At 73.4% G+C, this 47,664-nt stretch carries 40 protein-coding genes, 1 tRNA gene and 1 pseudogene; 17 read left to right on the forward strand and 25 right to left on the reverse strand.

Translation table 11 applies throughout. From position 1 onward, the window contains the following. Positions 1–221: 221 nt before the first annotated feature. Complete coding sequence (rpsA, locus tag ACPFP2_RS19250) at positions 222–1,715, reverse strand: 30S ribosomal protein S1 (RefSeq protein WP_043967455.1); 1,494 nt, start codon at positions 1,713–1,715, stop codon at positions 222–224. Between the two features lie 374 nt (positions 1,716–2,089). Here rpsA and ACPFP2_RS19255 point away from each other — a divergent pair, with 374 nt between their 5' ends. The 8 genes and pseudogenes from ACPFP2_RS19255 (at position 2,090) to ACPFP2_RS19290 (ending at position 5,647) form a co-directional block, all read left to right on the forward strand. Then, the gene (locus ACPFP2_RS19255; protein WP_424090554.1) at positions 2,090–2,893 is read left to right on the forward strand and encodes a class I SAM-dependent methyltransferase; all 804 of its coding nucleotides are present in this window, start codon (positions 2,090–2,092) and stop codon (positions 2,891–2,893) included. A 56-nt stretch (positions 2,894–2,949) separates the two neighbouring features. After that, positions 2,950–3,552 carry a Uma2 family endonuclease gene (locus ACPFP2_RS19260; protein ID WP_424090555.1) on the forward strand — a complete coding sequence of 201 codons (603 nt, stop codon included), beginning with the start codon at positions 2,950–2,952 and terminating at the stop codon, positions 3,550–3,552. 46 nt (positions 3,553–3,598) lie between these two features. Continuing rightward, complete coding sequence (locus ACPFP2_RS19265) at positions 3,599–3,817, forward strand: DUF2945 domain-containing protein (protein ID WP_091291087.1); 219 nt, start codon at positions 3,599–3,601, stop codon at positions 3,815–3,817. After that, positions 3,804–4,151, forward strand: coding sequence for a DUF3140 domain-containing protein (locus ACPFP2_RS19270; RefSeq protein ID WP_424090556.1), 348 nt, complete (start codon positions 3,804–3,806; stop codon positions 4,149–4,151). The genes ACPFP2_RS19265 and ACPFP2_RS19270 overlap by 14 nt, the downstream gene beginning before the upstream one ends. A gap of 97 nt (positions 4,152–4,248) precedes the next feature. Beyond that, entirely contained in the window at positions 4,249–5,058 is an 810-nt protein-coding gene (locus tag ACPFP2_RS19275) for a lysostaphin resistance A-like protein (protein WP_424090557.1), read from the forward strand. 58 nt (positions 5,059–5,116) lie between these two features. Continuing rightward, positions 5,117–5,245, forward strand: coding sequence for a hypothetical protein (locus tag ACPFP2_RS19280; protein WP_424090558.1), 129 nt, complete (start codon positions 5,117–5,119; stop codon positions 5,243–5,245). Continuing rightward, positions 5,242–5,433 (forward strand): annotated as a pseudogene (locus tag ACPFP2_RS19285) (SDR family NAD(P)-dependent oxidoreductase); the annotation flags it as partial. The gene ACPFP2_RS19280 and the pseudogene ACPFP2_RS19285, both read left to right, overlap by 4 nt. A gap of 82 nt (positions 5,434–5,515) precedes the next feature. Next, entirely contained in the window at positions 5,516–5,647 is a 132-nt protein-coding gene (locus tag ACPFP2_RS19290) for an SDR family oxidoreductase (protein WP_424090559.1), read from the forward strand. Between the two features lie 272 nt (positions 5,648–5,919). On the opposite strand, the gene polA is transcribed toward ACPFP2_RS19290, so the two are convergent. The 8 genes from polA to ACPFP2_RS19330 form a co-directional block, all read right to left on the reverse strand. Further along, a complete protein-coding gene (gene polA / locus ACPFP2_RS19295) occupies positions 5,920–8,619 on the reverse strand; it encodes a DNA polymerase I (protein ID WP_424090560.1) in 2,700 nt (899 codons plus the stop codon). A gap of 149 nt (positions 8,620–8,768) precedes the next feature. Continuing rightward, a complete protein-coding gene (locus ACPFP2_RS19300) occupies positions 8,769–9,482 on the reverse strand; it encodes an ABC transporter ATP-binding protein (protein WP_424090561.1) in 714 nt (237 codons plus the stop codon). After that, complete coding sequence (locus tag ACPFP2_RS19305) at positions 9,469–10,410, reverse strand: ABC transporter ATP-binding protein (protein WP_424090562.1); 942 nt, start codon at positions 10,408–10,410, stop codon at positions 9,469–9,471. The genes ACPFP2_RS19300 and ACPFP2_RS19305 overlap by 14 nt, the downstream gene beginning before the upstream one ends. After that, the gene (locus ACPFP2_RS19310) at positions 10,403–11,560 is read right to left on the reverse strand and encodes a branched-chain amino acid ABC transporter permease (RefSeq protein WP_424090563.1); all 1,158 of its coding nucleotides are present in this window, start codon (positions 11,558–11,560) and stop codon (positions 10,403–10,405) included. The genes ACPFP2_RS19305 and ACPFP2_RS19310 overlap by 8 nt, the downstream gene beginning before the upstream one ends. Then, positions 11,557–12,540 (reverse strand): branched-chain amino acid ABC transporter permease, encoded by a 984-nt coding sequence (locus ACPFP2_RS19315; protein WP_424090564.1) that lies wholly within the window; start codon positions 12,538–12,540, stop codon positions 11,557–11,559. Before ACPFP2_RS19315 ends, ACPFP2_RS19310 begins: the two co-directional genes overlap by 4 nt. A gap of 63 nt (positions 12,541–12,603) precedes the next feature. After that, positions 12,604–13,752, reverse strand: a complete 1,149-nt coding sequence (locus ACPFP2_RS19320) for a branched-chain amino acid ABC transporter substrate-binding protein (protein ID WP_424090565.1) — start codon at positions 13,750–13,752, stop codon at positions 12,604–12,606. Between the two features lie 250 nt (positions 13,753–14,002). Then, on the reverse strand, positions 14,003–15,202 hold the full coding sequence (locus ACPFP2_RS19325) for a hypothetical protein (protein WP_424090566.1): 1,200 nt from the start codon (positions 15,200–15,202) through the stop codon (positions 14,003–14,005). A 136-nt stretch (positions 15,203–15,338) separates the two neighbouring features. Next, positions 15,339–15,959: an ANTAR domain-containing response regulator gene (locus ACPFP2_RS19330; protein ID WP_088975174.1), complete on the reverse strand. Its 621-nt coding sequence runs from the start codon at positions 15,957–15,959 to the stop codon at positions 15,339–15,341. A 105-nt stretch (positions 15,960–16,064) separates the two neighbouring features. On the opposite strand from ACPFP2_RS19330, the gene ACPFP2_RS19335 reads away from it, so the two are divergent. Further along, positions 16,065–16,138: transfer RNA gene (locus ACPFP2_RS19335), tRNA-Leu, on the forward strand. 413 nt (positions 16,139–16,551) lie between these two features. Beyond that, the gene (locus tag ACPFP2_RS19340; protein WP_424090567.1) at positions 16,552–16,923 is read left to right on the forward strand and encodes a hypothetical protein; all 372 of its coding nucleotides are present in this window, start codon (positions 16,552–16,554) and stop codon (positions 16,921–16,923) included. A 27-nt stretch (positions 16,924–16,950) separates the two neighbouring features. Here ACPFP2_RS19340 and ACPFP2_RS19345 read toward each other — a convergent pair whose 3' ends face one another. Continuing rightward, on the reverse strand, positions 16,951–18,126 hold the full coding sequence (locus tag ACPFP2_RS19345) for a trans-sulfuration enzyme family protein (RefSeq protein WP_424090568.1): 1,176 nt from the start codon (positions 18,124–18,126) through the stop codon (positions 16,951–16,953). Between the two features lie 83 nt (positions 18,127–18,209). Between ACPFP2_RS19345 and ACPFP2_RS19350 the strand changes: the two genes are divergently transcribed. Then, entirely contained in the window at positions 18,210–18,689 is a 480-nt protein-coding gene (locus tag ACPFP2_RS19350; RefSeq protein WP_088975177.1) for an Lrp/AsnC family transcriptional regulator, read from the forward strand. Positions 18,690–18,750: 61 nt separating this feature from the next. Further along, a complete protein-coding gene (locus tag ACPFP2_RS19355) occupies positions 18,751–19,746 on the forward strand; it encodes an LLM class flavin-dependent oxidoreductase (RefSeq protein WP_424090597.1) in 996 nt (331 codons plus the stop codon). Between the two features lie 246 nt (positions 19,747–19,992). Here the strand turns inward: ACPFP2_RS19355 and ACPFP2_RS19360 are convergent, their stop codons facing one another. Continuing rightward, positions 19,993–22,269, reverse strand: a complete 2,277-nt coding sequence (locus tag ACPFP2_RS19360; protein WP_424090569.1) for a cellulose binding domain-containing protein — start codon at positions 22,267–22,269, stop codon at positions 19,993–19,995. A gap of 201 nt (positions 22,270–22,470) precedes the next feature. Here ACPFP2_RS19360 and ACPFP2_RS19365 point away from each other — a divergent pair, with 201 nt between their 5' ends. Next, positions 22,471–23,904 (forward strand): pyridoxal-dependent decarboxylase, encoded by a 1,434-nt coding sequence (locus ACPFP2_RS19365; protein WP_424090570.1) that lies wholly within the window; start codon positions 22,471–22,473, stop codon positions 23,902–23,904. Positions 23,905–24,084: 180 nt separating this feature from the next. Here the strand turns inward: ACPFP2_RS19365 and ACPFP2_RS19370 are convergent, their stop codons facing one another. From ACPFP2_RS19370 to ACPFP2_RS19395, 6 genes are all read right to left on the reverse strand, one after another. Next, entirely contained in the window at positions 24,085–25,146 is a 1,062-nt protein-coding gene (locus ACPFP2_RS19370; protein ID WP_424090571.1) for a sulfite exporter TauE/SafE family protein, read from the reverse strand. A gap of 113 nt (positions 25,147–25,259) precedes the next feature. After that, entirely contained in the window at positions 25,260–25,730 is a 471-nt protein-coding gene (locus ACPFP2_RS19375; RefSeq protein WP_424090572.1) for an RrF2 family transcriptional regulator, read from the reverse strand. A gap of 57 nt (positions 25,731–25,787) precedes the next feature. Continuing rightward, on the reverse strand, positions 25,788–26,672 hold the full coding sequence (locus ACPFP2_RS19380; protein ID WP_424090573.1) for an acyl-CoA thioesterase: 885 nt from the start codon (positions 26,670–26,672) through the stop codon (positions 25,788–25,790). Next, positions 26,669–28,117: a pyruvate kinase gene (gene pyk, locus ACPFP2_RS19385; RefSeq protein WP_424090574.1), complete on the reverse strand. Its 1,449-nt coding sequence runs from the start codon at positions 28,115–28,117 to the stop codon at positions 26,669–26,671. Before pyk ends, ACPFP2_RS19380 begins: the two co-directional genes overlap by 4 nt. Before the next feature lie 228 nt (positions 28,118–28,345). Continuing rightward, on the reverse strand, positions 28,346–29,728 hold the full coding sequence (locus ACPFP2_RS19390) for an FAD-binding oxidoreductase (protein WP_424090575.1): 1,383 nt from the start codon (positions 29,726–29,728) through the stop codon (positions 28,346–28,348). A gap of 109 nt (positions 29,729–29,837) precedes the next feature. Next, positions 29,838–30,203 (reverse strand): YciI family protein, encoded by a 366-nt coding sequence (locus ACPFP2_RS19395; RefSeq protein WP_424090576.1) that lies wholly within the window; start codon positions 30,201–30,203, stop codon positions 29,838–29,840. Positions 30,204–30,455: 252 nt separating this feature from the next. Between ACPFP2_RS19395 and ACPFP2_RS19400 the strand changes: the two genes are divergently transcribed. Together ACPFP2_RS19400 and ACPFP2_RS19405 are read left to right on the forward strand one after the other, a co-directional pair. Next, on the forward strand, positions 30,456–36,677 hold the full coding sequence (locus tag ACPFP2_RS19400; RefSeq protein WP_424090577.1) for a PAS domain S-box protein: 6,222 nt from the start codon (positions 30,456–30,458) through the stop codon (positions 36,675–36,677). A gap of 172 nt (positions 36,678–36,849) precedes the next feature. Further along, complete coding sequence (locus ACPFP2_RS19405) at positions 36,850–37,722, forward strand: aldo/keto reductase (RefSeq protein ID WP_424090578.1); 873 nt, start codon at positions 36,850–36,852, stop codon at positions 37,720–37,722. Between the two features lie 128 nt (positions 37,723–37,850). On the opposite strand, the gene ACPFP2_RS19410 is transcribed toward ACPFP2_RS19405, so the two are convergent. After that, positions 37,851–38,696: a lipase family alpha/beta hydrolase gene (locus ACPFP2_RS19410; RefSeq protein WP_424090579.1), complete on the reverse strand. Its 846-nt coding sequence runs from the start codon at positions 38,694–38,696 to the stop codon at positions 37,851–37,853. Between the two features lie 305 nt (positions 38,697–39,001). Here ACPFP2_RS19410 and ACPFP2_RS19415 point away from each other — a divergent pair, with 305 nt between their 5' ends. Further along, entirely contained in the window at positions 39,002–39,349 is a 348-nt protein-coding gene (locus ACPFP2_RS19415; protein ID WP_424090580.1) for a hypothetical protein, read from the forward strand. Positions 39,350–39,418: 69 nt separating this feature from the next. Here the strand turns inward: ACPFP2_RS19415 and ACPFP2_RS19420 are convergent, their stop codons facing one another. From ACPFP2_RS19420 to ACPFP2_RS19430, 3 genes are read right to left on the reverse strand one after another with little or no spacing between them, the layout of a single operon-like run. Continuing rightward, positions 39,419–39,643 (reverse strand): hypothetical protein, encoded by a 225-nt coding sequence (locus tag ACPFP2_RS19420; protein WP_424090581.1) that lies wholly within the window; start codon positions 39,641–39,643, stop codon positions 39,419–39,421. 24 nt (positions 39,644–39,667) lie between these two features. Further along, positions 39,668–39,862, reverse strand: coding sequence for a DUF397 domain-containing protein (locus ACPFP2_RS19425; protein WP_424090582.1), 195 nt, complete (start codon positions 39,860–39,862; stop codon positions 39,668–39,670). After that, positions 39,853–40,620: a helix-turn-helix domain-containing protein gene (locus ACPFP2_RS19430; protein ID WP_424090583.1), complete on the reverse strand. Its 768-nt coding sequence runs from the start codon at positions 40,618–40,620 to the stop codon at positions 39,853–39,855. The genes ACPFP2_RS19425 and ACPFP2_RS19430 overlap by 10 nt, the downstream gene beginning before the upstream one ends. A gap of 202 nt (positions 40,621–40,822) precedes the next feature. Here ACPFP2_RS19430 and ACPFP2_RS19435 point away from each other — a divergent pair, with 202 nt between their 5' ends. Further along, complete coding sequence (locus ACPFP2_RS19435) at positions 40,823–41,068, forward strand: flavin reductase (protein ID WP_424090584.1); 246 nt, start codon at positions 40,823–40,825, stop codon at positions 41,066–41,068. A 167-nt stretch (positions 41,069–41,235) separates the two neighbouring features. Here ACPFP2_RS19435 and ACPFP2_RS19440 read toward each other — a convergent pair whose 3' ends face one another. From ACPFP2_RS19440 to ACPFP2_RS19455, 4 genes are all read right to left on the reverse strand, one after another. Further along, positions 41,236–41,499: a DUF6244 family protein gene (locus ACPFP2_RS19440; protein ID WP_424090585.1), complete on the reverse strand. Its 264-nt coding sequence runs from the start codon at positions 41,497–41,499 to the stop codon at positions 41,236–41,238. A 122-nt stretch (positions 41,500–41,621) separates the two neighbouring features. Further along, positions 41,622–42,308: a hypothetical protein gene (locus ACPFP2_RS19445; protein ID WP_424090586.1), complete on the reverse strand. Its 687-nt coding sequence runs from the start codon at positions 42,306–42,308 to the stop codon at positions 41,622–41,624. Next, positions 42,309–44,846, reverse strand: a complete 2,538-nt coding sequence (locus tag ACPFP2_RS19450) for an FtsK/SpoIIIE domain-containing protein (protein WP_424090587.1) — start codon at positions 44,844–44,846, stop codon at positions 42,309–42,311. 76 nt (positions 44,847–44,922) lie between these two features. Then, on the reverse strand, positions 44,923–47,598 hold the full coding sequence (locus ACPFP2_RS19455; RefSeq protein ID WP_424090588.1) for a hypothetical protein: 2,676 nt from the start codon (positions 47,596–47,598) through the stop codon (positions 44,923–44,925). Positions 47,599–47,664 lie beyond the last annotated feature (66 nt).

The raw sequence follows: 47,664 nt of genomic DNA on the forward strand, positions 1-47,664 counted from the left end.
TTCCCCCCCTCTTGTTTTTGTTGTTTGTTTGGTGTTTTGGGTGGGGGAAACCCCACACCACGCCGCACGTGGAGTGGATCAGGCGGCGGTCCGGGACAGGACGAGGGCCCCGTCCCCGGCGGTCCGGTGGAACCGGATCGCGGGGACGGGGCCCGTCGTCGTCAGTGACCGCTCCCGGCGCGGCGCGGCGTCAGCCGCACCGAACCGGAGTTGTCACCGGCTCACTTGCCGCCGGCGAGCTTCTCCCGCAGGGCGGCGAGCGCCTCGTCGGTGGCCAGGGTGCCGGCCGGCTCCTCGGCCTGCCGGCTCGGGGCCGTGCTGGTCGAGGTGGTGGTGCCGCCGGTGGACACGGCCGGAGCCGGGTTCGCAGCGGCCTCGGCGTCGGCGGCCCGGGAGGTCTGCACCTGCTTGGTGTGGGCCTCCCAGCGCTGACGGGCCTCGGCGTACTGGTTCTCCCAGGTCTCGCGCTGCTTGTCGTACCCCTCGAGCCACTCGCCCGTCTCCGGGTCGAAGCCCTCCGGGTAGATGTAGTTGCCCTCGGCGTCGTACGTCGCGGCCATGCCGTAGAGGGTCGGGTCGAAGTGCTCCTCGCCCTCGACGAAGCCCTCGTTGGCCTGCTTGAGCGACAGCGAGATGCGGCGGCGCTCCAGGTCGATGTCGATGACCTTGACCATGACCTCGGAGCCGACCTGCACGACCTGCTCCGGGATCTCCACGTGGCGCTCGGCCAGCTCGGAGATGTGGACCAGGCCCTCGATGCCGTCGTCCACCCGGACGAAGGCGCCGAACGGCACCAGCTTGGTGACCTTACCCGGCACGATCTGCTGGATCGCGTGGGTGCGGGCGAACTGACGCCACGGGTCCTCCTGGGTCGCCTTCAGCGACAGCGAGACCCGCTCGCGGTCCAGGTCGACGTCCAGGACCTCGACCTCGACCTCCTGGCCGACCTCGACGACCTCGGACGGGTGGTCGATGTGCTTCCAGGACAGCTCGGAGACGTGCACGAGGCCGTCCACGCCACCCAGGTCGACGAACGCGCCGAAGTTGACGATCGAGGAGACGACGCCCTTGCGGACCTGCCCCTTCTGCAGCTTGTTGAGGAACTCGGTGCGCACCTCGGACTGCGTCTGCTCCAGCCAGGCCCGGCGGGACAGGACCACGTTGTTGCGGTTCTTGTCCAGCTCGATGATCTTGGCCTCGAGCTCGCGGCCGACGTACGGCTGCAGGTCGCGCACCCGCCGCATCTCGACCAGGGAGGCGGGCAGGAAGCCGCGCAGCCCGATGTCGAGGATGAGGCCACCCTTGACCACCTCGATGACCGAACCGCGGACGACGCCGTCCTCGTCCTTGATCTTCTCGATCGTGCCCCAGGCCCGCTCGTACTGCGCCCGCTTCTTGGAGAGGATCAGACGACCCTCCTTGTCCTCCTTCTGGAGGACCAGGGCCTCGATGTGGTCACCGACCGAGACGACCTCGGCAGGGTCCACGTCGTGCTTGATCGACAACTCCCGAGAGGGGATGACACCCTCGGTCTTGTAGCCGATGTCGAGCAGGACCTCGTCCCGATCGACCTTGACGACGGTGCCTTCGACAATGTCGCCGTCGTTGAAGTACTTGATGGTCTCGTCGATCGCGGCGAGGAAAGCTTCCTCGGAGCCGAGATCGTCGTGGGTGACCCGGGTGGCGCTCGAGGGGGCCTCGATGCTGCTCGTCATGTGGGCGGTTGCTCCGGTCGGATGGGTTGTCACAGCAGGCGTGGTGTCGCAGTGACCATTTCGCGCCAACGGATCCGCCGCCGGGCACACCGAACGATCGCCAAGTGAAGATCATTAGTGGCTCCGGTGACCGCGCACCTGCTCCCTGCCGAGGCACACGATCCGCGAGCGCATCGTCTAGCCTACCCGCTGCATTACCACAGCGTGCAAGGCCTCCCGTGTCCTCGCGACCTCGTCAGCTGCGAAAGCGGAGATATCGGCGGTAAAGCGCCTCGACTGTCTCGTGCGTCACATCCGCCCCGGGAGGGACAAGGTAGCGCACCGCCGGCGCGGCCGCCGTCCGAGGTGTCCGGGGCAGGGCCTAGCGTGGACGGGTGGATGACGACCGGGTGACCCGACGGCGGGTCGGCGACGCGGAGGCCCGCCGCGCCAACCGCGGCTGGTGGGACACCGACGCCGACGACTACCAGGCCGAGCACGGCGCGTTCCTCGGCGACGTGGACTTCGTCTGGTGCCCGGAGGGGCTGCGCGAGGCCGACGCCCGGCTGCTGGGCGACGTCGCCGGGCGCCGGGTGCTGGAGGTCGGCTGCGGCGCCGCCGCCTGCGCCCGCTGGCTGGCCTCCCAGGCGGCCCGGCCGGTCGCCTTCGACCTCTCCGCGGGGATGTTGCGGCACGCCGCGCACGCCGCCGCGACCACCGGGGTACGCGTGCCGCTGGTGCAGGCCGACGCGCTGGCGCTGCCCTTCGCCGACGCCGCCTTCGACATCGCCTGCACCGCGTTCGGCGCGATCCCCTTCGTCGACGACTCCGCCGCCCTGATGGCCGAGGTGCACCGGGTGCTGCGCCCCGGCGGGCGCTGGGTCTTCTCGGTGACCCACCCGATGCGCTGGATCTTCCTCGACGACCCGGGTGAGGGCGGGCTCGTCGCCACCCACTCGTACTTCGACCGCTCCCCGTACGTGGAGCAGGACTCCCACGGCGTGGCCACGTACGTCGAGCAGCACCGCACCCTCGGCGACCGGATCCGCGAGCTGGTCGGGGCGGGCTTCCACCTGCTCGACCTGGTGGAGCCGGAGTGGCCGGCGGGGCACGGGGGGATCTGGGGGCAGTGGAGCCCGCTGCGCGGGCGGCTCTTCCCCGGCACCGCCATCTTCGTCACCGAGAAACCGACGCAATGACGCGGGCGGACAAACAGTGCGACCCGTCCGAGCCGGGGCGGAGTTCCGCCGGGTCGGTGAGCGCCGAGCCGATCGCGACACCATCTGGCCCCTGGTGTCCGGACCCGATCCGGCAGCAGCGTGCCGACTACACGCTGGAGGACCTGCTCCACCTGCCGGACGACGCCCCCCGCGTCGAGCTCGTCGACGGGATCATCCAGGTGACACCCTCCCCCACCCTGGGCCACCAGGACATCTCCAGCCTGCTCTGGATGTGGCTGCGGGCCCACGCGCCGACGCACCTCCGCGCCGCCCAGGCGGTCGGCGTGGCTCTCAACACCAACACCAGCCGTCAGCCCGACGTCCTGCTCCGTCGGGCGGACGTGGCTCCCGACCGATCCCTCCTCGTGCCCGCTGACGTCGTCCTCGCCGCGGAGGTCGTCAGTCCCGGCACCCGACGGACGGACCGGTTCGCCAAACCCGGCGAGTACGCCGCGGCCGGCATCCCCTACTACTGGCGCGTGGAGCAGGATCCCGTCCACGTCTACGCCTACCGTCGGGGCGACCGGATCGGGCCGGGCGGCGAGCGGCAGTACGAACTGGTCGCCGACAGCGCCGACCTGATCGAGCTGAGCGAGCCGTTCGAGATCAAGCTCCCGGTCGCCGAGATCACCCCGTAGCGCCGCACGGTCGTTTCGGCCCACCGGCGCCGGGTACGCGACGGTCATGGCCGAGAAGGAGTTCCACACGGGCGACCACGTCTCCTGGGCCAGTCACAGCGGCCGGGCGTACGGCGTGGTCAAGGAGAAGATCACCGAGCGGACGCACGTGCGCGGGCACACCGTGAACGCGTCACCGGACGACCCGCAGTACCGCATCCGCAACGACGACTCGGGCCGGGACGTCGCCCACCGACCGGAGGCGCTGCGTCATGAGCAGAAGTGACGATCCCGAGCAGACCTACCGGGAGTTCACCGACGCGGTGAACATGAAGCCCGGCGAGCTGCGGACGTGGCTGGAGACCGACGAGTCGAAGCACGTCGGCTGGCGGAAGAAGGGCACCAAGGGCGGCGAGTCGGTCGGCCACGAATCCGGCCGCAGGATCATCGACCTGTTGCGCCGCAAGCGCGCGGAGCTGACCGCCGCCGACTACAAGCACATGCGCAAGGTCATCGGGTACGTGCACCGGCACATGGCGCAGCGCCCCTCCGGCGACGTCCGGAACACCAAGTGGCGCTGGTCCCTGATGAACTGGGGCCACGACCCGCTCAAGGACTGAGCCCGCTCGGCGTTCGCCGCGTGTTGTTATCGTGCCGGCGGTGACGACAGACGCCTCGGCACCGAACCGTCACCCCCGCGCCGGACGGGTCGTCCTCGTGACGGGCCTGGGGGTCGTCCTCGCCGCCGCCCTCTGGTTGGCCGCCACCGGGAACAGCGGCATCCGGTACAGCGCCGACCACGGGGACACCGTGCCGATGTGGACCAGGTGGATCCCGGCCCTGGTCGGGATCGCGCTGATCCGGTTGGTCCCGCCGCGTACCGACCCACGATGGCCGGACCCGGTCGCGCCGTACCGCGAGGCGGTGCCGCTGCTGCTGGCCGGGATCACGTTCGCCGCCGTCCTGCCGCTGCTCGGCGGCGAGCCGGCGTACACCGTGGGCAAGCTCGCCCTGCTGCTCGGCGTACCGGCCGTGGTGTTCCTGGTCGCCCGCCGGCGACCGCCGCGCTGGCACCCCGGGCAGGCGGCGACCGGCGCCGCGCACCGGTGGGGTCCGGCGCTGCCGGTGGCCGGGTGGCTGGTGCTCAGCTACGCGACCCCGCTGGCGGTGCCGGCCAGTGACTGGGGGCGGACCGTCACGCCAGCGGAGCTGATCGCCACGATCCTGGTGGCGTTCGCCGTGAACGCCCTGCTGGAGGAGGTCTTCTACCGGCGGTGGCTGCAGACCCGGTGGGAGTCCCTGCTGGGTCGGTGGCCGGCCGTCGTGCTGGCGTCCCTGGTCTGGGCGGTCTGGCACGTGACCATCCAGGGCACCGGCCGGCTCGGCACCGACCTCGCCGCCGTGGTGGTCAACCAGGGCGTGCTCGGCCTCTTCCTCGGCTACCTGTGGTCCCGGTACCGCAGGATGTGGCCGCTGCTGGTCGTGCACGGGGCAGTCAACGCGCTGCCGATCCTGCTCGGCCTGTAGAAGCACCGACGTTCCCGCTTGACCCTGCCGCTGACGGCAGGGTCAGACGATCGACGGCATGGAGATCGCAGAGCAGAGGGTCGTGGTCGTCACCGGCGCGGGCACCGGCATCGGACGCGCCACCGCCCGCGCCCTCAGCCCGCCGACGCGTCCGTCATCGCCGTCGGCCGCCGGGCCGCGCCGCTGACGGAGACGGCCGCCGGTCGTCCTCGGATCACTCCGCTGGTCGCGGACGTCACGGCCGCCGACACACCGGATCGGGTGGTGGATGCCGCACTCGGGCGGCACGGCCGTCTGGCCGTCCTGGTGAACAACGCCGGCATCGCCGGCGCCGGCCCGCTGGCGGAGGTGGACCCGGACGTGGTCGCGCGGCAGCTCGCGACGAACCTGGTCGCACCGATCCGCCTGGCCGGCTCCGCGCTGTCCGCGCTGACCGCCACCCGGGGGCATCGTCAACGTGAGCACGGCCGTCGGCCAGCGTGCCTGGCCGGAGGACGTAGCGTGGGCCATCCTGGCGCTCTGCGATCCCCGGGCGGCCTTCGTCACCGGCGTGTTGCTGCCGGTGGACGGTGGAGCGGTGGTCGGCTGAGCGGCGGCACGACGGACGGCCAGGCGAGGCGGCAGGATGCGACGGATGCGGATCGGTGAACTGGCCCGGGTCACGGGCAGCACCCTCGGGCGCTGCGCCCCGCCGGCGCGGGTGGGTCGTCCACCGGGCCGGCACCCACCGGCCCCGCCCACGCCCGGTCGGCCCGCCACCTTGCCACCGTCGGGGCCGAGCCAACCGAAGGCGGGCCGGCACGGGACGGTGACCTGACGTGGCAGGGGCGGGACGGGCGCGGCCGGCCGCCGTCGCCATTGTCAGTGGTCGGCGCTGTTCCAGTCCCGGCCCTCGCCGACCGACACCTCCAGCGGCACCGACAGCGGGTACGCCCCACCCATCTCGCGCCGCACCAGCGCCTCCAGCGTCTCCCGCTCCCCGGGTGCGACCTCGAAGACCAGCTCGTCGTGCACCTGCAACAGCATCCGCGAGCGCAGCCCGGCGTCGCGCAACGCGGTGTCGACGTGCAGCATGGCGACCTTGATGATGTCGGCCGCCGACCCCTGGATCGGGGCGTTGAGCGCCATCCGCTCGGCCATCTCCCGGCGCTGGCGGTTGTCGCTGACCAGGTCCGGCAGGTACCGGCGGCGGCCGAGGATGGTCGAGGTGTAGCCGTCCTGGCGGGCCCGGGCCACCACCTCGTGCAGGTAGTCGCGCACCCCGCCGAAGCCGGCGAAGTAGTTCTCCATCAGCCCGCGCGCCTCCTCGGCGCTGATGCCGAGCTGCTGGGAGAGGCCGAACGCGCTCAGGCCGTACGCCAGGCCGTAGTTCATCGCCTTGATCTTGCGCCGCTGGTCGGCGGTGACCTCGCCGACCGGCACCCCGAAGACCGACGAGGCGGTCGCGGCGTGGAAGTCCGCGCCGGAGTTGAACGCCTCGATCAGCGCGTCGTCCGACGACAGGTGCGCCATGATCCGCATCTCGATCTGGCTGTAGTCGGCGGTGAGCAGGCACTCGTAGCCCTCTCCCACCACGAAGGCGCGACGGATGCGCCGCCCCTCCTCGGTGCGGATGGGGATGTTCTGCAGGTTCGGCTCGGTCGAGGAGAGCCGGCCGGTGGCCGCCACCGTTTGGTTGAAGGTGGTGTGGATGCGGGCGTCGTCCGAGATGGACTTCAGCAGCCCGTCCACCGTCGACTTCAGCTTGGCCACGTCCCGGTGGCGCAGCAGGTGCTCCAGCACGGGGTGCGGGTTCTGCGCGTACAGCCACTGCAGGGCGTCGGCGTCGGTGGTGTAACCCGTCTTGATCTTCTTGGTCTTGGGCAGGCCCAGGTCGCCGAAGAGGATCTCCTGGAGCTGCTTGGGCGAACCGAGGTTGAACTCCCGCCCGACCGCCGAGTACGCGCCCTGCGCCGCGGCCTTGACCTCTGCGGCGAAGTGCGCCTCCAACTCCGACAGGTACTGCGTGTCGGCGGCGATGCCGATGCGCTCCATGTCGGCGAGCACCCGCATCAGCGGCAGCTCCACCCCCGCCATCAGCCGGGCGGACTGCTCGCCGTCGCGGGACAGCTCGGCGTCGATCGCGTCGGCCAGGTCGAGGGTGGCCCGGGCCTGGAGCATGAGGTTCTGCTCGACCACGCCCTCGTCGCCCAGCCCGTCCAGGGTGAGCTGCCCGGTCTCCGGCGCGTCGACCCGCAGCTCCCGGTGCAGGTAGCGCAGCGCCAGGTCGGTCAGGTCGTACGAGCGCTGGTCGGGGCGGGCCAGGTAGGCGGCGATCTGGGTGTCCCGGGCGATGCCGTCGAGCGTCCAGCCGTGCGCGGCGAAGGCGAGCACGGCCGGCTTGCTGTCGTGCAGCACCTTGGGCCGCGCCGGGTCGGCCAGCCAGGCCCCGAGGGCCGACTCGTCGGCCGGCTCCAGCCGGGCCGGGTCGAACCAGGCCGCCGCCCCGCCGGAGGTGGCCAGCGCCAGGCCGGTCACCGAGGCGGTGTGCCGGCGGTTGGGGCCGGTGTCGAGCTTGACCGCCACCCCGACCGGGGTGCCGGTGGGGGCGTGCGCCTGAAGCCAGCCGGCCAGCGCGCCGGGCTCGGTGAGCACCTCGCCGGCCAGGTCGAAGCCGGCCTCGGCCTCCGGCTCGACCGCCTCCAGGTACTGGTAGAGCCGGTCCCGCAGGATCCGGAACTGGAGGGTGTCGAAGACCTGGTGCACGGCCTCCCGGTCCCAGCCCTGCCAGCGGGCGTCCTCGGGGCGCACGGGCAGGTCCAGGTCGGAGACCAGGCAGTTGATCTCGTAGTTGCGGATCACGTCGGCCAGCCGCTCCCGCAGGCTGTCGCCGGCCTTGCCCTTGATCTCGTCGGCCCGGGCGATCACGCCGTCTACCCCGCCGTACGTGTTGATCCACTTGGCGGCGGTCTTCGGACCGACGCCGGGGATGCCGGGCAGGTTGTCGCTGGTCTCCCCGACCAGGGCGGCCAGGTCGCGGTAGCGCTGCGGGCCGACGCCGTACTTCGCCTCGACGGCGGCCGGGTCCATCCGGGCCAGGTCGGAGACGCCCTTGCGCGGGTAGAGCACGGTGACGTCGTCGCCGACGAGCTGGAACGCGTCCCGGTCGCCGGTGGTGATCAGCACCTTCATGCCCTGGTCGCGGGCCTGGCAGGCGAGGGTGGCGATGACGTCGTCGGCCTCGTAGCCCTCCTTCTCCACCACCGGGATCCGCAGCGCGGCCAGCACCTCCTTGACGAGGCTGACCTGGCCCTTGAAGTCGGTCGGGGTCTCGCTGCGGCCGGCCTTGTACTCCGCGTACCTCTCCGTCCGGAAGGAGCGGCGGGAGACGTCGAAGGCGACGACGATGTGGGTCGGCTGCTCGTCGCGCAGCACGTTGATCAGCATCGAGGTGAAGCCGTAGACCGCGTTGGTCGGCTGACCCGTCGTGGTGGAGAAGTTCTCCACCGGCAGGGCGAAGAAGGCCCGGTATGCCAGGGAGTGTCCGTCGACGAGAAGCAGGCGCGGCGTCGTAGCTGTCACGGCAGCGACTCTAGTCCGTACCGCCGACAACCCTGAGCCGGCGGCACCGCGCGCCACCGCCGAAACCGGCGGCGGACGCGCGCGGCGCGAAACGCCGCGCGGCCGCCCACCCCCACCAGGGGGCGGACGGCCGCGACGGTACGACGACCTCAGGCCACGCCGAGGTACGCCTCCTTGACCGCCGGGTCGTGCAGCAGGTCCTGCCCGGACCCCTCCTTGACGATCCGGCCGGTCTCCAGCACGTAGCCCCGGTGGGCGCGGGAGAGCGCCTGCTGGGCGTTCTGCTCCACCAGCAGGATCGTGGTGCCCTGCTGGTTGATCTCCGTGATGATGTCGAAGATCTGCCGGATCACCATCGGTGCCAGGCCCATCGACGGCTCGTCCAGCAGCAGCAGCTTCGGCCGGCTCATCAGCGCCCGGCCGACGGCCAGCATCTGCTGCTCACCGCCGGAGAGCGTGCCGCCGGGCTGCTTGCGCCGCTCGCGCAGCCGGGGGAAGAGCTCCAGCACCTTCTCCAGGTCGGCGGCGATGCCGGCGGAGTCCCGCCGGGTGTACGCCCCCATGTCGAGGTTCTCCAGCACCGTCATGCCGGGGAAGATCTGCCGGCCCTCGGGCGACTGGCACAGGCCCCGGACCACCCGCAGGTCGGCCCGGAGTTTGCTGATGTCCTCGCCGTTGAAGGTGATCCGGCCACCGGCGAGCGACCGGATCCCGGAGATCGCCCGCATGGTGGTGGTCTTGCCGGCGCCGTTCGCGCCGATCAGGGCCACCACCTCGCCCTCGTCGACGGTCAGGCTGATGCCGTGCAGGGCCTCGATGCGGCCGTACGACACCGTGACGTTGTCCAACTCAAGCAGCGTCATCAGCGGACTCCCCCAGGTACGCGGCGATCACCTTCGGGTCCCGGCTGACGTCGGCCGGGGCCCCCTCGGCGATCTTCCGCCCGAACTCCAGCACCACGATCCGGTCGGTGACGCCCATGACCAGGCGCATGTCGTGCTCGATGAGCAGCACGGTCAGCCCCATGTCGCGGATCCTGCGGATCAGGCCGAGCAGCTCCTCCTTCTCCGCCGGGTTGAAGCCGGCGGCCGGCTCGTCCAGGCAGATCAGCTTCGGCTCGGTCGCCAGCGCCCGGGCGATCTCGAGGCGGCGCTGGTAGCCGTACGGCAGGTTGCGCGCCGCGTCGTTCGCCCGGTCGGCGATGCCGACGAAGCGCAGCAGCTCCATCGCCTTCGCCTCGGCCGCCCGCTCCTCCAGGATGTGCCGGGACAGGCCGAACGTCTTGGCGAACGTCCGCCGGATCTCCTGCCACGTCCGGACGGGGCCGGACGGGGCGGTGACCTGGGGCAGCTCGTGCGGCTTCGGCTTGCGCCGGGGCACCCGGAACAGCGCCCCCGGCACGCTGGTCTTGTGCCGGGAGTCGGTGCCGACGATGACGTTCTCCAGCGCCGTCATCTCCGGGAACAGGCGGATGTTCTGGAAGGTGCGGGAGATGCCCAGCTTGCTGATCTGGTGCGGCTTACGGCCGGTGACCCGCTCGCCGCGGAACCGGACCGCCCCGGAGGTCGGTTTGTACACCCCGGTCATCACGTTGAAGCTGGTGGTCTTGCCCGCGCCGTTCGGCCCGATCAAGCCCAGGATCTCACCCTCGTAGATCTGGAAATTGATCTTGTCGAGGGCGACCACACCGCCGAAGCGGAGAGTCACGTCGTCGACCTCGAGCAGCACGGGGCGGGGCCCCGGCTGGGTCGGGATCTTCGGCGCCACGGTGCCGGTGGTCTGGTCAGACATGAGCGGGCGCCTCCTCTGCCTCCGCCGCGCGGTCCTTCAACTCGCGGGTCCGTCGCCGGCTGGGGATCAGGCCCTGCGGACGCAGGATCATCACCAGCACCATGGCCAGGCCGAAGGCCAGCCACCGGTAGTCGGCGATCTCCCGGAACCGCTCGGGCAGGTAGGCCAGCAGCACCGCGCCGAGCGAGACGCCGACCATGTTCCCCGAGCCGCCGACCACGACCATCGCCACGAAGAGGATGGACAGGTTGACGTTGAACTGGGTCGGGTCGATGAACGCGTTGCGGCTGGCGAACAGGAACCCGGACAGGCCGCCCAGGGCCGCGCCGATGGCGAACGCCCAGAGCTTGAACTTGAACGGGTAGACCCCCATCACCGCGGCGGCGTCCTCGTCCTCGCGGACCGCCAGCCAGGCCCGGCCGACCCGGCTGTGCTCCAGCCGGCGCACCGCGAAGACCATCAGCAGCACCGCGGAGATGGCCAGCCAGTACCACGGCTTCGCGTCGATCAGGCCGAAGACCTGGTTCTCCGCCGACGGCGGACCCTCCGGACCGGGGATCGCCGAGATGCCCTGCGGCCCGTTCGTCACACCGTTGGCGTTGCGGGCCACGATGCGGATGATCTCGCCGAAGCCGAGGGTCACGATGGCCAGGTAGTCACCGCGCAGCCGCAGCGTCGGCCAGCCCAGCAACACCCCGGAGATCAGCGTCAGCACGATCGCGATGAACAGGCAGATCGCCCAGGTCACCGCCCAGGTCTCCGGCAGGTCGAACTCCCGCTGGATCCACTTCACCACCGGTGAGTTGACCGAGCCGAAGAGCGCGACACTGTACGCCCCGATGGCGAAGAAGCCGATGTAGCCGAGGTCGAGCAGGCCGGCCAGGCCGACCACCACGTTCAGGCCGATCGCGACCAGCACGTAGATGGCGCAGACGAAGAGCACGCCCGCCCAGTTGTTGCCTCCGGCGATCGAGTCGGTACGCAGCCAGGTGAGGCCCGGGATGCCGAGCAGCGGCAGGTAGTAGAGGAACGCCACGAACGCGAGGAACGCGGCGATCCGCTGCCACTTCGGCAACGCGCGGAAGCGGTCGCCGACCGAGTTCAGCAGGCCGACCCGGCGCTGGTCTGCGGTGCGGATCTTGTCGATCATGCGCGGGCCCTCCCGAGCGACTCACCCAACAGGCCGGTGGGACGGAACATCAGCACGACGATCAGCACCACGAAGGCGATGACGTCCTCCCAGTTGGACGCGAAGAGCGTGGCCCCGTAGACCTCGACGATGCCGAGGAACAGGCCACCCACCAACGCGCCGCGCAGGTTGCCGATACCGCCGAGCACGGCCGCCGTGAACGCCTTGAGGCCCAGCACGAAGCCGATGCTGTTCTGGGTGAAGCCGAACCGCATGCTCCACAGCAGCGCGGCCGCGCCGGCCATGATGCCGCCGAGCACGAAGATCAGCATGATCACGCGCTCCTGGTTGACACCCATCAGGGCGGCCGTCTCCGGGTTCTGGGCCACCGCGCGCACGCCCCGGCCGTACCGGGTGCGGTTGATGAACCAGTCCAGCAGCGCCATCATGATCACGGCGGAGACGAAGACGATCACCTGGATGTTGGTGATCTGCGTGCCGCCGATCTCGAACAGGGTCTCCTGCTTGATGATCGTCGGCATGCCGACGATCTGCCGGGCCCGGCCGAACATCGAGGGCAGCGCGCCACCGGCCACGTCGGGCAGGAGCAGACCGAAGACCTCGACCAGCACCAGGGAGAGGCCGATCGCGGTGATCAGGAAGATCAGCGGCGGGGCGTTCTTGCGCCGCAGCGGGCGGTAGGCGATCCGCTCGATCGCCAGGGCCGTGCCGCCCGAGGCGAGCGCCGCGACGACCAGACCGATGACCAGGAAGAGGATGGCCTGGCCGATCGGCGGGTTATTTTCCACCCCGAGCGCGGTCCACACGCCCAGCACCGCGAAGGTGCCGACCATGAAGACCTCGGAGTGGGCGAAGTTGATCAGACGCAGGACGCCGTAGACGAGGGTGTAGCCCAGGGCGATCAGGGCGTAGATCGCCCCCTTGGACAGCCCGTCGACGGTGTGCTGGCCGAGATGGCCGAAGAGTTCGTCGAAATTCACCGGGTCTCCTTGCATCGAGTGCGGCCGGGGACGACACCCCGGCCGCACTCCAGTGCCGTGTCGTCAGCTGAGCTTGAGCTCCTGCAGGGCAGTGATCTCCGTGCCCTTGATCTGGTAGGCCCAGATGACGACCTTCGACGGGTCGACGTCACCCTTGTCGTCGAACTTGATGTACTTCGAGACGCCCTGCTTGTCGTAGGACTTCACGTAGGCCAGGATGTCGGCCCGGGTCTTCTTGCCGTCCTTGAACGCGTCCAGGTAGATCTGGGCGCCGTCGAAGCCCTCCGCGCCGTAGGAGCCCGGCGCCTGGCCGTACTCCTTCTGGTAGTCGGCGGAGAAGGTGCCGCCGGCCTTGTCGGCCGGGAGGCACGGGCAGGTGATGATGGCGCCCTCGGCGCCGCCCGAGGCGCCCTGCGGGAACGCCGGGTCGTACAGACCGTCCGGGCCGACGAACTTCGCCTGGACGCCCGCGGCACGCATCTGCTTCACCAGCGGCGCCGCCTCACGGGTGTAACCGCCGTAGAAGACGAAGTCCGCCTGCGCCGCCTTGATCTTGGAGATGGTCGCGTCGAACTGCGACTGCTTCTCCTGGATCTTGTCGGTGCCGGCCAGCGTCGCGCCGAGGTTCTTGCCCAGCTCGGCGGTGATGCCCGCGCCGTAGGCGCTGCCGTCGTCGATGAGGAAGACCTTCGCGGCGTTCTGCGCCTTGAGGTAGGTCGCCACGGCGCCCGCCTGGGTGCCGTCGTTGCCGACCACCCGGAAGAAGGAGGTGTTGCCCTTCTGGGTCAGGTCGGTCCGGGTCGCCGACGGGCTGACCATCGCCAGGCCGGCGGCCTGGTAGATCGGCATCGTCGCGTCGGACTCACCGGAGAAGTGACCGCCGATGACACCGAGGAACGAGTTGTCCCCCGCGATCTGGTTCGCGAACGGAGTCGCCACCGCGGGGTCACCCTGGGTGTCGAACTCCTGCAGGGTGACCTTGCAGTCCGGGTTCTTCTCGTTGAACTGCTTCACGGCGAGCTTCGCGCCGTTCAGCGACGGCAGGACCAGACCGGCGTTGTCACCGGTGAACGCGCCGAAGATAGCGATCTTGCCACCGCAGTCGCCGGACGCGGTGCTGTCGCCACCGCCCGAGTCCTGGCAACCCGCGGCACCGACCATCGCCGCGGCGATCGCGGCGGCCCCCAGCACCCGTACATAGCTACGCCTCACGGCTTCCTGACCTCCTCCAGAGGCAGAAGGCGACTGCGCCGAGGGAGCGTCGGCAGCACAGCCCGCACCACCACCCACCCGGCAGGGACGCCCCTGCGTTACGGCTCGTGATGGCGGAGCGTACCGACACTCATACGGCCGGGGAAGGGCTTGGCGCGGGGTCTGCGAAACCGTTACGAAGACGTACGGGATCGATACGGACCCCGTAACAGGCCGATCCCTGACCGGTCCTTAAACCCCCGATACACCCTCACCGCGGCACGCCGGACACCGATCCGGACCACGCCGCCGACCGCTCGCCGTCGTCGGCGAAGAGCCAGACCCGCTCCCCCACCGCCACCACCGCCACGTCCCGCTGCGCCCCCGCGGCCACCGGCAGCGGCAACGCCACCGGTTGCCAGGAGTCACCCCGGTCGCTCGACGTCCACACCGAGCGGACCGCACCGTCCGACACCGCGACCACCAGGCGCCGCCCCGCCGCGACCAGCCCGTCCACCGACGGCACCCCCGCGGCCCGGGAGCCGGACCCGACAGCCGCCGCGCCACCGGCGAAACCGCCCGCCGCGACCCAGTCGCCGCCCGCGCGCCGCCACGCCCCGAACCCGTCGCCGCGCAGGCCGACGGCCACCGGCACGCCGTCGACCAGCGCCACCCGCTGCAACTCCTCGTAGCGCTCCGAGCCGGGCAGCACGCTGCGCCGCCAGGAGCGCCCGTCCACCGACGACCACACCGCCGGGTCCCGGTCGATCCGGCCCGCCGGCAGCACCCCGCCCACCGCCAGCCACCCCTCGGGTACGCCCACCGCGTCGAACGCCCAGGTCGCCCCGCGCCCGTCGCCGGCCAACTCCGGCACGCCCTCCACCAGCGCGAAGTCCGCCGCGTCCGGCGACACCCAGGCCGCCGCGCCGCTGGACCGGTTGCCGACGATCAGCCAGCCCGCCGGACCCCCCGCCAGGCGGGACACGTTCACCGCCTTCGGCCCGCCGTACGTCTCGAAGGACGCCGACACCTCGACCAGCCCACCGTCGGCGCGCTGCCGCCAGGTGCTCACCCGCGGATAGCCGTGCGCGCCACCGACCTTCGCGCCGATCGCGGCCAGCACGCCGTCCCGGCAGCCCGCCGAGTAGAGCACGTTCTGCCGGCCGTAGAAGGAATCCGCGGCGATCGGCAGCGCCGTCCAGGTCGTACCGTCCACACTGGACCAGGCGGCCGGACGGGTGCCGCCGGCGGCGTCGGCGAGCCCGCCCACCGCGTACCACCGGCCCGCGCAGGCCGTCGCGTCGCGCAGCAGCGCGCGGCCGGGCGGACCCGGCGGCGCGGGCAGGGTGAGCGCCTGCCACCCCGGATCCAGCGGCGCCTCGTCGGCCTCCCGCCGGGGCGCCGGGTCACAGCCGGCGGCCACCAGCACGGCGAGGAGGCCGAGCAGCGCGAGGACCCGTCGGGTGGACACGCGTCGATGCTAGCCACGGACGGGGGGTCGCGGGAGCCCGCCGGGATCTGCACGGCGTGCAGCGGGTACGCGACGTGGGGCCGACGCCGAAGACTCGACGCGAGTCGACGGCTGGCTGCCGAGCCTGTCCCGAGGGTCAGGCGGTCGGCTGGGTGACCTCGCCGCCGGCGGTCTCGGCGAGGATCCGCTCGGCGACCTCCTTCATGGTCATCCGGTGGTCCATCGCGGTGCGCTGGATCCACTTGAACGCCTGCGGCTCGGTCATGCCGTACGTGGTCATCAGCGCGCCCTTGGCCCGCTCGACGGTCTTGCGGATCTCCAGCCGGTCGGTGAGGCCGGCGACCTCCGCCTCCAGCGCGGCGATCTCCGAGTACCGGGAGAGGGCGATCTCCACCGCCGGCACCAGGTCGCTCTTCTGGAACGGCTTGACCAGGTACGCCATCGCGCCGGCCGCCCGGGCCCGCTCGACGAGGTCACGCTGGCTGAACGCGGTCAGGATGATCACCGGGGCGATCCGGGCGCCGGCGATCCGCTCGGCGGCGGCCAGCCCGTCCATGATCGGCATCTTGATGTCGAGGATGACCAGATCGGGCTTGAGCTCCTCGGCCAGCCGGACGGCGGTCTCGCCGTCACCGGCCTCGCCGACGACCTCGTACCCCTCCTCGACCAGCATCTCGGCCAGGTCCAGTCGGATGAGCGCCTCGTCCTCGGCGATCAGTACGCGCCTGCGCTCGGCATCCGTCTGCGTCTCGGCCACGAGCCACTCCCACCAGTCTGTGCCCCGACACCCGCCGTGCCGGGTGTCGCCGCCCCTAGCGTAGTGGGTAACCTATGGCTGGACGCGACAGCGTCGGGTCGCCCTGTCCCCGTATTCCAACCGGTAGAGAAACGGAGCTCAAACCTCCGACAGTGTGGGTTCGAATCCCACCGGGGACACCGAAATTGTCGTACGGGCGTTCGAAGATGCCCCTGTGCACCCACCTGAGACACGCGCCCGAGCACGGCAGATCTACCTGGCCGGCGCCACCATCGCGGATGCCGCCCGCAGTGTCGGCCTCAGCTACCGCACCGTCTGGCACTGGTGCAGGGACAGGCCGAGCCCGGTCATGCAAGGAACGGCTCTGCGCTGCTTCCGGTGCCGCGACAATGTCGACCGTCCGTCGGATCCCGCAGCCTACGCGTACCTGCTCGGTCTGTACCTGGGAGACGGGCATCTGGTGACCACCGCCCGCGTGCCGGTGCTGCGGATCTCCTGCACGACCAGCTGGCCAGGTTTGATCGAGGCGTGCGATGACGCGATGCGAGCGGTTCTGGCCGAGAAGGTGCAGCGCGTCCCGCATGGAGGCTGCATGAACGTGCAGAGCTACGGCAAGCACTGGCCGTGCCTACTTCCGCAGCACGGCCCCGGCAAGAAGCACGAGCGCCCCATCGTCCTCACGGACTGGCAACGCGAGATCGTCGAGCGGCACCCCGGCGACTTCCTGCGCGGCCTCTTCCACTCCGACGGCTGCCGCTTCGCCAACCGGGTCACCGTCCGCGGCAGGCAGTACGTCTACCCGCGCTACATGTTCACCAACGAGTCGGCCGACATCATGGGCCTCTGCCAGTGGACGCTCGACCTGCTGGGCATCGCCTGGCGGATGAACCGCCGCAACTCGCTCTCGGTCGCCCGCCGTGACGCGGTCGCCGCGCTGGACCGCCACGTCGGCCCGAAGTCCTGACCCCGTCGGCGGCCGGAGGGCGAGTGGTCAGATCACCGACAGCGCCCGCTCCAGGTCCGCCCGCAGGTCCTCCGGATCCTCCAGCCCGACGGAGATGCGCAGCAGCCCGCCGCACGGCTTGGCGTCCCCCTCGACCGGCCGGTGGGTGAGCGAGGCCGGGTGCTGGATCAGCGTGTCCACGCCGCCGAGCGACACCGCGTGGGTGATCAGCTCGCAGGCTCCGGCGACGGTTGCCGCCGCGGTGGACCCGCCGCGTACCTCGAAGGCGAGCAGGCTGCCGGGGCCGGACATCTGCCGGCCGACCAGCCCGGCCGGGTCGTGCACCGACGGGTGGTGCACCCGGACGACGGCCGGGTGGCCGGCGAGCCAGGCGGCGAGCTTCTCGGCGCCGGCCTGCTGGGCGCGGACCCGCAGCGGCAGCGTCTGCAGGCCCCGGTGCAACAGGTACGCGCCGAGCGGGTGCAGCACCGCCCCGGTGACGGCGCGGACCTGACGCAGCCGGGCGGCCCAGCCGGTGTCGCAGGCGACGACGCCGGCGAGCACGTCGCCGTGGCCGCCGATGCTCTTGGTGGCGCTGTGCAGGACGAGCGCGGCACCGTGCCGGGCGGGCTGCTGGAGCACCGGGGTGGCGACGGTGTTGTCGACGAGCAGCGGGACGTCGCCGGCGGCGCGGGCGAGGGCGGCGATGTCGACCAGGTCGAGGGTGGGGTTGGCCGGGGTCTCGACGATCACCAGGGCGGTGTCGGGGCGGACGACGGCGGCGACCTCGTCCGGTCGTGCCCAGGTGACCTCGGTGCCGAGCAGGCCGGTGGCGAGCACGTGGTCGGTGCCACCGTAGAGGGGGCGGACGGCCACGACGTGCCGCTTGCCGTCGCGGGTGGCGGCGAGCAGGGCGGCGGTGAGGGCGGCCATGCCACTGGCGAAGGCGACGGCTTCGGCGGTGCCCTCCAGTTCGGCCAGCGCGGTCTCGAAGCGGGCCACGGTGGGGTTCCAGAGCCGCTGGTAGACGGCGCTGGCGCCGGGCGGGAGGGTGCCGCCGGTGGCGAGCAGTTCGTACGCGTCGCCGCCGCCGTCGACCGAGGGCAGCGGGTTCGTGGTGGAGAGGTCGATCGGCGGCACGTGGACGCCGAGAGCTGCGAGATCGTCGCGGCCGGCGTGCACGGCCCGGGTGTCCACCGTCGTCATGGCGGAAGCGTCGAACATCCGCACGCCGCAGGGCAATAGATTCGAAGATGATTCTGTGGGTTGCGCTAGGAATGCTGCTCGATTCGGGGAAGGATGTTCACATGCCTGCTGCGCCGAATGATGTGCGGCGGTTTGCCGCGCTGGACGAGGTCGACCGCGCCATCCTGACCGAGCTGGCCGCCGACGGCCGGTTGCCGAACAACGCGCTCGCCGAGCGGGTGGGGGTGGCGCCCTCGACCTGCCTGACCCGTACCCGCGCGCTGCGGGAGTCCGGTGCGATCCGCGGCTTCCACGCCGAGGTCGATCCGGCGGCGGTGGGACTGCCGTTGCAGGCGCTGGTCTCGGTACGGCTCACCGCGCACGAGCGGGCCGCGGTGGACGCGTTCCGGGCCCGGTCGGTGCGGCTGCCCGGGGTGGTGTCGGTGTTCCACGTGGCCGGCGCGGAGGACTACGTGCTGCACGTGCGGGCCGCGTCCGGGGACGCGCTGCGCGACTTCGTGCTCGACCATCTCGCGGTGGACCCGGTGGTGCAGCACACCCAGACCAGCCTGATCTTCGAGCAGGCCCGGGGTATGGGATAGGGCACGATCCGGAACACCGGGGGCGCAGGTTCGGTTGCTCCCCGGCGTGATCGACGTACCGATGTCTGTTCTTGATCTTGCTCCGGTGGCCCGTGGGGCGACCGCCGGGGAGGCCCTGCGGCACACCACCGAGCTGGCCCGGCGCACCGAGGAGCTGGGCTACCGCCGGTTCTGGGTGGCCGAGCACCACAACATGCCGGCGATCGCCAGCTCCGCCCCGGCGGTGCTGCTGGCGCACCTGGCGGCCCACACCTCGACGATCCGCGTCGGCTCCGGCGGGGTGATGCTGCCCAACCACGCGCCGCTGGTGGTGGCCGAGCAGTTCGGCACCCTGGAGGCGCTGCACCCGGGCCGGATCGACCTGGGCATCGGCCGGGCGCCCGGCACCGACCAGGTGACCGCGCTGGCGTTGCGCCGCACGATGGAGGGCCTGTCGGCGGAGGGCTTCCCGCGCGAGCTGGCCGACCTGATGAACTACTTCAGCGGGGACGAGCCGGGCCCGATCACCGCCACCCCGGGGCTCGGCCAGTCCCCGGCGGTCTGGCTGCTCGGCTCCAGCGGGTTCAGCGCCCAGCTCGCCGGCCTGCTCGGGCTGCCCTTCTCGTTCGCGCACCACTTCAGCGCGCAGAACACGCTGCCGGCGTTGCAGCTCTACCGGCAGCACTTCCGGCCGTCGCGCCGGCTGGAGCGGCCGTACGCGATGGTGGCGGTCAACGTGGTCTGCGCCGACACCGACGAGCGGGCGCAGTGGCTGGCCGGGCCGAGTTCGCTGTCGTTCCTCAAGCTGCGCACCGGGCGGCCGGAGCCGCTGGCCACGCCCGAGGAGGCGGCGGCGTACCCGTACGACGAGGCCGAGCGCGAGTTCGTCCGGCAGCGCCGGGAGGGTCAGGCGATGGGTTCGCCGGAGACGGTCGGCCGGCAGCTCGGCGACCTGCTGGCGCGCACCGGCGCGGACGAGTTGATGCTCACCACGATGGTGTACGACGTGGCCGACCGGGTGCGCTCCTTCGAGCTGGTCGCCGAGAGGGTCGCCGGCGGGCTCACGCGGAATGCCTGAAACACGCTCTTCATACCCACGTCACCCCCGCGTCTCGCAGGTCGCCTAACTTGGTGACCGGTGGTGGTACGGCACTCCCGGTCGGGACGGGTCGGGGGTGCTGCGGTGTGGTGCACCGGGTCGCCGGCTGTGCGGATTCCGCGGCCGGCGACCCGGTGCCTGCTTTCCGATCCGGTCCGGGTCAGCGTCGCCCCGGGCCGGGGAGAGCGCCGTCACGACGGACGACGCCTCCCCGGCGCGCTCGGTTCAGCGCAGGTAGATGTTGGGCGTCGGCGGCGTGCTCATCTGGTCGCCGATGAAGAAGCCGGGGTGCGGCGGCTGGTTGTAGGCGGTGTTCTGCCAGGCGATCGCGACCCGGTACTGCGCGTCGTGCATCAGGGTGGGGATGCGCACGTTGGTCGGCGTGGGGGTGCTGTAGATCCGCAATGCGCGACTGTCGGTGGTGCGCCAGACGACCTCCTCGCGCCAGTCGCCGAGGATGTCGCCGGACAGGTTCGGCGTCGACTTGGTGCTGTTGTTCGAGGAGACGCCGCTCGCGGTGAGCAGTCGACTCTCGCCGCCGGTGCCGTACTTGTCGATCCGGGTGCCGTCGAGCAGCTCACGGACCGGGTCACCGTCCCACCAGGCGAGGAAGTTCATCGAGGACGGCTTGCGGCCGACGTTCTGGCCCCTGGTGTTGGCCAGCCCGTCCACTCTGGCGGACCAGGACTCCGCGCCGGGGCTGCCGGCCCAGATGTCGGCGGAGACGCCCCGGCCGTTGTCGCCGGACGCGGCCGTGGACCACAGGACCTGGCCGGTACGGGCGTCGGCGAACCACGAGCTGGGCTTGCTGGCGTCCTCGCTGACCTTGAAGTACTCCAGGCCGGGGCGGGACGGGTCGAGGTCGCCGGCGTGCCCGGCGTCGCCGTGGCCGTGGCCGGTGGACCAGAGCAGCCGGCCGTTGTCGTCGATGGTGGCGGCGCCGTAGAGGATCTCCTGCCGGCCGTCGGCGTCGACGTCGGCGACGGAGAGGCTGTGGTTGCCCTGCCCGGCGGCGGCGGAATTGCCGGAGGCGGTGGAGTCGAACGTCCACCGCCTGGTCAGGGTGCCGTTGCGGAAGTCCCAGGCGGCGATGACCGCGCGGGTGTAGTAGCCCCGCGCCATGATCAGCGACGGGCGCTGGCCGTCGAGGTACGCGGTGCCGGCGAGGAACCGGTCGACCCGGTTGCCGTACGAGTCGCCCCAGGAGGAGACGGTGCCGCGCGGCGGGTCGTAGTTGACGGTGGACAGGGCGGCGCCGGTGCGGCCGTCGAACATGGTCAGGAACTCCGGGCCGGCGAGCACGTAGCCGCTGGAGTTGCGGTGGTCGGCCGACGAGGAGCCGATCACCTGACCGGTGCCCGAGCGGGTGCCGTCGGCGGTCTTCATCGCCACCTCGGCGTCGCCGTCGCCGTCGTAGTCGTACACCTGGAACTGGGTGTAGTGCGCGCCGGCGCGGATGTTGCGGCCCAGGTCGATGCGCCACAGCCGGGTCCCGGTGAGGGTGTACGCGTCGACGTAGACGTTGCCGGTGTACCCGGACTGCGAGTTGTCCTTGCTGTTGGACGGGTCCCACTTGAGCACGAACTCGTAGTCGCCGTCACCGTCGAGGTCACCGACGCCGGCGTCGTTCGCCGAGTAGGTGTACGCCTCGCCGCTCGGCGTGGTGCCGCCCGGCGGCACCTGCAACGGCACGTCGAGGTAGCCGCTGCCGAACTGCAGCGCCGGCGCGGACGCGGCCTGCTCGCCGCCGTTCACCACCGCCCGCACGGTGTACGACGACCCGGCCGCCGCGCCGGCGTCGAGGTAGTTGGTGGCGCCGGTGATCGGGCTGGAGTTGACCTTCGTGGAGCCCCGGTAGAGGTTGAACGCCACCCCGGAGGTCTCCGTGCCGAGCAACCGCCAGGACACCAGGTTGCCGCTGCCCGAGCGGACGCTGACCAGGCCCCGGTCCAGGTCCTCCATCTGCTTCGCCCCGGCCGGCGGTGTCGTGGGCGGCGGTGTGGTCGGTGGCGGGGTGCTGGGCGGCGGGGTCGTCGGTGGCGCGGTGGTCGTCGGCGGTGCGGTCGTCGGGGTGGTGGCGCCGGTGCAGGTGGTGCCGTTGAGCGCGAAGCTGGTCGGCGCGGGGTTGCTGGAGTTGTTCCACGAGCCGTTGAAGCCGAAGTTCGCGGTGCCGTTGGTGCCGATCGCGGCGTTGTAGCCGGCGTCGCGGGCGGTGACCTGGGCGCCGGACTGGGTGACGGTGGCGTTCCACGCCTGGGTGACCTGCTGGCCGGCGGTGTAGGACCAGATGAGCGTCCAGCCGTCGATCGGGTCGCCGAGGTTGGTGACGGTGACGTCGGCGCCGAAGCCGCCGCCCCACTGGTTGGTGATCCGGTAGTCGACCCGGCAGCCGGCCGCGGCCGCCGAGGCGGTCACCGCGGTCAGGGCGCCGGCGACGAGGGTGGTGGCCGTGGCCGCGGCGAGCAGCGCGGCACGGCGGGACGGGATGGGACGCACGGGCATCCTCCGATGAGAGGGGGGAGGCGGTGTCGACCACGCCGGCCTGCCCTGGGCCGGCGGAGGGACCTACCGCACTGACTGCGGACGGACGACATGTCGACGCTCGTAGTTCGGCTCCGCGCACGCCGATGGTAGGACAGCGCTTTCCCACCGCACAACCACCCCGCCCGTGATGCCCGTCGGCGCACCTGATCGACTCCTCGGATGGATGGGCACATGGACCCGGAGGAGTTCCGCCGCGCCGGATACGCCGTGGTGGACTGGATCGCCGACTACTGGACCACGCTCGGTGAGCGGCGGGTGACCTCGCAGGACCCGCCCGGGACGGTCGCCGCCGCGCTGCCGACGGCCCCGCCCGCCCACGGAGAGCCGGTCGAGGCCGTCCTGGCCGACCTGGACTCGCTGATCGCGCCCCGACTCACCCACTGGCAGCACCCCGGTTGGTTCGGGTACTTCCCGGCCAACACCAGCGGCCCGAGCGTCCTCGGCGACCTGGTCAGCTCCGGTCTGGGCGTACAGGGGATGCTCTGGGCCACCGGGCCGGCCTGCACCGAGCTGGAGACGGTGATGCTGGACTGGCTGGCCGGGCTGCTGGACCTGCCGGAGAAGTTCCGCTCCAGCGGGCGCGGCGGCGGGGTGATCCAGGACTCCGCCTCGTCGGCGACCCTGGTCGCCACCCTGGTCGCGCTGCACCGGGCCGGCCAGGGCCGGTGGCGGCAGGCCGGGGTGGACCGCCGCTACCGCGCGTACACGTCCACGCAGGGGCACTCCTCGATCGACAAGGCGGCCCGGATCGCCGGGCTGGGCTCCGACGGGGTACGGCCGATCGAGGTGGACCCGGCGACCCAGGCGATGCGGCCCGAGGCGCTGCGCGCGGCGATCGAGGCCGACCGGGCCGCCGGCGTCGTGCCGGCCATCGTGGTCGCCACCATCGGTACGACGTCCACCACCGCCGTCGACCCGCTGCCGGAGATCGGCGCGATCTGCGCCGAGTACGGCGTCTGGCTGCACGTCGACGCGGCGTACGCGGGCGCGGCGGCGGTCTGCCCCGAGCTGCGCTGGACGCACGCCGGCCTGGAGCACGCCGACTCGTACTGCTTCGACCCGCACAAGTGGCTGCTCACCGGATTCGACTGCGACGCGTTCTGGGTGGCCGACGCCGGCGAGCTGATCGAGGCGCTGACGGTGCTGCCCGAGTACCTGCGCAACGCCGCGACCGAGTCCGGCGCGGTGATCGACTACCGGGACTGGCAGGTGCCGCTGGGCCGCCGCTTCCGCGCCCTCAAGCTCTGGTTCGTGCTGCGCTGGTACGGCGTGGAAGGGCTGCGCGCGCACATCCGCTCCGGGGTGGCCCTCGCCGACCGGTTCGCCGACCGGGTGGCCGCGGACGCGCGCTTCGAACTGGTCGCGCCGCACCCGTTCTCGCTGGTCTGCTTCCGGCTGCGGGCCGGGGACGAGGCGAGCGCCGAACTGCTCGCCCGGGTCAACGCCACCGGGCGGGTGCACCTGACGCACACCCGGGTCGAGGGCCGGTACACGCTGCGCCTCGCGATCGGCGCACCGCAGACCCGGCAGGAGCACACCGACGAGGCGTGGGAGCTGCTGACGTCCGCCGCGACGGAGATCCTCGCCGGCTGAGCGCGCTCGCCGAACGCCGACCCGTGCCGTCGTGGACGGGGAGAGGCCGCGAGCGCGAAGATCACGCTGGATCCGGGAAACAACGGCATCAGCCGCTTGAAACCGCCCCCCATCGAGGCCACTACATCCGGGATCGAGCGTGATCTTGGCGAGGACCGTCCCCGGCGTACCCGGAAAGGGTCAACGCTCGGCGGCGGCCAGCCTGGCCTCGGCGTCGACCGGCGTGGACGCCGGGCCGGCGGTCCCAGCCGGGTCCCGAGCGCCCGGCGGGACCGCAACGTCCGGCGAGACCGCAGCGCCCGGCGAGACCGCAGCGCCCGCCGGCGCGGCAGCCGCCGGGGCGGGAGTGGCTGCGGCGAGGGCGGCCTCGGCGGTGGTCCGGGCCTGCCGGGCGCGGCGCAGCGCCCGCACCGACAGCGCCAGGGCGGCCACCCAGCCGACGACGAGCAGCGTGTAGACCACCGGGGTCAGCGCTTCACCGGCGTCGCCGGCGCGCAGCAGGGTCCGGGCGTTGGTCAGCACGATCACGCCGCCGATGGTGGCGCCGAGCAGCTGCGCCGGGACGATCCGGACCAGCCAGGCGGCGATCGGCGCGGCGATCAGGCCGCCGACCAGCAGGGCGGCGACGGTGGGCAGCAGGAAGCCCTCGGTGCCCAGGCCGATCAGGAAGCCGACGCTGGCCGCACCGGCCACCATGAACTCGGCGGTGTCGACCGAGCCGATCACCTTGCGCGGTTCGAGGCGGCCGGAGACCAGCAGCGCGGGGGTGGCCACCGGCCCCCAGCCCCCGCCGCCGGTGGCGTCGACGAAGCCGGCGACCAGGCCGAGCGGGCCGAGGAACCGGCCGCGCAGCCGTCCGGCGGCCGAGCGGGGACGCAGTGGCCGGGAGAAGCGGACCAGCAGGTACGCGCCGAGGCTGAACAGGATGGCGGCCATCCACGGTGCGGCGGACTCGGTGGAGATGGCGCTGAGGAAGGTGGCTCCGGCGAATGCCCCCAGCGCGCCGGGGACCGCGATCCGGGTCACCACCCGCCAGTCGACGTTGCCGAAGCGCCAGTGCGCGACGCCCGCGGCGAGGGTGGTGCCGATCTCGGCCAGGTGCACCGAGGCGGAGGCGGCCGCCGGGGCGACCCCGGCGAAGAGCAGCAGGGTCGACGAGGTCAACCCGTACGCCATGCCGAGCGCGCCGTCGACGAGTTGGGCGGCCAGCCCGACGAGGGCGAGGACCAGAAGCTTGCGCACGGGCGCCCCTCCGAACTTTTCGGCATCTCCTATCGACTTGGTCGACAATGCGGCAGGACGCTGCCGGGGTCAAGCCCCGTGTCGGAAAATGGGACACCGGCCGACCGGCCGGGTCAGCTCCAGGCGCGCGGGTCGGCGGCGAGTTGGTTGATCCGTGCGGGCAGCTTCCTGGCGGCCACGTCGGCGATGCTGACCTGCTCCAGGATCTCCCGTTCGCTGGCCCGCAGGGCGATCCAGACGTCCTGCAACGCCTGGGCGGCGCCGTGGTAGCCGAGTTCCTCGGGGCGCTGCCCGCGTACGTGCGCCAGCGGCCCGTCGATGACCCGGATCACCTCGGCCAGGGAGATCTCCGCCCCCGGTCGGGCCAGCCAGTAGCCGCCCTCGGGGCCACGCTGGGCGTGCACGATGCCGCCCCGGCGCAGCTGGAGCAGGATGCTCTCCAGGAACTTCGGCGGGATCTCCTGGGCGCGGGCGATCTGCTCGGCGGTGACCGGTCGGGTCCGCCCGACGTTCGCGCCGTCGGCCACCGAGGCGAGCTCGGCGACCGCACGGAGGGCGTAGTCGACCCGGGCGGAGAGACGCATGACCGCAAGGTTAGTCGGCTGGTCAGCCGGGCGGCCCGTCGCCCCTCGCCCGTTCGATCACTCGCCGACGCGGCGCAGCAGGCCCTCCTGCACGGCGCTGGCGATGTGCCGGCCGTCGGTGGTGAACATCCGGCCGGTGGCCAACCCACGCGCGCCGGAGGCCGACGGGCTCCAGCAGTCGTAGAGGAACCACTCGTCGGCCCGGAACGGGCGGTGGAACCAGAGGGCGTGGTCGAGGCTCGCGCCGACCACGCCACCAGGGCCCCAGACCTCGCCGTGCACGGAGAGCACCGAGTCCAGCAGGGTCAGGTCGGAGGCGTACGCGAGGGCGCAGGCGTGCAGCAGCGGGTCGTCCGGCAGTTTGCCGTCGAGGCGCATCCAGACCCGCTGGTGCGGCTCGGCGGGACGGTCGCCGGGGCGTACCCAGCCGGGCTCGCCGACGTAGCGGACGTCGATCGGGCGGGGGATCTGACCCCAGATGCCCAGCCGCTCCGGGTAGCGGGCGAGCCGGTCGGACATGGTGGGAACCTCGTCCGGCATCGGCACGTCGGCGGGGGTCGGGGCGTGGTGGTCCAGCCCTTCCTCCTGGCGCTGGAACGACGCCGACATGAAGAAGATCGGCTTGTCGTGCTGCAACGCCACCGAGCGGCGTACCGAGAAGGACCGCCCGTCGCGGACGTTCTCCACCTGGTACTCGATCGGCTCGGTGGGGTCGCCGGGGCGGACGAAGTAGCCGTGCAGCGAGTGCACGAACCGCTCCGCATCGACGGTGCGCCCGGCGGCGACCAGGGCCTGGCCGGCGACCTGACCGCCGTACACCCGCTGCGGACCGACCGGGGGGCTCATCCCCCGGAAGGTCATCTCGCCGGTGTGGTCGAGGTCGAGGACCTCCAGCAGCTGGTCGACGGCGGCCTGGCCGGTCGCCGCCGGGCGCTCGGTCACTGCAGCGCCCGGGCGGAGGCGGCGTCGACCAGCGAGCCGAGCTGGTGCACGCGCAGGGTGTTGGTGGAGCCGGGGGTGCCGGGCGGGCTGCCCGCCACGATCACCACGTAGTCGCCGGGGTTGGCCCGGTTGAGGCCGAGCAGCGCCTGGTCGACCTGGCGGAACATGTCGTCGGTGTGCTCGACGAAGGGCATCAGGAACGTCTCCACGCCCCAGCAGAGGGCGAGCTGGTTGCGCACCTCGGGCACCGGGGTGAAGGCCAGCAGCGGCAGGTCGCAGTGCAGCCGGGAGAGCCGCTTGACGGTGTCGCCGGTCTGCGAGAAGGCGACCATCGCCTTGGCGCCGATGGCCCGGGCGATCGAGGAGGCGGCGACGGTGAGCGCGCCGCCGTGGGTGCGCGGGTCGTGCTGGAGCCGGGGCACGCCGATCGAGCCGGCCTCGGTGGTGGTGATGATCTTGGCCATGGTGCTGACCGTCAGCACCGGGTACTTGCCGACGCTGGTCTCACCGGAGAGCATCACCGCGTCCGCGCCGTCGAGCACCGCGTTGGCCACGTCGGAGGCCTCGGCGCGGGTCGGGCGGGAATTCTCGATCATGGAGTCGAGCATCTGGGTGGCCACGATGACCGGCTTGGCGTTCTCCCGGCACAGCTGCACGGCGCGCTTCTGCACCAGCGGCACGTGGTCCAGCGGAAGCTCCACGCCCAGATCGCCACGGGCGACCATCACGCCGTCGAAGGCGAGCACGATCGCCTCCAGGTGGTCCACCGCCTCCGGCTTCTCCACCTTGGCCAGCACCGGGCGGCGCACACCCTCCTCGTCCATGATCCCGTGGACGAGCTTGATGTCGTCGGCCGAGCGGACGAAGGAGAGCGCGATCATGTCCACGCCGAGCCCGAGGGCGAAGCGCAGGTCGTCGGCGTCCTTCTCGGACAGCGCCGGGACGCTGACCGCCACGTTGGGCAGCGAGACGCCCTTGTTGTTGGAGACCGGGCCGCCCTCGGTGACCAGGCACCGGATGTCGTTGCCGGTGACGTCGCTGACCTCGACGGCGACCCGGCCGTCGTCGATCAGCAGCCGGTCGCCCGGCTTCACCTCCTGCGGCAGCTTCCGGTAGGTGCAGGACACCCGGTCCTTGGTGCCGACGACGTCGTCACCGGTGATCACCACGGAGTCGCCGGTGCGCCACTCGTGCGGGCCGTCGGCGAAGCGGCCGAGGCGGATCTTCGGGCCCTGCAGGTCGGCCAGGACGGCGACGGGACGGCCGGCCGCGTCGGCCGCCTCACGCACCAGCCGGCACACCGCCTCGTGATCTTCGTGGCTGCCGTGGCTGAAGTTGAGCCGTGCCACGTTCATGCCCGCCTCGACGAGCCCCCGGATCCGTTCCGGTGACGATGTGGCAGGGCCAAGAGTGCAGACGATCTTCGCGCGGCGTTTCACGCCCATCAGGCTAGTCTCTCCTCCGGGTCGACCTGCGGGCCGACCCCTTGCGGACTGCGGAACAGTTGCCCCACGACGCGCGACCGGGGCGCGTGGGCCGGCGGGACGCGGGCCGCACCGGGGGACGTCGGGAGTGGCGGGCATCGGCGACCGCGCGCCGGGAATCGTACCGCCCGGGCGCATCCGCCGCCGGAGGCGCTCCCGGCGTCCGTGGTGCGCCCGCCGCGCCGCCGGTCACGGTCCACCGGTCACCGTCGGCAACGTGGGTACGGCGGAGAAGACCTGCCGCGGGTCGTAGCGGCGCTTGGCCCGGCGCAGCCGCGCCCAGTTGTCGCCGTACGCCAGCCGGACCCGGTCGGTCTCGGTCGGGGCGAGCAGGTTCGGGTAGCCGCCGGGCAGCGCGTGCGGGGCCAGCGCGGCGCTGATCCCTTCCGCCCAGTCGCCGTGCGGGCCCGGTCGGTCACCGGGGGCCCAGACCGCGATCACCTCGACCAGCAGGTGCTCGGCGCGCAGCCCGAACGCGGTCTCCCCGACGGCCACCCGGGCGGCCGCCCCGTGGAAGTGGTGCAGGGCGATCGCCGAGTACGGCGAGGTGACCCGGCGCGCGGCGTCGACCAGCACCGCCACGGCGTCGTCGGAGAGCCCCGGCAGCCAGCGGGTACGCAGCAGGTAGTGGTTGCCGTCCACCATGCCGCCGTCGAACATCCGCAGCACCTCCTCGTACGGCAGGACCGCCACCTGGTCGACCAGCGGGGTGCCCAGCGCCCGGATCCGGTCCACGTGCCCCCGGCCCGCCCCGGGGTCGTCACCGGCCCAGACCGGGCAGACGAAGACCACCGGCTCCCCCGCCGGGCCGGGCAGGAACCCGGCCATCACGGTCAGCTCGTCCGGCGCGTCGGCGAGCAGGTCCCGGTAGCCGCGCAGCACGTCGACGGCCTCGTCCAGGGCGAACAGGACCATCCCGGCGAGGGCGGCGGGCAGCCGGTGCGCCCGGAAGGTCAGCGCGGTGACCACCCCGAAGTTGCCCCCGCCGCCGCGCAGCGCCCAGAACAGCTCCGGCTCGTGCTCCGCGTCGACGGTCACCCGGCGGCCGTCGGCGAGCACCACCTCGGCGGCGAGCAGGTTGTCCAGGGCCAGGCCGTGGCGGCCGCAGAGCGGACCGTACCCGCCGGCGAGGGTGAGGCCGGCCATGCCGACGGCCCGGACCACGCCGGTGGCGACCGCCAGGTCGTACGGGCGCAGCGCGGCGACCACGTCCCCGGCGGTGGCCCCGCCGGCCACGGTGACGGTGGCGGCGTCCGGATCGATCCGCACCTCGCGCATCCCGGTCAGGTCGAGCACCAGGCCGCCGTCGCGCAGTGCCCGGCCGGCCCAGTCGTGGCCGCCGGCGCGCACGGAGAGCGGCGCCCGGCACCGCCGGGCGATCCGGAGCACCTCGACGACCTCGTCGGCGTCACCGCACCGGGCGATCAGCCTGGGCGTCCGGTCGACCGCGCCGTTCCACAACGTCGCGGCGGCGGCGAAGCCCGCATCGGCGGGGGTGAGCGACCGGTCGCCCAGCAGGTCGCGCAGGAGCGCGGCGGCGCGCGGCAGGTCGGGGCTGTCGGTGGCGCTCATGGCGACTCCTCGGCCCGGGCCGGTCGACGCCCGGCGCGTCCGCAAGGCCCGGGTCCGCACAGTCAACACCGGCGGACGCGGCACCGCCGTCACCCTGCCGACACCCGGTTCAGCTCTCTGTCTTGGCCAGCGGGAACTCCATCGAGCCGGCCGGGCAGAGGAAGGTCAGCACGTCCACCTGGTAGAGCCCGGCCTGCACCGCCGGGTCTGCCTCCATGACGCTGCGCACGTCGTCGACCGACCCGGTGCGGGCCAGCCCGATGCCGATGGGGGGCGCCGGCTCCCGGGCCGGGCCGTCGATCGAGCCGGCGACCAGCACCAGACCGCGGCGCTGCAACGCCTGCATGTGCTCGATGTGCTCGGCCTGCAACCGCTGCACCGTCTCCGCCGGCAGGGCCGAACCGGCCGGACCCGGGTAGAGCACGATGCACTCGAACGTGTCGAGCGCGAAGTCCAGCTGCGGCGTACCCGTCATGGCGTCCCCTCCCGCGCTGCCGGCGCCCCGCACCTCGCCGGCGCCCGACTCGGGCCCAGCGTCGCACGGCCGGGACGCCGGCAGCGGACGCTTGCCGCCAACTGCCCGCGCCCGCGCCCGGTTGCCGACCGACTGGGCCGTTCGTCCGCGCGGTTCACCAGCCTGTCATGATCGACTGAGTGGCGTACGGCCGAGCGCTGGTACGGTCCGACTGATGGGCAAGCGCCTGAGCCGGCGAGTGGAGGTCCCGACATGACGGACTCCCCCGCCCGCCCCGCGCCACCGGACGACCTGCGCTGGCGGGACGTCTTCGCCACCGGCGGCGAGATGGGCGACCGGATCGCCGGCCACGACTGGTCGGCCACCCCGCTCGGGCCGGTCGAGTCCTGGCCGCAGAGCCTGCGGACCGCCGTCACGATCTGCCTGCACTCCCGCTTCCCCATCCTGGTGCTGTGGGGTCCGGAGCTGGTGATGCTCTACAACGACGCGTTCCGGCCGATCCTCGGGGCGTCGAAGCGGGACTCGCTGGGCCGCCCGGGCGCGGCGGTGTGGTCGGAGATCTGGGACGTCATCGGGCCGATGCTCACCGGCGTGCTGGCCGGCGACGGCGCCACCTGGAACGAGGACCAGCAACTCCTGCTCGACCGCAACGGGTACGTCGAGGAGGTCTACTTCACCTTCTCCTACAGCCCGGTCGTCGACGAGTCGGGCACCCCCGGCGGCGTGTTCACCGTGGTCACCGAGACCACCGACCGGGTGGTCAACGACCACCGGCTGCGGGCGGTCGGCGACCTCGCGGCGAGCCTGGTCGACGCGGCCGACCCGGACGAGGTGGCCCGGCGCACGGTGGCCGCCCTCTCGCCCGGCCCCACGCTGCCGATGGTCCGGCTGCACCTGTCCCACCCGGAGGGCCTGCGCCTCGCCGCGGCCGGTGGCGACGAGGTGCCGGACCAGGTGACCCGCGCCTGGCCGCTGGCCGAGGTGCTGGCGTCCGGACAGACCCGGCTGCTGCCCCTGGAGCCGGCCGACGACCCGACCCGCCCGGGGACCCCCGTGGTGGCGCTGGTCCCCGTCCCGGAGCCGGGCGGCACCGAGCCCACCGCGATGCTGGTCGCCGCGCTGAACCCCCGCCGGCCGGTGGACGACGGCTACCGGGCCTTCCTCGACCTGGTCGCCGGACACGTCGGCACCGCCCTGGCCGCCGCCCGCGCCTTCCAGCAGGAGCACCGCCGGGCCGAGGCGCTGGCCGAGCTGGACGCGGCGAAGTCGGCCTTCTTCGCCAACGTCAGCCACGAGCTGCGTACCCCCCTGACCCTGGTCGCCGGTCCGGTCCGCGACGCCCTGGACGACCGGTCGCAGCCGCTGCCCGAGCCGACGCGACGCCGGCTGGAACTGGCCGACCGCAACGCGGCGCGGCTGCGCCGCCTGGTCGACAGCGTGCTGGACTTCACCCGGATCGAGGCCGGTCGGCTGCGCCCGGAACGGGTCGCGGTGGACGTCGCCCGCCTCACCCGGGAGATCGCCGCGTCCTTCGCGCCGGCCGTCGACCGCGCCGGGCTCAGCTTCGAGGTGGACTGCCCACGGCTGCCCCGGCCGGCGTACCTGGACCGGACGATGTGGGAGAAGGTCGTGCTCAACCTGCTCTCCAACGCCCTCAAGGCCACCGTGGCGGGTGGGATCCGGCTACGGCTGACCGGGGCCGACGGCGGGTTCCGGCTCGCCGTCACCGACACCGGCGTCGGCATCCCCCCCGACCAGCTGCCCCGGCTGTTCCAGCGCTTCCAGCGGGTCGACGGCCCGCACGGGCGGTCGACGGAGGGTACCGGGATCGGGCTGGCGCTGGTCCGCGAGCTGGTGCAGCTGCACGACGGGGAGATCGGCGCGACCAGCACGCCGGGCGCCGGGTCGACGTTCGAGGTGCGGATGCCGTACGGCGCCGGGGCGAGCCGGTCCGCCTTCGCCGAGCCCCCGGCGCCGCTGGACCGCGCCACGGTGCTGGCCGTCGCCGAGGCGGCCCGCCCGGGCGTCGTCGGCGCGGTGGCCGGGCCGCCGGACGCCCCCCGCGTCCTGCTGGTCGACGACAACGCCGACCTGCGCGACTACGTGACGGACCTGCTCGCGGCGCAGTTCCGGGTGCAGACGGCCGCCGACGGGCGGGCCGCGCTGGCGCTCATCGCCGCCGACCCGCCCGACCTGGTCCTGGCCGACGTGATGATGCCGCTGCTGGACGGGTTCGGGCTGCTGGCCGCGCTGCGCGCCGAGGCGGGCACCTCGCACCTGCCGGTGGTGCTGCTCTCCGCCCGGGCCGGGCCCGAGGCCGCCGCCGAGGGGTTGGCGGCGGGCGCCGACGACTACCTGGTCAAGCCCTTCTCCGGCCGTGAACTGCTGGCCCGGGTCCGGGCCAACCTGGATCGCGCCCGGGACCGGCTGCGTCGCGGCGCGTGGGCCACCCGGGTGGTCGAGTCGATCACCGACGGCGTCTTCGTGGCCGACGAGTTCGGCGCCGTCCTCCAGGTCGACGAGACCTTCGGCGCGCTGACCGGGTACGGACCGCAGCAGACGCCCTACCACCCGCCCTACCCGTGGTGGCCGGATGCGCGGTCGCACCCCCGGGAGCGGGAACTGCTCGACCGGGCGCTGGTGCACATGCTCGACGAGCACGCCGGGGCGTACGAGGTGCCGTTCCGGCACCGCGACGGCGGGCTCTACTGGGTGTCGGTGACGGTCACCGAGGTCGCCGACCCGGAACACGAGCGGATCCTGCTGGTCGGCACCGTCCGCGAGGTCACCGACGAGCACCTGGCCCGGGAGCGGCAGCAGGCCGCCCTGGCGCTGACCGACCGGCTCGCCGCCGCCACCGACACCGACGAGGTGCTGGCGCTGACCGCGCGGGCCCTCGGCGACGCGTTCGGCGGCACCGGCCACCTGCTCCGGGTCGACGACGGCGCACCGGAGCGGGCGTACACCGCCGGTGGTCCGGTCGCGGTGGCCGACCTCGACCCGGCGGTGGCCGAGCGGCTGCTGCCCGGCCGGCGGGCCGACGAGCCACCGGTGACCGGTGCGGTGCCGGGCGTCGCCGGGCGGCTCAGCACCCCGACCCGGGAGTGGCGGTCCTGGGTGGCGTTGCCCGCGCCCCGCGTCGTGGGCGCCGACGAGCACCTGCTCGGCGGGTTGCTCACCGCCGCCGGGGTGCAGGCGTTGCGCCGGGTGGAGGCGGTCGGCCGGCAGGACGCGGTGGTCGAGCAGCTGCGCGACGCGGTCCGCGAGGCGGGTGAACGCGAGCGCGCCTGGCGGGCCGAGGCCACCGCCCGGGCCGCGCGGCAGCACGCCGACGAGCGCTTCCGCACCCTGGTCGAGGCGTCCACGGCGGTGATCTGGACCGCCGACGCGGTCGGCGCGATCGTCGAGCGGCAGCTCTCCTGGGAGGCGTACACCGGGCAGCGCTGGGAGCAGTACCGGGGCGACGGCTGGGCGACGGCGGTGCACCCGGACGACCGGACGCGCATCGGGGCCGCCTGGCAGGAGGCGCTGGCCACCCGGGCGCCGCTGTTCGAGGCGGAGGGGCGGCTGTGGCACGCCGGCAGCGACGGGTACCGGCACTTCGCCGTCCGCGCGGCGAGCCTGCGCGACCCGGACGGGACGATCACCGAGTGGATCGGCAGCATCTACGACATCGAGGACCGGGTGGTCGCCGAGGCGGCGGCCCGGCGCACCGCGGCGATCAGCGAGTCCCTGTTGGACAGCGCGCCGGTCGGCTTCGGGCTGGTCGACACCGAGCTGCGTTACGTGCAGGTCAACCCGGCGCTGGCGCGGATGAACCGGTTGCCGGTGGCGGCGCACCTGGGGCGGCGGCCGCGTGACGTCGTGCCGCTGCACGGGGAGCGGATCGAGGAGCTGATGCGCCGCGCCCTGGCGCACGGACCGGTCACCGGGGTGGAGTTCACCGAGCCCGTGGGCACGCCGGACGAGGCGCGCCGGCACCTGGTGGCCGACTACTTCCCGATCCGCATCGCCGACACCGACGAACTGGTCGGGCTGGGCTTCGCCATCGTCGACGTCACCGAACGCACCCGGCTGCTGGAGGCGCTCGGCGCGGAACGGGCCCGCTACGAGCGGCTCGCCGCCACCGACGTGCTGGCCGTCTTCGGCGGTGCGGAGGACCGGATCACCGAGGCGAACGAGGCGTTCCTGGCGATGCTCGGCTACACCGCCGACGACATCGCGCAGGGGCGGCTGAACTGGCCGGACCTCACTCCCCCCGGCTGGGAGGAGGCCGACGCCGAGGCGCTGGCCGAGCTGCGCGCCAACGGCCGGGCCCGCGCCTACGACAAGGAGTACCGGCACGCCGACGGGCACCTCGTGCCGGTGCAGATCGGGGTGGTCGCGCTGGAGCGCCGGCCGCTGCGCTGGCTGGCGTACGCCTCGGACCTCAGCGCCGAACGGGCCACCCAGGCGGAGCTGCGGCTGTTCCAGGCGCTGGTGGAACGCTCCGGCGACTTCATCGCGGTGGGCGACCCCGACGGGCGGGCGGTCTACGTCAATCCCGCCGGCCGGGAGTTCGTCGGCCTGGCCGACGGCGCGCGCCTCGACGGCCTGCGGCTGGTCGACTTCGCCGCGCCCGAGCTGCGCGAGGTGTGGCGGCGCGAGTTCATCCCGGCCGCGCTGCGCGAGGGGCACCACCGGGCGGAGAGCCGGCTGGCCCGGCTGGACACCGGCGAGCAGCTGGATGTGGACCACCAGACGTTCACGGTGACCGCCTCCGACGACCGGGAGACCACCGCGTTCGTCGCCACCGTGGCCCGGGACATCAGCGACCGGCAGCGGGCGCTGCGGCAGGCCGAGGGGCTGGCCCGGCTGGCCGGGGCGCTCAGCTCCGCGCAGGGGCAGGCCGCGGTGGTCGAGGTGGTCACCTCCGTCGTGCCCGCCGTGGTCGGGGCGTCCGTCGTACGCCTGGCGGTGGCCCGGCCCGGGTCGCCGACGCTGGACGTCTCCGACGGCGCGGGACCGCGGCGGGTGCCGGTGACGGCGCGGCGGCCGCTGGCCCGCGCGGTGCGCGACAACGCCGCGGTGGCGCTGCCCGGCGGCGCCGGGGTCTGCCTGCCGCTGCGTTACGGCGACGGCGGTGTCCTCGGCGCGCTGGAGGTGCGCTGGGGTCGGCCGGTGCCCGACGGCCGCACCGACGCGGTCCGCCGCCGCGACGACGAGGCGCGGCGCAGCCTGCTGGACGCGGTCGCCGGGCTGTGCAGCCAGGCGTTGCAGCGCGCCGAGCTGACCGGGTCGGCGCAGGCCATGGCGGACTTCGCGGCCCGGCTCAGCGTCACCCGTTCCACCACCGAGGCGATCGAGGTGATCCTGGACGCGGCCCCGCTCGCCCTGGGTGCGGCGCTGCCCGGGCTGGCGATGCGCGACGAGGGACGCCGGGTGCGGCTCTGGCACCCGGAGGTGCCGGACTCCCTCGCGGCGACCTTCAAGGACCTGACCGTCGACGATCCCCGGCCGATCGTGCGGGCGCTGCGCACCGGCGAGCGGATCGTCCTGCCCGACCGGGCCGCCTTCGCCGTGGCCTTCCCGGGGCTGCCCGATCCGGTCGGCGCGCACGGCATCGTCACCACGGTCGCGCTGCCGCTGTTGGACGCCCAGCGCCGGCCGATCGCCGCGCTCGCCTTCGGCTGGTACCGGGAGCGCCCGCTGCGCGAGGGTGACCTGGCGTTGCTGGACACCATCGCCGACCTGTGCGAGCAGACCCTGGAGCGGGTCCGCCTGGCCGCCGCCGAACACAACCTGGTGACCCGGCTGGCCGGGCGGTTGCGCACCTCGGCCACCCGCACGCCGGCCGGCCTGGAGATCGCCACCCGCTACCAGCCGGCGATGAGCGGGCTGCACCTCGGCGGCGACTGGTACGACCTGATCGCCCTGGACGGCGACCGGCTGGGGGTGGTGGTCGGCGACGTGGTGGGCCACCAGGTCGAGGCGGCGGCCGACATGGCGCAGCTGCGGACGGTGGTGAACACCCTGATCCGCTCCGGGGTGCCGCTGGCCGAGGTGTTCCCCCGGTTGACCGAACTGCTCGGGGTGGGGTTCCTCGGCACCTGCCTGGCGATGGTGGTCGACCCGGCCGCCGGGCAGGTGGCGGTGGCACGGGTCGGGCACCCGCATCCGGTGCTGGTCCCCGCCGGTGGGGCGCCGCGGACGGTGACCACCGGCAACGCGCTGCCGCTGGGGCTGGTCCGCGAGCCGGTGCCGGTGACGACGGTGCCCTTCGGCCCGGGCGACCTGCTGGTGGCGTACACCGACGGGCTGGTGGAGCGGCGCGACCAGGGTTACGACGACGGGGTGGCGGCGCTGCACGAGGTGATCGGGCCGGTGCGCGACCAGCCGGTCGGTGCGATCGCCGACGCGATCCTGAGCAAGCTCTCCGGCTCCGACGACGACCAGGCGCTGGTGGTGATCCGGCACGTCACCAGGCCGGGTTGACCGGTGCGCGGCACATCGCGGCGGGGCGGGTCGACCGGTGCGCGGCACGTCGCGGCGGGCCGGTGTCCCCGGCCACATCTCGCCCGGAGGTGTTGAAGGCGGCGATGCGCGGGAAAGCCGGTCAGTCGGTGGCTAGATTGGCCGCTGACGACGACGCACAGGAGGATCGCCGATGGCGACCAGCGCCAGCACCGCGCCCGCGAAGGCCTCGGGCACCTACCGCATCGGCGGGGACTTCCAGGTCGACCGGCTGGGCTACGGGGCCATGCAGATCACCGGCCCGGGGGTCTGGGGCGACCCGAAGGACCCGGCCGAGGCGGTACGGGTGCTGCGCCGCGCGTACGAGCTCGGGGTCACCTTCGTCGACACCGCCGACTCGTACGGCCCGTTCGTCTCCGAGCTGCTGATCAGGCAGGCGCTGCACCCGTACGCCGACGACCTGGTGATCGCGACCAAGGCCGGGCTGACCCGCTCGGGCCCGGGCGACTGGCGGCCGGTGGGCCGCCCGGAGTACCTGCGTCAGCAGTGCGAGCTGAGCCTGCGCCACCTGGGCCTGGAGGCCATCCCGCTGTACCAGCTGCACCGGATCGACCCGAAGGTGCCGTTGGAGGACCAGCTCGGCGAGCTGGCGCTGCTCAAGCAGGAGGGCAAGATCCGGCACATCGGCCTGTCGGAGGTGACCGTGGAGCAGATCGAGGCGGCCCGGAAGATCACCCCGATCGTGTCGGTGCAGAACCTCTACAACCTGGCCGACCGCAGCGCCGAGGACGTCGTCGAGTACTGCGAGCGTGACGACCTGGCCTTCATCCCGTGGTTCCCGATCGCCACCGGCAACCTGGCCCGGCCGGGCGGCCCGCTGGACGCGATCTCCACCGAGCACGGCGCGACGCCCGCGCAGCTCGCGCTGGCCTGGCTGTTGCGCCGGTCGCCGGTCATGCTCCCCATCCCGGGTACGTCGTCGGTGGCGCACCTGGAGGAGAACGTGGCCGCCGCCGAGGTCCAGCTCACCGACGCCGAGTACGAGTCCCTCGCCCACGCCGCCTGACCCCCACTCCCCGCCCTCCCCCCCTCCCGCGCCGCGACCCGCCACCTCGCGCACTTACAGAGAAAGAGTGGCTATCCACGCCGGAATAGCCACTCTTTCTCTGTAAGTGCAGGGTGGAGGGGTGGGTGTCAGAGGGCGAAGCAGTTGGGCCAGATCGCACGGTCGGTGAGGACCTGGCGGACGACCGTGTACGTGGTGCCGTCGAGGACCAGGCCGAGGTGACCGACGACCCGCAGCGGGCACCAGCCCTGGATCAGCACGTTGGTGGCGCCGTCGGCGAGGGAGGCGTTGCCGACCGGCCGGACCAGCTCGTCCTGCCAGGTGCGCACGGTCGTCCAGCGCACCGCGCCCGGGGTGTCGTCACCGCCGTTGAGGTTGGCGAGGAAGTCCGAGCCGATCGACATCTGCTGGCAGGCCACGATGCCGGCGCAGCTGCCCAGCCCGACGAAGTTGACGATGTTGGCGACGTAGGTGCCCTGCTGCGGGCTGCCGAGGCTGACGTACCGGCCGACGGCGTCGGCGCCGCCGAGGAACTTGACGTACCAGCGGGAGACGAGGCCGCCCTCGGAGTGGGCGACGATGTCCACCTTGGCGGCTCCGGTGTTGGCGCGGATCTGGTCGACGTACCTCTTGAACGCCTTGGCGGACTCCCGGATGTCGCCGAAGCCGAGGCCGGGCAGCTGGTAGATGGAGACCCGGAAGCCGTCGGCGCGCAGCCGGGCGGCGATCGGCTCGTACGCGATGGAGACGCCGATCAGGCCCCCGACGACGATGACGGGGTTGGCGTTGGCGGCGACGCTGAAAGCCTCCTCGGCGGCGGCGTCGGGGGCGGGTGCCGGTGCGGTGGCGGTGCTCGGCGCGGAGGCGGCGGTCTGAGCGGCGGTGGACCGGTCGGGGGCCGCCTGGACAGCGGTGGCGGGGACGAGGAGCACGGCGAGGGCGGCGGTGGCCGCGAGGATCGTTCGGAGCAGCATGGCTGCACCTCCGGTGGGAGGTTCCCGGGAGCCGGGGACGGGTGGGTGGGGGATCCGATCGATCGTGGGAACGATGATGCGTGGCTGATTTCACATTCGTCAATGAAAAGTTACGCGCCGGTAACGTGAAGATGCTCCAGGGGCACAATCCGTCCTATCGGACGCCGCCCGGTCAGCTGCTCCGCGACAGGAGTCGGAAGACGGCACCGTCGGCTGCGCGACGCAACGACCAGCACCGACCACGCCCATCGATACGGTCACCCCACACCCCGCGACCCGGACGGGGACCGGCAGGGGAGGAACCCATGCAGCCAGGTACGGACACCGCCGTCGTCCTGCACACCTTCGACGAGTGCGACCGCAAGGCGGAGCGTTTGCGACGCGGCTACGTGGAGATGGCCACGAACGTGGTCGAGGACGGCAAGCTCGGGGAGCGGGTGCACGACGAGGACGTGAAGATGACGGCCGCCGACCTCCAGCTCGGCGCGCAGCAGCTGCTGCACACCATCGACGGTCAACTGGGACTGATCTCCGGGCCGGCCGCCCCCACCGGCCTGCCGACCGACCTTGAGAGCCGCTACCAGCGGATGCGCACGGACATGGCCGCCGTCCTCAAGTACGCCGCGACCATCCTGGCCAGTCGCACCGGCTGACCGGTACGCCGCGCACTCGGCCGTTCAGCGGCTGCACCGACGACGCCTGTGAACCGGCGGCCCGCAGGTTCAGGCAGGGAAGCGGATGACGGGCAGGTCACCACCGTCGCCGTACGCCTTGCCCTCACCGGTCAGCACGCACGCGTCGTGCTCCAGGACCGCCATCACGGCGGCGGCGAGGTCGATCCGGCCGGTGACGTTGCGCCAGTGGGCCAGTTCCGGCCAGTCCTCACCCCAGGTGGGCAGCACGGCGCAGGCCGGGCGTCCGAAAGCCGCCGCGTAGTCCGGGAACACTGTCGGCGGACCGGCCCCCTCCCGTCAGGGTCGCCGATCGCCGATCCGGACGACGAAGGTGCGCCACACGTCCGGGGTGAAGGTCAGCGCCGGGCCGGACGGGTCCTTGGAGTCGCGGACCGCGACCACCCCGGGCAGGTTGTCGGCGACCTCGACACACGCACCACCGTTGCCGCTGCTGCGGCTGCTCTTGCGCCACCGGGCGCCGATCAGCTCCATGTCTCCGCCACTTCTCCGAGAAGGTCGACTGACTGCCGGTGGGACAGCGCCTCGCCGCGCACGTTCTCCCACACCGCCATCATGGCCGCGATGTCGTCGGGATCGCTAACGACTTGCCCCTGCAACTGATTGTCGAGATAACCGGCGACGCGGTGGTCCGGACAGGCCGCGATGACGAACGGCCCGTTCAGCCCGGCGTACGCGCCCACGGTGGACGGGACGACGTGCACCCGGACGTGCGGCTCGGCGCAGGCGGCCATCACGGAGAGCAGCTGTTCGCGCATGGTGGTGGGGCCGCCGACCGGCCGCCGCAGCACCGCCTCGTCCAGGACGGCGGTGAACTGCGGCGGATCGTCCCGGCGCAGGACGGCCTGCCGTGCCAGACGAGCCGCCAGGTGGCGTTCGACGTCGCCGCGCAGGAGCAGGCCGGCCTCCCACAGCACGGCCCGGGCGTACGCCTCGGTCTGGAGCAGGCCGGGCAGCACCAGGGGTTCGAACCAGCGCAGCGACACCGCCTCCCGCTCGATCTCCTGCCACGGACGGAACCAGACGGGCTCACGACGTCTCGATGTGTCCGGCCAGATGTCCGCCACGTCCCGCCGGAGGACGTCGGCTGCCGCCACCCGATGCCGGGCGTGCGGGATCCGCCCCTCGCTGAGCCACCGTCCGACGGTCTTCGGGTCCACCCCCACCCGCTCCGCGAGGGCCTCCGTGGTGAACCCGGTCTCGTCGAGCGCCACCCGCAACGCCTCGTTCACGACACCTCCGTCAGACGTCCTGAATATCCGCCGACCATATCGCTACGCGGTGTATGTGCCCAGCGACGCAGAGCAGGGTGTTCCGCAGAGGACGGCGCGGCCGGTGGAGGGACAGCCCGGCGACCGCGCCCGCACCGGGGCCGCCGCCACCGCCAACGATGTCGGCGGCGGCGGCCCCACTCAGCGAGGAGGCATCCCGACGATGAGCCGTAGCCGACCGCACCTGCCCATGCGCCCACTGTGGCGGTGCCGGGCCTGCGGGGCCGAGTGGCCGTGCCAGCCGGCCCGGCTGGCGCTGCTGGTGGAGTACCGGGCGGACCGCACCGCCCTGCTGGTCTACCTGAGCACGCAGATGGCCGAGGCGGGCGCGCAACTGTCACAGCTCAACGGGCACGCCGTGCCGGAGGAGCTGACCGAACGCTTCCTCGGCTGGGCGCGGGCCCGCTGACCGCATGCCCGGCGCCGAATGATCAGGCCGGCTCCGTGGTGGAGCCTGCCAGCGCTTCGGCGATGGCGGCGACCTCCCGCAGCGCCGCCTGCAGGTCCTCCACGATCTCCTCGGAAGCGCTCGGTCTCCACCCGCTCGACACGGTCCTTGCCGGCGTGGTGGAGCGCTCAGTTTCCCAGGGCCCGGACCTTCGCGATCGTCTCCTGGACGTGCTGCCGGGCCGGCTCACCGCCCTGGGCGGCCTGCTCCAACGCCTGCCGGTAGGAGTCGATCACGCCGATCAGCTGGCCGGCAGCCACGCCGTCCAGCGCGCCGGCCACCAGCGCCCGCGCCTCGGCGGCGTCCTGCGCGGCGGCGGCCGTCTTCGCCCTCGCCTCGTCCAGCTTCTGCACCGCCGCTGCCAGCCTCGCGATGATCTGCGCTGCGCTCACGCGCCCTCCCCCGGATCGCCCCACAATCGGCCGGGTCACCGCACCGGCAGCGACCACAGGGGAGCCTACGAGATCGGCGCACCCACCGCGACCAGGCGATGATCCGGGTGGTCGACGGCGGCTCAGCGCAGGGCGCGGACCAGCAGCAGGCTGGCGCAGTAGGCGATGGGGACCAGCGCGACGCAGATGACGAAGCCCAGCGGGACGAAGCGCGGCGGGTCCACGGTGGCCAGGGCGGGACGGCCCCAGCGTCCGAGGATGAACCAGCCGGCGGCGAACGACAGCACCGGCAGCCCGGCGCAGACCCACGCGCCCAGGGTGAAGCCGCTGACCAGCCCGACCCCGGACGCCACCACCAGCACCAGCATGAGCAGCACCCCGGCGGCGGCGCAGGCGACGTAGACGGCGACCGCCCGGGCCGCCGGCGACCAGGTGGGCAGCAGCTCCGGCCGCTGGGCGAGCGCCTCGACGTACCGGGTGTGCCGGTCGGCCTCGTCGGCCAGCCGGCGGGCCTCCTCCAGCGCCACCGCCGGGTCCCCGTCGGCGTCCGCGGTGCCGGGTGCTGGGGACCCGGCCGCAGCGACACCGGCCGGCGCGGCGGAGGCCGGACCGCCCGCAGCGGGGACACCGATCGCCTGGCCCAGCTGCTCCAACCGCTGCTCCTGCACCGCCAGCCGCTGGCCGAGCTGGTCGGCCCCGGCGTGCAGCCGGCGGCGGCGTTCCGCCTCGGCGGCCGCCCCCCGCTCCCCGTCGCGGACCTGGGCGGAGAGCTGGCGGACGGCGGCGGCGTACTCGTCGAAGGTGGACACTCAGCGCTCCTCGTCCTCGGGCCGGTGCCCCGGGCGGACGTACGGCACGATCAGCGCGGTCCGCTGGGCGTGCCGGTCGACCAGCAGCGCCCGGTCGGGCCGGGGGGTGTACGTGAGGTCGGTGACGCCGAGGTGCAGGCCGAGGTCGGCGGCGGGCACGTTCAGCGCGACCAGGCAGGCCACGTCGTCGCGGTTCTGCGAGCCGCCGAGGTCGTCGCCGAGCCGGCGCAGCCCGCGCCACCAGCCGAGCAGGTGGGTGCCCTGCCCGGGCCCCTGGCGCAGCAGCGTGCGCAGGTCGTCGTGGCCGGAGCGGAAGGTGCCCGGGTCGCTGCGACCGAGGGCGCCGGCCGCCGCGTCGGTGCCGAAGACCACCAGGTACGTGCGGCGCTCCCCCGCTCCGGTGGCCAGCTCACCGATGCGCTGCCGCAGCCCCGCCGCGTCGAGGACGGTGACCGGGTGCCCGGCCGCCTTGATCCCGGCGGCGGTGTCGTCGGCCAGTTCGTCGGCGGCCTCCACCAGCGGGGCGAGGACGAACTCCGCCTCGCCCGGGGCGTGCTGGCGGGCCACCCCGAGCGCGGCGGCGCGCAGCACGTGCGCGCCGGTGACCGAGGTGCCGACCACCGCCAGGTGCCGGCCGGGGGTGGCGTCCAGGGCGAACTGGGCGGGGCTGCCGTCCACGTCGACAGTCCGGCCGATGAGGATCGTCGGCCGCCGGCTGCCGGGGCGCAGGGCCGCGCCGGCCGGGTCGTCCTCCAGGTGCGCCGGCTCGTACCCCCGGAAGACGGTCGGCGGGCGGGAGCCCTCCGGCGCGGCGTCCCACAGCTCGTAGCGCAGCCGGGCGACCTGCCGGGCGTCGGCGTGCGCGTCGGGGAAGCGGACCAGCAGGTCCGCGCCGGGCGCACCGGCGGCGGTGTTCACCACGGCGGCGCCGAGCGTGGTGGCGGCGCTGCCGCCGGCGCGGGGGCCGAGCACGGCGTCCCCGCCGGGCAGCGCCACCCGCAGGGCGAACTGCCCGAAGAGCGTGTCGGCCCGGCCGTAGAGGGCCTCCACACCGGTGGTGCTCTGGCTGGCCAGCACCAGGTGCACGCCGTACGAGCGGCCCTTGCGGGCCAGCTCCTCCAGCAGGTCGACGGCTTCGCGGGCCAGCCGGTCGTTGCCGGCGAGCAACACGTGGAACTCGTCGATCACCGCCACCACGCGGGGCGCCGCCGCGTCGGCGGGCAGGTCGGCGAGCTTGGTGACGCCGTGCCGCTTGAGCAGCCCGGCCCGGCGGCCCAGCTCGCGGCGCAGCTCGCGCAGCACGGCGAGGCCGTACTCGCGGTCGGACTCGACACCGACGGCCCGGGCGTGCGGCAGGAAGGAGGGGTCGCGTTCGGTGGGCACGAACTCGGTGAAGCTGACGCCCTCCTTGAAGTCGAGCAGCCAGAGTTGCAGCTCGGCCGGGGAGTACCGGGCGGCGAGCGAGTAGAGGACGTCGACCAGGAAGACCGTCTTGCCCGCGCCGGTGCGCCCGCCGATCAGCCAGTGCGGGGTGGCGTCGTCGAAGGCCAGCGTCGCCGGCTCCCGCCCGGCCCGGCCGACCACGGTGCGCAGCCCGGCCCGCGCGGACTCCGTCCAGCGCCGCTCGGGGAGCAGGTCCTCGACGTGCAGCGCCGCGTCGCGCCGCACGGCCGCGTCCAGCCGGGCGGCCAGCGAGCGTACGGACTGGGACGGCGGGTCGCCGTCGAGCAGCACCGGCACGGCCAGCCCGGCGCCGTCGTCGCCGAACGGGTGCCCCGGCGGGTCGCCGACCCAGGCGTACCGCTCGTCGAGCCGCAGCACCGTGGTGGCGCCCAGCGGCGGCGGGGCCTGCCCGGGTGACGCGGCCGGGTAGCCGGCGAGCAGCACGCAGACCGCGGCGGCCGGCCCGGCGTGGGTGAACGCGGCGAGCCGGGCCAGCTCCCGCGGGCCGGGCGCGGAGGCGGCGACCACCAGCAGCAGCTCGTGGTCGTCCCGGCCGGACTGCTGGGCGGCACGGGCGTGCGCCTCGGCCCCGTCGAGCAGCGCGCCGATCTCCGCCTCGGTGGTGGCCGTCGCGTCGAGCACCCCGGCGTCGCGCAGCGGACGCAGCGGCAGGAAGGTGGCGCCGAGGGCGGCCGGGTCGATGCCGACCACCCGGACCGCGCCGGGCGCGGCGGTGGCGAGCAGGCGCAGCACCAGCACCCGCAGCAGCACCGCCACCCGAGGGTCGCGGGCGTCGGTGTTGACGGCGAGGTGGTGCCCGGCGCCCAGCGGCAGCAGCAGCGGGAACCGACCGTCGGCGGTGGACGCCTCGCCGATCCGCACGGGCGCCGGCGCGCCGGCCGGGCGGATGGTCTCCGCGCCGGGCGAGGTCAGCCCGGTGGCGAGGCGGCCCAACCGGGCGACGAGGTCGACGGTGCGCTCCGGCACGGGTCGCCCGGTCAGCCGGTCGAGCAGCGCCCGGGCGCGGGCCCAGTGTTCCCGGGCCTGCCGGTGGACCGCGACCGCCTGCCCGTACGTCGACGCGAGCCTGCCCACCGTCTGCTCCCCCACGACGTCCGTCCGGTCGTGGGGAACCCTAACGGAGCCGGGGCCGCGACGCACCAGCCGCAGCTCACACCTGCCGGCACGCGGTGTCCGGCCCGCCGTCGGCGCTGCCGCATCCGAAGACCTCCACCGGCGCGACGTCGACGTCGGGCACCCGGGCGACCGTGAGCAGCGCGATCCGCTTGGCGACGGGCTCGCCGGAGTCCGGGCCGTACCGGATCACCCCGGCGACCCCCGGATAGCCGCCGGGGGCGTTCTGGCGCAGCACCTCGGCGTGCACCCCCACCGGGTTGACCGACCGAGGCTCCCACCGCCGGCCGGTGTCGGCGTGCCGCAGCCGCGCGGCGAGGCTCTCCAACGCCCGTACGATCATCATCGAGGCGTCGTAGGCGAGGCTGACCCGCTCCCCGACCGCCGGCCCGGCGCCGTCGCGGCAGCGCGGCGGGTCGAGCAGGTCGTCGGCGCTGATCCAGGCGAGGAAGCTGCCCCGGGCGTCGTCGCGGCGGGCCTGCGCGGCGCGCAGCGCGGCGCAGGTGGCCGGCGCGGCCTTCGACACGTACGTGACCGGCAGGTTGCCCGGCGCGCTGGCGCGCAGCCCGGGGTTGGCCATGTACCGGTTGACCGAGTCGTCGGCGACGAGGTGGCGGGGCGGGTCGGTGCCGCACTCCTTGAGCGCGCGCAGGAACCCGTCGAACTCCGACCAGCGGCCGGCGAAGACCAGCACCCCGGCGAAGCCGCACTCCTGGGTCAGCCGCCGCCCGGTACGCCATTCGTCGAGCCGGGTGAGCCGGTTGCCGAACCGCTCCCGCAACCCGTCGACCAGGGTGGACACGTAGAGGTCCTCGGCGAGCGAGCTGTCCTGGCCGGTGGTGTGGTAGACGTGCGCCTCGCCGACCCGCAGCACCTGCCGGGCGTACGCCTCGATCATCCGGGACTGGTCGGCGTTGGGCGCGGAGATCTGCAGGTAGAGGCTGGAGTTCTCGTCCAGCCGGTCGGCCGAGAGGGTGGGCGCGAGGACCGGCAGGCCGACCCGGTTGAGTTCGCGCAGCGCGGCGGCGGTGCTGGTGCGGCTCTCCACCAGGCCCACCACCCCGAGCACGGTCGGGTCGTCGCGGGCGAGGTCCTCCAGCATGGCCACCGCCCGTCCGGCGTGGCGCATCTGCCGGCCGCCGTTGGCCACCACCACCCGCAGCAGGGCCGCGCCGTCGGCGGCGGCGGACTCCTTGAGCAGGGCGTACTGGGCGGTCGCCATGCCCTCCAGTTCCTCCCGCTCGGAGACGTACGACTCCTCGTCGGCGCGGGTCCGGTTGCCGGTGAGGGTGCCGAGGTAGACCAGGGTCAGGTAGGGCCGGCGGTGGTCGCTGCGCCGCCAGACCTCCTCGGCGGCCCGGTTCTGCGCGAAGATGCGCCGTTGCACGGCCCGCAGCCGGTCCTGGCCGGGTTCGCTGTTGAAGACCTGGCCGGCGGTGTCGCTGTAGCCGACGCACTCGCCGTCGACCAGCGCCACCGCCACCCGGCCGGTGGGGTCGGGATGGCAGTCCAGGTTCCACCGGTCGGTCGCCCACGCGCCGACGCCGAGCAGCAGGGCCAGGGCCACCGCCGCCGGCAGGAACCGCCGCGACCACCACGGCGGGTCGGGCGCGACGAGCACCGCCGGGCCGGCCCCGGGCGCGGCCACCAGGTCGCCGTCGGCGAGCCGCAGCACCAGCAGCCAGGCCGCGGCCCGCCGCAGCCGCCGGGTCTCCGGCAACGCCTCGGCCCATTCGTCGTACGCCTCGTCGGCCTCGCGCAGCGGATGCGACGTGGGCAATTCCGGCGGTGCGGCGGTGGCGACCGCGACCACCAGCAGCGGGTCGTTGCGGCCGGTCTCGTTGCGGACGTCGTTGAGGAGCCGGACCAGGGTGTGCCCGACGTCGCCGTCGGTCACCCCGTCGAGCAGCAGCACCGGGTACGCGGTGCGCCGCCAGTCCCCGGGCCGCCAGAACCGCCGCCGGTACGCCTGCCGCAGGTCCTCTAGGAAGGCGTGCAGCAGCAGCTTGTCGACCTGGGCCGGCTGCTCGCCGTCGCGCCATCCGGCGGTGAGCCGTTCGGCGAAACCGAGGAAGGTCACCGACTGCCGTGGGGCGAGGTACTGCTGCCGCATGAACCAGCGGTACTGGCTGCCGACCAGCGGCACCCGCCCGGAGACGGCGATCCGGAACACCACGCTGGGCACGGCCCGGCGCAGCAGCCAGAACAGCACCTGCACCGCCGTGCCGAGGCCGGAGTCGCCGCCGACCTGCGGCTCCTCGGTGGTACGCCGGCCGCGCCAGTCCCGCAGCCGCCGCACCAGGGTGGCCCGGCCGCTGTCGCCGGTGTCGACGCCGACGGCGAGGCTCTGCTGCATCAGCCAGTCGGCCAGCGGGTAGTGCCGGAAGCGCAGCCGGGCTGCCCCGAACGCCTCCAGGGAGAGTTGGCGGTGCAGTTCGCGCAGCACCGCCGGGACGTCGTCGGTCTCCGGCCGGGCGGTCAAATCGAGCACGGCGTGCGGCACCCGCCGCCCCGCGCCCCGGCCGACGAAGCGGCGCAGTAGCGCGCCCAGCTCGCCGGTGGCGGGACGGACCAGCCACAACAGCGGCAGGCGCCGGTCGCCCCGGCGGGGGCGGCGCAGCAGCCGGGCCAGCAGGTGGAGCAGTTCGGGACCGCCGGCCGGGAGTCGGTCCCGGGCGGTCGGGGGTCGCTGCCGCCTCACGGAATCCCGCATCGCGCACCTCCGGCAGGGACGGACCAGGGCCGTCCATTGTCGGAGATGAATGCAACCCGGCGGCGG

It is taken from the genome of Micromonospora citrea, assembly GCF_049629545.1.
GTDB classification, from domain to species: domain Bacteria; phylum Actinomycetota; class Actinomycetes; order Mycobacteriales; family Micromonosporaceae; genus Micromonospora; species Micromonospora citrea_A.

Bases quoted from the DNA above. Each gene is read 5' to 3' on its own strand.
- rpsA (WP_043967455.1), bottom strand. From the start codon at position 1,715: ATGACGAGCAGCATCGAGGCCCCCTCGAGCGCCACCCGGGTCACCCAC.
- ACPFP2_RS19265 (WP_091291087.1), top strand. From the start codon at position 3,599: ATGGCCGAGAAGGAGTTCCACACGGGCGACCACGTCTCCTGGGCCAGT.
- ACPFP2_RS19270 (WP_424090556.1), top strand. From the start codon at position 3,804: ATGAGCAGAAGTGACGATCCCGAGCAGACCTACCGGGAGTTCACCGAC.
- ACPFP2_RS19280 (WP_424090558.1), top strand. From the start codon at position 5,117: ATGGAGATCGCAGAGCAGAGGGTCGTGGTCGTCACCGGCGCGGGCACC.
- ACPFP2_RS19300 (WP_424090561.1), bottom strand. From the start codon at position 9,482: ATGACGCTGCTTGAGTTGGACAACGTCACGGTGTCGTACGGCCGCATC.
- ACPFP2_RS19305 (WP_424090562.1), bottom strand. From the start codon at position 10,410: ATGTCTGACCAGACCACCGGCACCGTGGCGCCGAAGATCCCGACCCAG.
- ACPFP2_RS19310 (WP_424090563.1), bottom strand. From the start codon at position 11,560: ATGATCGACAAGATCCGCACCGCAGACCAGCGCCGGGTCGGCCTGCTG.
- ACPFP2_RS19340 (WP_424090567.1), top strand. From the start codon at position 16,552: ATGAACGTGCAGAGCTACGGCAAGCACTGGCCGTGCCTACTTCCGCAG.
- ACPFP2_RS19345 (WP_424090568.1), bottom strand. From the start codon at position 18,126: ATGTTCGACGCTTCCGCCATGACGACGGTGGACACCCGGGCCGTGCAC.
- ACPFP2_RS19350 (WP_088975177.1), top strand. From the start codon at position 18,210: ATGCCTGCTGCGCCGAATGATGTGCGGCGGTTTGCCGCGCTGGACGAG.
- ACPFP2_RS19355 (WP_424090597.1), top strand. From the start codon at position 18,751: ATGTCTGTTCTTGATCTTGCTCCGGTGGCCCGTGGGGCGACCGCCGGG.
- ACPFP2_RS19360 (WP_424090569.1), bottom strand. From the start codon at position 22,269: ATGCCCGTGCGTCCCATCCCGTCCCGCCGTGCCGCGCTGCTCGCCGCG.
- ACPFP2_RS19365 (WP_424090570.1), top strand. From the start codon at position 22,471: ATGGATGGGCACATGGACCCGGAGGAGTTCCGCCGCGCCGGATACGCC.
- ACPFP2_RS19375 (WP_424090572.1), bottom strand. From the start codon at position 25,730: ATGCGTCTCTCCGCCCGGGTCGACTACGCCCTCCGTGCGGTCGCCGAG.
- pyk (WP_424090574.1), bottom strand. From the start codon at position 28,117: ATGGGCGTGAAACGCCGCGCGAAGATCGTCTGCACTCTTGGCCCTGCC.
- ACPFP2_RS19390 (WP_424090575.1), bottom strand. From the start codon at position 29,728: ATGAGCGCCACCGACAGCCCCGACCTGCCGCGCGCCGCCGCGCTCCTG.
- ACPFP2_RS19395 (WP_424090576.1), bottom strand. From the start codon at position 30,203: ATGACGGGTACGCCGCAGCTGGACTTCGCGCTCGACACGTTCGAGTGC.
- ACPFP2_RS19400 (WP_424090577.1), top strand. From the start codon at position 30,456: ATGACGGACTCCCCCGCCCGCCCCGCGCCACCGGACGACCTGCGCTGG.
- ACPFP2_RS19405 (WP_424090578.1), top strand. From the start codon at position 36,850: ATGGCGACCAGCGCCAGCACCGCGCCCGCGAAGGCCTCGGGCACCTAC.
- ACPFP2_RS19410 (WP_424090579.1), bottom strand. From the start codon at position 38,696: ATGCTGCTCCGAACGATCCTCGCGGCCACCGCCGCCCTCGCCGTGCTC.
- ACPFP2_RS19415 (WP_424090580.1), top strand. From the start codon at position 39,002: ATGCAGCCAGGTACGGACACCGCCGTCGTCCTGCACACCTTCGACGAG.
- ACPFP2_RS19425 (WP_424090582.1), bottom strand. From the start codon at position 39,862: ATGGAGCTGATCGGCGCCCGGTGGCGCAAGAGCAGCCGCAGCAGCGGC.
- ACPFP2_RS19435 (WP_424090584.1), top strand. From the start codon at position 40,823: ATGAGCCGTAGCCGACCGCACCTGCCCATGCGCCCACTGTGGCGGTGC.
- ACPFP2_RS19455 (WP_424090588.1), bottom strand. From the start codon at position 47,598: ATGCGGGATTCCGTGAGGCGGCAGCGACCCCCGACCGCCCGGGACCGA.